The sequence below is a fragment of the Sphingobacterium sp. E70 genome, assembly GCF_019285695.1.
Taxonomy (GTDB): Bacteria; Bacteroidota; Bacteroidia; order Sphingobacteriales; family Sphingobacteriaceae; genus Sphingobacterium; species Sphingobacterium detergens.
In genome coordinates this window covers 165,280-219,360 of the sequence record NZ_CP079104.1, presented here as the reverse complement: position 1 = coordinate 219,360, position 54,081 = coordinate 165,280, and the positions used below count along the sequence as shown (strand labels likewise).

Genomic DNA, 54,081 nt, shown 5'->3' with positions numbered 1-54,081 from the left:
TGGAGCTGCGAAAAATATCGCGGCAGGTTTTTAACAGGCTATTGACCAGATGATAGATGGTCAGCAACACCACAATATCCAGCAACTTGACAAGGGCCGCGGTCAGCACCGGAAAACCAAGGAAGATCATCGGAAGTAGCTGCCGTGTGAGCAGCACGAGTATAGTGCGGCTCACGCGTACATGCACCTTGTTTTCCAAAAGAAAATCGTCCCATTTGGTTGAGGTCCGCCGGGCAATCCTGTTCAATGCGGAATAAAAGACCTTGCGCATAATATAATCGAGGGCATAGAGCAGCACTGCGAAAGCGAAAAGTAATCCAGCGGCCGTAACAATATGGGCCTGCTGATCGGGTAAACCTAATTTGGCAAAGAGATCGAAAATGTACTGATAAATTGAACTTGTTGGTTGTTCACTGAAGTTAAGCATGTCTAAATTTTTCATATGAACAGACAAATTTACGGAGAAATATAAAAACGGGTTTTGAGGGGGAAATACTCTTTTATACCTATTTTTACGCTTAAAGTTTGCTTATTGATTAATTTTTACGTATATTTGTAAATTAATAGATAACCCGATAGCGAAAATTTTCTGTTTCGCGTCTTAAAAACCCCAACGATTTGAATGAGATTAGTGTGATAGGTGGTGGGAGTTGGGCCACGGCCCTGGTTAAAATTTTGACAGAAAATAGCATTTATACCAACTGGTACATGCGGCGTTCCGAGCAGGTGCGCGCGATAAACCAGGATGCTATTAACCCTGACTACCTATCGTTTTTAAAACTTGACAATACAAAAATTTATGCGTCCGATCAGCTGGAGGAGATCGTGGCCCGATCGAAAGTAATTCTTTTCGTCGTGCCCAGTGCGCATCTGGACAGTGTTTGCGCCGCAATCCCCAAAGAGGACCTTGCTGAAAAATTTGTCATCACCGCCATTAAAGGGACCGTCGGCCCTGACAATCTGCTCCCAAGTGCTTACCTCGCACGGTATTTTGAGCTGAATGACTTTCAGCAGGCGATCATTGCAGGGCCTTGCCATGCCGAAGAAATCGCGCGGAACAAGAAAACCTATATGACGCTGTGCGGTCCGAATGAAACTTTTATCAGTAAGATTGCCAAGGGCTTTGCTTCAAGCTATATGCAGGTGAATTATAGTCCCGACACCTTGGGTGTGGAGTACGCAGCCATTTACAAAAATGTGGTCGGTATTGTCTGTGGCATGGCCGAAGGACTGCATTATGGCGATAATTTTATGGCGGTGCTGGTTGCCAATGCCATTGACGAACTGGGGCTGCTACTGCGTGCCGTCGGTGCACCCCATGTCCGGCTGGGCAGCTCTACCTATTTGGGCGACTTATTGGTGACGGGTTACTCCGCACATAGCCGCAACCGGACTTTTGGTAAATACCTTGGCCAGGGGTATTCGGTTTTCGAAGCCCGTCAGCTCATGGGTATGGTCGCTGAAGGATATTTTGCAACCAAGGGGCTGATGGCGACGGTCACGAGCCTTGGACTCAATTTACCCTTGTTACAGACAGCCTACCGTGTGCTATACAACCATATGGCTGCAATTGATGAATTTAAACTTTTAGAAAGGAATATAAGATAATATGCTATTAGCAACAGATTTAGATGGAACTTTTTTAGGCGGAAAGATGGAAGACCGCCTCAGATTATATAGACTGATCAAAGCCAGCCCGAATATGCAGCTGGTTTTTGTAACTGGAAGAGGACTTGAGTCGGTATTGCCGCTACTGAGCGATCCGCTCATTCCGGTGCCGGACTTCATTATTGCGGATGTGGGCGCCACGGTTGTTAACGGCCATAGCCTGGAAGCAATTGAGCCGCTACAGAGTGAGATTGAGGAAAAATGGCCGCAGACTTATGCAATCCGGGCAGCGCTGGAGGAAATACCGCAGTTGAATTACCAACATGTGCCGCAGCAGCGCCGTAGCTCCTTTTATTATGAAGCCGGGGTAGACCACGGTCTGGTGCAGCAGGTGGCTGACAGGTATGACTGTGATATTATTACTTCGGCCGATAAATACCTGGACTTGCTCCCCAGAGGTGTCAATAAGGGGACAACATTAAAGAAGCTGGTTGAATTTTTGGCTGTCGATCCGGATGATGTGATGGTGGCCGGTGATACCCTTAATGACCTGGCCTTATTTCAGATCGGCTTTCGGGGTGTTGCGGTCGGAAAGTCCGAACCGGGTTTGCTGCAGGCCATTGATCAATTGGATACAGCGTACAGCGCAGAAGCTGCCGGGGCAGGCGGTATACTGGAATATATGGGCAAATACCGCCCGTTTCAGCAGTTGATTCGTGGAGAACAAAAATTAGTGCCTCAAAAAAGAAAGTCCAAAAAATCCGATCAGCTGGTGATGGTCTACCATCGGCTGCCTTTTGAAAAGGAATCGGTCAATGGTAAGACGGTGCGGGTAGCACCCAAAAGCCCAAATGGCATTATTCCCTCGCTGCTGGGCTTATTTGAAAAGGGACGATCCGGTCTCTGGATCGGGAGGAAGTCATCCAGCAGGACGGGCAGCCGGTTCCAAATCAGCTGGTGGATGAAAGCCGGTACCCTAATCTGGTGGCTTCCACCATATCGCTGTCAAAAGAGGATATCGATAAGTTCTATCGTGTATTCTCCAAGGAGGCATTCTGGCCGACGATCTTTTCCTTTGTGGACCGGGCAAAGTTCAACCACGAGGACTGGGACCATTACCTGATGATCAACAAGCGCTTTGCCGAGCGGATCGCTCGCGAGGCCGACGAGGAGGCGCTGGTCTGGATCCATGAGTATAATCTGTGGATGGTACCTTCTTTTTTAAAGACCATGCGTCCCGATCTGAAAATTGGCTTTTTCACCATACGGCATTTCCGGCAGCAGATATTTTTAATATTATTCCCTGGCGCAAGGAGATCATCGGCAGCCTGCTGCTCTGTGATTTTGTCAGTTTTCATATCCCACGTTATGTGGAGAATTTTGTGGATGTGATCCGCAGTCATACGCCGTTTAAAGTGGTCAAAAAGTAGATGTCGCCAATCAGTTTCTGACCTATAGCTGTGCGCTGGGTGTCGATCAGATGACCAAGATCATTGAGGTGGACGGGCGGCAGATCAGGCTGGGGCACAGCCGGTGGGTGTCAACAGGGATCATATCGAACAGATTCTGACGGATGATAACGTGAAAGCGGCGATCCATACGCTCAAAGAGCGCAAAGCTGAATCGGGAATAACGCGTATCATATCCATCGAGCGCCTGGATTATGTCAAAGGACCTTTGGAAAAAATTCAGGCTTTTGGCGAATTTCTTGCCGAGTATCCGGAATTTAGGGGCAAGATTGAACTGGTCAATGTCTGTACACCGCCATCGCAAGGGATGACGATCTATGATGAAATCCGCGACCAGGTGAATCAGGCCGTGGGTGAGATCAATGGTAAATATGCGACGATGAACTGGACCCCGATCCAATATTTTTACCGGGCACTGCCCTTTGAGGAAGTGGTCAAGCACTATGCGTTGAGCGATATTGCCTGGATTACGCCTTTGCGTGACGGGCTAAATCTGGTCGCCAAGGAATACATTGCAACTCATGGACTACTGGAAACTGCTGGGGTCCTTGTGCTTTCGGAATTTGCAGGTGCTTCGGTTGAGTTGCCCTATGCCATATTGACCAATCCCTATGACCGCAAGAGCATGAAAGATGCGCTGTTGAAAGCTTTGGTCATGGAACCCGGAGAGGCCCAGGTCAGAGCGCGTAGGCTGTATGAGCATATTGAGCACTATGATATCCATTATTGGGGGCGGGATTTTGTCAAAGAGCTCGAGAAATCGGGTAAGCGACCATAAATATCAAAGCGGGGGCTAATCTAGCCCCGCTTTGTTTAACGCAATAAGCCAAGGGTTAAACTGGCGGTATAGCGTGACCGGCCTCTTTCAATGGTTCCCAGAAACTGGAAAAGGCAGCCTCCTCTGGCTGCCTTTTCTCGTGCTTGTATTTTACCGTAATCATCCCGTTGTGATGCATCCGTCTAAGGGTTTAGTGAAACAACACATTCTTCCGATTGCGTATTGAATTATAAATTGATCAAACGATATTAATGGCTCAGCTGTAATTTTCCGATAAAGGGGCGGCTATCGATCGTCGTAATAGCTTCTTTAATGGAATAGCATAGTTGGTAATTTTCGCTCAGCATTTTTTTGCTAGATTCTATTTTGCTGTTTTCAACCTTATCAACAATCCAGGTTGGGTTTAACGGATCTGAATTAAATTTCGTGATTAAAACTGTAAATCCTTCTTTCTGAGCACTGATTAAAGTGTCTTTTGTGATGTCTACTATTTTCATAGTGAGATAAGATACGAAAAAAATAGGAAATAGGCTTTGCTTCGTTTAGTTGATGGCCTTGTCAACATCCCTGCAATTGAACGAAAATGTACCTTCTTTAGGAGTTCCAGGCCTAAATTGTAAAGGTTCGGCGATCGGTAGGGATTCAGATTACGAATAAATTAAATGTAACAAAAGGTGGTCTTTGGTTGCATTATTCTACAGGTTTCATTAGAAATCCATCATAAATTGACTTTCCTAAAAATAAAGCCTAATTTTGAGTGATCAACAGTAACTAAACCATCGGGATGAATGTAACACATGTCAGACAATTGTTTACCCAGCTTTACGAAGAAAATTGGGTGAAGTTGTATGTACATGTTTTCCGGATGTTAAATGATCGGGACGAGGCCCGTGATATTGTACAGGAAATATTTGCAAATCTCTGGGACCGTATGGAGCGGCTGGAAATCGAGCATTCGTATCAGGCTTATCTCTTTCGTTCGGCCCGTAATCTGGTGATCAACCGCATTGCAAGCCAAGATGTGGGACGTAAATATGAGCATTACCTTGAACATGCAGCCCCAGCCCTTGAAATTATGCCCGACGAGCTGCTGCGGGAGAAAGAATTAGCGGAACAGATTGATCAAGCGATTGAAAATCTGCCGCGCAAAATGGCTTTGATCTTCAAAAAAGTCGTTTCGAACAACGGAGTTATCGGGAGATCGCCGAGGAACTTGATATCTCTGAGCAGACTGTCAAAAAGCAGATATACAATGCGTTGACGGTTTTAAGAAAAAAATACGAACTATTTTCATTTTTTTCTACCACTAAGTGGGCGCTATCCTGTCTTCTAAACTGTAAACAGGAAAGAACCTATGAAGCAACGATTATCGAAACAATTACTGCAGAAGTATCAGCAGGGATGTGCAGCGCCGAGGAAATGGCGTATGTCGAAAGTTGGTACAATCAGCTTAGCAAGACAAATAACGCAAAAGATATTCCGGAACTTGATCTGGCTGCCGAAGACCGGTATTTCCAACAACATATTTTGGGCCCGAATTGCGGGCCAATCGCCATAGGAGAGCCTATCTGAAGGTCGCAGCCAGTATTGTATTCTTTTTGATGGCGGGCGCAGCCATGTACTTCTTTTTCGGACGCCAGCGATCCCCACAGCCGCTGCCTTTTAGTGTCGGTCAATTCCAGGCCGATCTGCTGATCGGAAATGAGGTGGTCAGCCTGGACGAAAAGAAGCCGTTCAGTCCGGCATGGATGGAACAACGCAAGGGAGATCAAGTGGCAATCAAGACCAAAAAGGGGCAAGAATTCAAGATGGAACTTCCGGATGGTACGACGGTGTGGTTAAATGCAGACAGTAAGCTGGAAATCGGACCGGGATACAATGTACAGGAGCGGACTGTATTCTTGGAGGGGGAAGCTTATTTTAAAGTGGCAAAAATAAAACAAAGCCCTTTATCGTGCATGTAGGCAAGACGAGCATTGAAGCTCTGGGGACAGCTTTCAATGTCAAGTTATACCCCAATGATAGTCAGCTCTTAACCACACAACTTGACGAAGGAAAAATACGGGTCAGCAATGCCGGCCTGCAGGAGATTCTGCTCCCTGGACAGCGCATCCAGCTGAATGTAATGAATGGGGACTTCCAGCTTCAGCAAGAAAACAAACAGCAGGATGCGGCCAACTGGAAAGACGGTTACTTTGAATTTGACCAGACACCGCTTCCTGAGATTTTGGCTGATCTGGCCCGTTGGTACAATTTTACCTATAGCCTGTCACCCGTCTATAAAAATAAAGTGCTTAGCGGAAAAATCAGCAAAAAGAGTCCTTTGCCGAAGTGCTGAAGATATTGCGGTTCGCCGGCATAAATTATACAATCGACAAGGACAGACTCTTACTTGTTCCCTAACCAAAGAAGAAACAAACGAATTTTCAATCTAAATACCCTATGAAACAGTCCGTAAAAACACTGCTATTTATGCTGATGCATGTCAATGGCTATGCCTTTAGCCAGCAGGGAGACAAACCATCCAACCATGTTCAATTTAAACAGCTCGTCAAAGCAATCGAACAGCGTAGCGATTATCGCTTTGTTTATGATCCCAATGAAATTAGCCCCGATCTGAATGTTGATGTCAATTTGAGCAATGCCAATATCCCTGAACTACTTAAACAGGCATTCTCGGCAAAAGGCATCCGCTATCAAATTGTCAAAAACACCATCGTGCTTCAGGGGAAAGCAGCTGGCAAAGCCCAGCAGGCTACGATCAGTGGTCGGGTCAGCAATGCTTCGGGTGTAACGCTTGAAGGGGTCAGCGTCCGTGTTAAAAACAAGGTCGTCAGTACGGTTACCGATGCCAGCGGTCGTTTTAGTTTAAATGGACTGCAGCAGGATGATATACTGCTCTTGAGTTATGTTGGCTACCGCAGCAAGGAAGTTAAGATCGCGGGCAACGGCATCATTGAAATAAGTCTCGAGATCGATCCTGGCAACCTGGATGAGGTGGTGGTGATCGGTTACGGCACATCTTCGAGACGCAAAAATACGGGTTCGGTATCCAGTGTGACCGGCAAGGAAATAGAGACACAACCGGTACTGGATCCTTTGGCAGCATTGCAGGGCCGCGTGGCCGGACTCAATATAGCCTCCAATTCGGGGCTGCCGGGCAGCTCTTTTCAGGTGCAACTGCGTGGTGTCAATTCGCTGAGCAATGGCAGTAGCCCCTTTACATTATCGACGGTATTCCATTTTCGGACGAAAGCATGAATCAGTTTACCTCGGCCAATGGGAATCAAAGCCCGCTAAGCCTGATCAATCCAAAGGATATTGAACGGATCGATGTGCTTAAGGATGCCGATGCAACAGCCATTTATGGCTCCCGGGGGAATGGAGTAATCCTGATCACAACGAAAAAGGGAAATAAAAGCGGACTTAAAATAGATTTTAATGCCAATATTGGCTCCGGTAAAGCCATTCGAAACCTCAAGATGCTCAATACGGAGCAATATTTGGAAATCCGTAAGGAGGGATTTAAAAACGATAATTGGACGGCGACGGCAGATAATGCGCCGGATCTACTTACCTGGGATCAGTCCGCTTACAGTGACTGGCAAAAAGAGTTTTACGGTGCATCTGCTCCTTTCTCAACGTATCAGCTGTCGTTTTCGGGTGGAAACGAATATACACAATACCTGGCCAGTGCCAATTTCAATCGCCAGGGTGATCCCTTGCCCGGTAATCAAAATTATCAGCGTGGGGTGCGCTGTTGAATCTGTCTACGCAGTCCAAAGATCAGCGATTTAAACTCAATAGCAGTTTCAACCTCAACCTGGACCGTAACAATACAGTGCCAACGGATATTGCTCAGTTTTATAACCTGGCGCCCAATTATCCCCTATACGATGAAAAGGGAGACTATTATTGGTTTCAACAAACCTTGCAGAATCCAGCCGCATATATGGAGCGCTCGAGTGTGTCAAAATCAAAATCCCTGCTCGCCAACTTTTCAGCCGAGTACGCGATCTTACCCGAATTGGTCGCTAAAGTCAATGTAGGGTATAACCTCAAAAGCATGGACCAGACACGTCTGCTGCCCAATGCCGGATTTAATCCATTGACCAGTACAGGCTCAACGGCCTCTTACGGCAATTCGGATTATCAGTCCTACATCGTTGAGCCGCAATTGAATTACAGCAAAAACTTTGGCAAACATGAATTTAAGTTCCTTTTGGGCGGTACCTGGCAGCAGCGGATCAGTGAAGGTAAATACTTGGATGGTAGCAGTTATCCAAGTGATTCCCAGTTAGCCAATATGGCTGCGGCAGGTGTCATTGCAATCCGCAACAATCAGTATGCGGATTACCGCTATCAGTCTGCATTTGCACGTATCAATTATGCCTATGCGGATAGGTACCTTGTGAATGCCAGCTACCGAAGAGATGGTTCGTCCCGCTTTGGCCCCAACAATAAGTACGGTAATTTTGGGTCGATTGGTGCCGCCTGGGTATTCAGTAGCGAAGAATTTTTAAAAGATCAGTCTATCCTTAGCTTCGGGAAACTGCGTGCCAGCTGGGGGTGACGGGCAATGACCAGATCGGAGATTACCAGTACCTGGATACCTGGGGAACGGGCTTTGCCTACCAGGGCATCACCGGGCTTTATCCGACACGGGTGTGTTTAATCCCAATTTTGGATGGGAAGAAATTAAAAAGAAAGAACTGGGCCTCGACCTTGGCTTTTCAGGGACCGTATTTTCCTCACAGCCAATTATTACAACAATAGATCGGATAATCAGTTGATCAATATCGTGCTCGCGCCGCAGACGGGCTATAATTCCTATTTTGGGAATACCCCGGCACTGATCGAAAATAAGGGCTGGGAGATTGAGCTGAGCAGTGTGAATATCCAAAAGAGAAGTTCAGCTGGAAAACCAATTTCAACATTACTTTTCCATCAAATACCCTGCTTGAATATCCTGGTCTTGAAAATAGCAGTGATGCGAGGCGATACGTCATTGGCGAGTCCACACGTATCGTCCGTGGATTTCAGTTTACCGGAGTGGATCCGCAAACCGGGGTCGCCCAATTCCGGGATGTGGATGGCGATGGGAAGATCAGTGATTTCAATGACTATGTGACCTTGGGATCACTGCTGCCCAAGTATTATGGTGGTATCGGCAACAATCTAAGTTATGGCAGTGTGAGCCTTGGGTTCCTATTTCAGTTTGTCAAACAGGAGGGACCATCCATTGGGTATGGCCCACAGGCAACGGCCATTGGCGCATTGGGCAATCTGGATGAATATGTCTTGGACCGTTGGCAGCAGCCGGGAGATGTGACGGATGTACCACGCGCTACCGCCAATAGCGCCAACGAAGCCAACGTAGCTTACCGCAATTACTACCGCTATTCATCGGCGGTATGGGACGATGCTTCTTTATCCGCTTAAAAATGTATCGCTCAGTTATGATATTTCCAAATGGACCCAGAAGATCAATATCAGCAGGGCGCTGGTACAATTTAATGCACAGAACCTCTTTACCTGGACAAGCTTTAGGGGATGGATCCGGAGATGCCGGGTTTTGACCGTACCTATCTCTCGGATGTCAATGTCTTTGGTTCGGTACGGAACAGCGCCACGCCATCGATGCGTACCTATACTTTTGCGGTTCAGCTCACTTTTTAATGATCATAAAACGACTAAAGACTTATCCCATGAATAAATATATCATCTACAGCCTTTTTGCGACAGCACTGATGAACATATCCTGCAATAAATTCCTGGAAGTGGATCCACCCAAGACAGAAGTGGCGGCAGAGTCGGCTTTCAGTGACGAAAAGACTGCCACAGCAACCGTGGGCGGACTCTATACCAGTATGAATAATTACAATAACCAGTTCGCTAGCGGACTGATGACCATTGTGCTGTCCAGTCTGGCCGACGATTACAACTCAGCCTTTACAAGCTACGATGAGTACAAGTACAATAAACTAAGTCCGGCGACCTCTTATCTCGATCGGCTCTGGTCGCAACCTTATAGCTATATCAATCACAGCAATAAGATTATCGAAGGAGTGGAAGCTTCGGCGCTCAGCAGCACGGTAAAGGCACAGCTATCGGCTGAAGCCCGTTTTACGCGGGTGTTCAATTACTTTTACCTGAGCAACCTCTTCAACAAAGTACCCTTGATCACGGATACCAAAGACCTGGATGGCAACAATCAAAAGGTCCGGCCTCCCGGGAGGAGCTCTATGCGTTCATGGTGGATGATCTGAAGAAGGCTGCTGCCGATATTTCCGACGCCTATCAGGGCAATGAGCGTACCCGCCCCAATAGAAAAGCGGTTGAAGCACTATTGGCCCGGGTATACCTGTATCATGCAGACTGGGCCAATGCCGAAGAGATGGCTGACAAAGTCATCGCTGACAATCGGTATGAACTGTCGCGTGATCTAAATACCGTTTTTTTGAAAACGAGCAAAGAGGCGATCTGGCAGCTGCAGACAGTTAATCTTTCTACTGCCGGGGTCAACACCTGGGAGGGTTTCAGCATCGTTCCGGCCGTAGCTACAGCACGGAGTTACTATCAGGTGTATGATACCACAGTAGCAGCCTATGAAGAGAATGACCTACGTAAAGCCATGTGGTTAAAGCCTTATGTTGTAAGTAATAAAACGCTTTATATGCCGTATAAGTATAAGGTGCGTACAGGTGCACCTGTTACTGAATACAATACCGTGCTGCGACTTGCCGAGCAGTATCTGATCCGTGCCGAAGCGCGGTTGAACCAAAATAAGTTGCAGGCCGCACTGCAGGATATCAATCAGATCCGTGAGCGTGCAGGCCTTGTCGCGCTGCCACAAACGATGGACAAAGCGAGTATCGCCCTGGCGCTTGAAAAAGAACGGCAGCTGGAACTGCTCGGTGAATGGGGCCATCGTTGGTTTGACCTGGTCCGCACGAACAGGGCCCTTCCTGTACTTTCAACGGTCAAAACAGACTTTAGTGAAAGCGACATCAAAATACCGATCGCCACTGCTATTTTAATCACCAATGCTAACCTCCAACAGAATGATTAAGCCATTCAAATATGCCTTGCTGCTTATTTTGCTACAGGCAAGCCTGCTGTTGCAGGCGCAAGTCAGCATAACGCCGGAAAAAGCAGCAGCCGGTGATAGCGTGACCATCAGCTTTGATCCGGGTAAATCTGCTGCTGCTCATCGTGCCGGGCCATTTTTCGTGGATTTCAACTATTCAAATTTTTATGAATTTCCGAGCCGGTTGCCCATGCAGCAAGAAGGCGGACTGTGGCGTGCGCGGTTTAAACTGCCCGCCTATGCCAACTTTTCCTGCTTTACGATCGCCGACAAAGACAAGAAATTTGTACAGCAGGCAAGCGATAGCAGTCAATATGAGATCTACGTCTATCAGCAGGGGAAACTGATCGCTGGTAATTACCTGGGGAAATCCTACAGCGTACCGGTTCAGGATAAAACCTCGGATCGTATCGTTGCTACACAGGAATATTACCTCAAAAAGAGTTGAGTCTATATCCCGACAACTATGAGGCACAGCTCCGTCTTATTGCGCTACAGATGAAAACCGGTAGTCCGGCCCAGCAGGCGCGGCTGTTGAACAAGGGTTTGGCCGTGGTGGAACAGAGATTCAGAAGCAATCCACTCTTTGAAGGTAACCTCAACAAGGTGACCATGGGCTATCTGATACTTGGCCAAAACCAAAAAGTGGATTCGATCCGTCAGGTCGTGATCAACGAGTTTCCCAACAAGAAGATCGGGCTGTCTTATCGGCTCAATAAGTTGTTCCGCGAGCAGGACTCCAGCGCCGTGGTCGCAAAGATAGGGAGCTTCTTTCGCTCAAAACGGCCGATAACGAGGCGGCCTATGGCAGCGCTTACGAATATCTTTTTACCTACTATGTGCGGCATGGCGACAGTGTACAGGCCCGGAAATATCTGCCGTTGATCACCCGTTGGGAACAAGATCCCTATAAATGGCGCACATACAATGAATATGTGCAGCTGCTATTGGATCATAAGCTGATGCTGCAGGAGGCGTCCAAACTCAATTTATATCTTCTTGATAGTGTTGCGGCCTATCCCGTGAGTCTAATACGTTATTTCCCGGAAACGGGTTATCTGGTGGCCCATGATCCGGCCAAGGCCGATAAGCTCAGGGCGATAAAAGCTGAAATTATGGCCAATCAGGGACTGATCACCGCGCAGTTAAATCAGCCCGAAGCAGCCCGAGAATGGTTTGCCAAAAGCATCCCTACACTTCAATCGGCTGCGCTACTGCGGGCCGTTGCCCTGCAGTATCAGCAGTGGAATGATCCAGACAGTGCTATTCCCTGCTGGGGCAGCCTATCGGCATGCTCCTTTTGACCTACAGATCCGGCAGCTTCTCGACGGCGCGCTCGTTAAAACAGGGATGGGCAATGCTGCCGAACGGCAAGCTTATTTTAGCAAACTTGACAAGCAATGGAAACAGGGGTATTACCAGGAGTTTCAGAAAATCATCGGCAATACGCCATTTCCAGAAGATATCAGCCTAGTGGATATGGACAAGAAACCATTGCTTAAGGCGGAACTCATGGACAAGATCGTGATCATTGATTTTTGGGCCACCTGGTGCAAGCCCTGCATTGCCTCTTTTCCTTATTTGCATCAGGTGTACAAAAAATATGCGGACGATCCGCAAGTGAAATTCGTTGTACTTAATTCGGGCAGTGGAAATAGCTGGGAGGACGCCTACAAATGGGCACAGGCCAATCCTCAATTTGACTTTCCATTTTATTACAACCAAGATAAAAAGCTCAGTAGCAAGCTGGAAATAACGTCAATTCCGACAACGTTAATCCTGGACAAAAAGGAAACATTCGTTTTCGAAAGGTGGGCTTTGAAGGTGAAAAGCTCTTACAAAGCCTCGATGCCATGATCGAATACCTGAAAGAATTGGAGCACTAATTTGTTGGATACGTCCATGTAGCTGTTCGCAAATGTGCTGTTTCATTGAGATAGTATTACGACAACATCAATGAAACAGCAATTGCGTATATCATATCGATCACAACCCCATAAATTTAAAAGGTTGTACTTTTTTAGGTGTTCATTACTCAATCCAGTATAGGTTTTGTTTTGTTCCACATCAAGTTTAAGGACCTGACCTTTTTCGGTCAGATCCAGATCTTTTAGATTGATCCAAAAGTTACCCGGTGTGGTTACTGTTTCAAAATAGTAAACCAAATCTTTATGATCTGCTACTGAACGCCAAGGTGTCGTCGAGATATTGGGTTCTTCCTTGGAGGAAATTCCATAAGGAACAGAACAGTTGCGAATTACGCTAAACACACTTGCAACGGATTTCCTCACGTCATCGGTCTGTGGAATTGCATCAATATAAAAGGAGGCACGCACAAATCGGTCTGCCGCACGGTTGGTACCAGGCAACATGATGGTACCCGGAATTCCCCGCCAATAATTATTGAGCGCCAGCTGCAAACCATTTGAACTGGACGATCTATTACTTCTCGTGGATAAATTGAGCGAATCGTAAGCGTTCGTCTTAGGATGATCACATCAGCTGCATAAAAGCACTTTTTCTTTAAAAAGCTTTTATGTGTGCCTGGTCGGCGTGTACTTGCCGACTAGTTTTTCAGTATGCTATTAATTTTATCTGTGATATCGGTTAAATCAAAGGGTTTGGCGATAAAGCCATTTGCGCCTAAGTTCCCTGCTATTTCAGGTCCATCGACGCTTGCTGATAGCACAATGATAGGCGTTTCTTTGATTTCGGGTGTACTGCGGATAATTTTAATCAGCTGGTCACCAGAAATTATGGGCATCCACAGGTCCAGCAGCAAGAGGTCTGGCTTATGCGAAATTAATTGCTTTGTCAGGTGTGTGCTATTTATTTCGCATATGACATTATATCCTTCTAGTTCTAAAAATAGCTCCAGCATTTCGAGTATCCTCGGTCGTCATCACAGATCATTATCTTTTTTAGGCTGCATATTTTTTTATTTGTTGATTAGAATGGGTAATGTAAAATTAAATGTGGATCCTTCTCCTGGCTCGCTTTCCACCCACAGTGTTCCTTTGTGGTGTAAGATAATCTCATGCGAAACATAGAGCCCGATGCCTAAACCCGGAAACTTTTTCTGTATATGGCTGACGCGAAAAAATCGTTCGAAAATTTTTGTCTATCCTGATAGTTTATGCCCATACCATAATCACGTACCGAGATTTTAACAAAGTTGGCTACCTTGTGGATACTAACTTCAACTTTTTTCGACTCGGGTGAATATTTAATTGCATTCGATAGTAGATTGTTCAGCACTTGGATAATCTGTAGCTCGTCGCCCTCGACGATACTACCCGTATTTCCTGTAAGGTGGATGTCAGAATCAGGTACCGCCAATCGCATGCTTTCAACGGCATCTTGGATGGTCTTATCGATCTCAAAAGGCTCCATGTGCAGCTCAAGATTTCCAGATTGAATTTTAGACGTATCTAAGAGTTTTGCTATCAGTAAGTTCAAGCGATCGATATAAGCTGTGATTTTATCTAAAGTTGAGACATATTTCGGATCGGTATTTTCGGCACTCAATCGCTGCAAGATCTGGAAGAGACCCTTAATTGTTGTGAGCGGAGTCTTCAGTTCGTGGCTGGCGATCGACAGGAAATCATCTTTACGCCGATCCTGCTCCTTCTTTTCTGTAATATCTTCGATGGCGATTAGGATCCGGTCTTTGTACTGGCCCTCGAATTCAATACGATAAGCATTAAGCAGCATGACTTTTCGACCAATATGAGGAAAGATATGGTCTACCTCATAATCGATAACCGGGTTATTGGTGGGCAGTATCCGAGTGAGCATCTCTTTTAAGGAAGAAATATCCCACTGCTGATTACCGAGGTCAAATAATAGTTTTCCTACTGTTTCCTCTGTGGTGACTTTAAACGAGTTTAAAAATGTCTATTGGCGCTCAAGACGATGTAATTGGCATCGAGTACCAAGAGACTTTCTCGTACGGTTTCAATAATACTGGACAGAAAGCTTTCTTTATCTTGCAGTTCTTTGGTTCTTTGCTGTATTTTGAGCTCCACATGGGACTTCTCTTCCCGAAGATCATGCTCCGCTTTTTTTCGATCACTGATGTCATTTTGAACACCAATAAAATGAGTTACCTGGCCTTCATCATTCTTCACTGGTGAAATAAAAAGTTCGTTCCAAAAAAGCGTTCCATCCTTACGATAATTTCGGATTTCAATCTTACATTCTTCGCCACGCTCAATAGCTTCTTTGATAATCTTACGTTCGGCTTGCGAACGGTCCTGAGCCTGTAAAAATCGGCAGTTGTGGCCAATAATTTCGTCGTGGGCATACCCACTGATGGTTTCAGAAAGCTTTATTGCAATAAATGATGGGATTATCATACTGCAGATTGTCTGTAATTATAATACCCGAATAGGCAGAATTCAATGCTTTTAGATAAAGATCTAGATCATTGTTCTTGTTTTCAATACGTTGCTTTGAATTGTTTATGCCGGAAGCATTTTTTTCATATATTTTAAACTCCCATATTAATTAAGGTGTCCCAATTTAGTCGATAATTTTGAAATTGAAGCGGATTTTGGCATGTCTAAATTCAAAACCCGTATAAATCCCTGCCGAAAATATAAGAAAATATAATCAGTGCAAAAGATAGCAGGACACCTATTTTTGATCTGACTGAACCGATGTAACTGGAACGCAGAACTGCGCGCATTTATTGTCGCGGTTCAGCGCTGTATACTGACCTTGGGCACTTTTTAAGCTGTAGAAATAGCTTAAACTGCAAATATTTCCGTATCACTGCCTTATTGATGTCTATTGCCTTTATGGTAATACGAAATGTGTTTGTTGATCCCTTGCGCCGCATCATTTCTGTCGGGCGATACCTGACGGGGGCATATTGCAATGATACAATATCCTTGCTGTCGATGTCGGGCATTTTAAGCGGGCGGTACCAGGAAGGTGGGCTCGTTAGATTGCCTGTCTGTTCGCGATCTGTTTGCTCTGTTGATTCCTGTCCAGAACGCTGTTTCCAGCGTCTGTATACGAGTAGCGCTGCTCCGGCAACTGCTGTGATAATGAGTCCGATTTGTGCTTTCATACTTTTTCTTTAAGAATTGAACCATATTTCTTTTAAAATAAACAATACGCTTATCAAAAAGTTCAATAAAAAACGAATCGACGACTTTTGGTCCCCTTTATTAGAACGAACACAATGATCGATAAAAAAATCTACTATTTTAGTATACATTATTTTATTTTAATGCTTACATTTGTTTTATCGTAGTTTCAATTGGCGTTGGCGACGATTTAATCACTATCTAAACAAAGTAAAAATGAAACAGCATTATCTAAACCACCTTTTCAAAGTAAGTAATCTATCTTTTCCAAAAGCTTATAGGGCGTTCTCTGCGCCTCGAATGTGTAGCTAGTAAAATTCTCCAACTCTTGATAATAAGGGCAATAATTCTAGTATTGCTCACTATCCTTTGCTATAAACATGTTTATGGCCAGGACATCTATTTTTAAACTAAACGATTCTACCTATGAATAAGAGAAGAATACTACACTATTCGGCGTACCTGTTATTGGCAGGCCTGGCAGAACAGCCATTGGTAACTTACGCACAGGAAACTCCAAAAACGATTATAAATGCATCCTTCCGGGGCAGGTGATTGATGCCGAAAATGGCCAGCCTATTGAAGGTGCTACGGTCAAGCTTTATGGTGTTACGCATGCTGTGACCACAGACCGAAAGGGCAATTTTGCTTTTGTCACTGGACAAAAGCTACCTGCACGAGTCGTCGTCTCATCCGTCGGCTATAAAGAGCAAATCGCCCTTATTGAAGAGCCGGGGATACTGTACGCTTGGTTCGCGAGGACCGTACGCTGGAAGAAGTCGTCGTCGTGGGCTATGGAACCCAAAAACGAAAAGACTTTACGGGTGCAGCATCAACGATCTCAGCAGAAGCAATCAAAGATATCCCCGTACAAAGTTTTGACCAGGCCCTGGCGGGTAAGGCCTCGGGCGTAAGTATATCTTTGCCGAATGGATTGCTCAATAATCCACCTGTTATACGGGTGCGGGGCCTGAATTCGATATCCCCAGTTCGTATCCTTTGATCGTCATCGATGGTATTCCCGTCAATACGGGTAATATTGGCACATCTAATGTGGCCAATAATCCGCTCGCAGATATCAATCCCTCGGATATCGAATCGATAGATGTCTTGAAAGATGCGGCTTCTACTTCAATCTATGGTTCGAGGGCAGCAGGGGTGTATTGATCGTAACAACCAAAAAGGCAAACAAGGCCGCGCAAAAGTTACCTACGACGTCTGGGGTTCTGCCGTATCCGCGACACGTTTGCCTAAGCTGCTGAATGCCAGTCAGTATATCGATATCAAAAATGAAGCTGTATTGAACAACAAGATCTTGTCAGGAAACGCCAGTAACGATAAGGTGGCGAGTGCGCTTTTCTTCCCGCAGTATGATGCCAATGGTAAGCTGGTTGAAACGAATTGGTACGATCATGTCTATAACACCGGCTATAGCCACAACCATAGCCTCGCCGTAAGCGGAGCCAACGCAAATACACAGTATTATTTTTCGGGAAATTACTCGGACCAGGAAGGCTTTTTTGCAAAAAACAGCTTCGACCGCAAAGGCCTGCGGTTTAATATAGAGCATAAAGTTAACGATTGGTTTTCGCTTGGTAGCAACCTGACTTACAACAATACCTTCAACGACGCCAAAAATTCGGGCTCCTTGCCCAGCAGCCAGCTGCTGTTGATCGGTGGCGCTCGATTGGCGCTGGTATTGCCGCCAAATGTCTCTGCATATAAAGATGACGGCAGCTACAATTTAAGTAGCACGGGTTTATTAGGTCCCGGAGCCAACTTGTTTACGAACACACTTTACAATCCTGAAGCATTATTTGCCAACAGCAAATACACGACTGGCAACGATCATATCTTGGGAAATCTACATGCCTCGCTCAATTTGTTGAAAAACTTAAAATTCACCACAACCTATGCGGTAGACCGTAACCTATCGACTACCAAAACGTATTTGAGTCCCAATCTGGGCTCATCGGGCTATACCAATGGTGGATCGGTCACCAATGTGAGCAGCCTGCGCAACAACTGGAATTTTACCAACAGCCTAAGCTATGATCAGGTGTTTGCCGAAAAGCATGCCCTGACGCTGTTAGTGGGCTACGATATCCAGAAATATGACAACGATAGCTGGAATGCATCGCAAAACAACGCCTCTGATCCGTTTTTTGAAAACTTTCAGGGCAATTGGACAACACTATCCGGGGCTGGCGGGAGCGTTACGGAGCGTTTCTATCGCTCCACCTTTGTCCGTGCTACCTACAACTACAATAAGCGTTATTTCCTGACGGCCAATTTTAGAAGGGATGGTAATTCGGCTTTGGGAGCAAACAGCAAGTATGGTGATTTTGGTGGCGTGTCGCTGGGCTGGTCTGTTTTTGAAGAAGATTTCTATAAGAATAGCAGCTTGGCAAACCTACTGGGCGACTTGCGTTTCCGGGGAGCTGGGGTAAGGTCGGCAATGGAAATCTTTCGGCTTATGAATCACTCAATCTCTATAGCTCATCGCTCTATGGAACAGTGCCTACCTGGAGCATGTCGCAGGCGGGTGATCCGGATCTGGGCTGGGAGACTTCCGAACAGACTAATTTGGGGCTGAGCTTGGACTTAGCCCAAAAGCGCCTGCATGTGGATGTCGATTACTTTAGAAACAATGTGAATGGACTTATTCTGGATGTACCGCAGTCACCATCAAAAGGTATTCCAGGTAACAGTATTCTTAAAAATGTCGGCAGCATGTATAACCGCGGGATCGAATTTGCTATCAGTGGCGATATCGTCAAAAAAAAGGGATTTTACCTGGAACTCATCGCTTAATTTTACGCATGTAAAGAATAAAGTCACATCGCTGTCTGCCGGCAATGCCGATATCATTGGCTATACGCACACCACCACTGAAGCCAACAACATTACACGTGTGGGGTACGCGGTGGGTAGCCTGTACGGTGCCGTCACCGATGGTGTAAATCCTGAAAATGGGCAGCGGATATTTATAAATAAAAATGGCGAGCGTGTGCAATATAGTGCTGCGGTAGCTTCAGGCCAGAGCAATTGGACCTATTTGGACGGCCGCGTTGCTAATCCGATCACGGTAGCCGACTATCAGGTCTTGGGGACGGCACTGCCAACTTATTACGGCGGCTTTAATAATTCATTCCGCTATAAAGCTTTTGATGCTGCGGTCAATTTCACCTTTGCAGGTGGTAATAAAGTCATGAACGGTACAAGAGGTACGCTATTGGATCAGCGTTTTTACAACAATTCGGTCGAAGTGCTCAATCGATGGACTACAGCAGGGCAGCAGACTGACATACCTCGACTGGTCTATAACGATGTGATTTCAAACGGTTCCGCTGGATTTTCCATCGATCAAAATGCCGAGAAAGCTGATTTCCTACGTTTGCAACAGTTAACGCTGGGCTATACATTCCGTGGTAATCTGTTTAATAAGATCGGTCTTTCCAGTATCCGGATCTATGGTCAGGCGTCGAATCTTTTCTTGATCACGGGGTATTCGGGTACAGATCCTGAGTCTTCTTCCAACGGAAATTCTAATACCTCCATCGGCGTGGAAAAGAACTCGATCGGACAGGGGCGTACCTGGACAGCTGGTTTAAATGTCTCATTCTAAAAATCTGAAAACATGAAAATTAATACGAAAAGAAATCTGTACTTAGTCAGCGCATTATTACTGGTATCTACCTGAACTCCTGCAAAAGGGATGACGGATTGTTTCCTGTGCCGACTACCTCTATATCGGATAAAAACGTCTTTGATACGCCTGCTCGGATCGAGGGGGTCGTCAATGGCATTTATAAAAGCTTAAAATCGGCCAGTTTGTATGGCGGACGTTATCTCCTTTACCAGGATGTCCGCGGCGAGGATTTTATCAATGTGACGGCCAATAGCTATACAGCCTATGAAAGCTGGAACAATTCCTACAGTTCGGGATCCAATGATATCAACAACCTCTGGTCTGCGGCCTATACTACGATTAACGGCGCGAATATCCTGATTGCTGCCCTCAGTCCCGGGACTGAAGTCATCGGCACTGAACTTTCCAAAGCTTATATTGCAGAAGCAAAGTTCCTGCGTGCAGTATCTTATTTTAGCTTGGTGACGGTATTTGCGCAACCCTACAACAAAGATCAGGGGCCTCGCCGGGACTACCTTTACGCCTGCAGGCCGAGGTGGACGGAAACAACAATGATCTGGCCCGCAGTACGGTTGCACAGGTGTACAAACAGATCTTGAGCGATCTCGATGAGGCTGAAAAGGATTTGCCAGAAAACTATTCAACCGCGCTGCTCAATACGACGCGGGCGCATAAAAATACAGCCCGGGCATTCAAAACCAGGGTTTACCTGACGATCAATAATTATGCAAAGGTACTGGAGGAAGCAAAAAGATCGTCCCGCAGCAAATTGCACCATTTAAGGCGCAGCAAGGCGTTGCGAATGAGTTACAGACAGATATTACGACGATTTTTGGGGGCAATTATACCACGCCGGAATCTATTTTAAGTATGCCGGCGAGCACAACGGATGCACTTTCGGGGCAGTCTGCGATAGGCTATGTCTATCTGGTCAATAAAGAATATTATCTTAATCCAAATGGTATTCTAAACGACACGCAGTGGCGTCAGGCGGACAAACGGCGTAGCCTCCTTCAGGCAAATGGTGACAAACAGTACCTGAAAAAGTATGCTAAGGCTTCGCCTTACGTAGACTATATTCCGGTTATTCGCTATGCTGAGGTCTTGTTAAATTATGCAGAAGCTGCTGCGCAGGCTGAACAGCTAACGATCGCAGGCTCACTCTTAAAGGCTGTACACCAACGATCTGATGCGAGTTTTGAATTTCCTGGGCCCGCTCTGGCAAGCAAAACGGCCATCTTGGAAGCCATTGCCAAAGAACGACGAATAGAATTGCTCGGTGAGGGCTTGCGGGGATACGATTTGCTCCGTCAATTGAAAGAGCTACCTGCAAAAGGTGATGCGAATATACAGACACCTTCGGTACCTACAACAGCCCAGAACTATATTTTTCCAGCGCCTAATACCGAATTGGCGACCAATAAACTTTTTAACTAAACTAGTCAAACATGAATAAGACAAGTAAATTCCTTATTCCTTTACTGCTGGTCAGTGCAGGATCCTTACACGCACAACAACAGACCCTGTCACTCAAAGGAACGGTCAAGAATAGCGATGCTACTGTGGTGTATCTGCAACGTTTTGAAAATAAAATATTTACAGTGATTGATTCTGCTCAGGTGAAAAAGGGCTCCTTTGCTTTCCGAAAGCAACTTCCGTTGCCTGACCTGTATGGCATTTCTACAGAGCGGGATGTGGTTCCGAGCTATGTTTTTCTCGATGTAGGGGATAATAAAGTGACGATCGATGCAAAAGATGACAACAGACAGTCGGTATCATTATCTGGGTCGAAAAGCCAAGAACTCTTTGAAGAATATCGGGCGCAGCGCAAACCCGATATACGATCCTTCATCCAAAATATCCGGATAATATCGTTTCAAGCTACCTTCTCTACAGGGAATGGTCCTATCGCTTGTCTCCGGAAGAACTGGAAGCGCATATCGCCCTGCTCTCCGGGCCTCAGCAGCAATCGCGTTATATACAGGATCTTCGCAAAATCATCGCCGTGACGCGGCAGGTAGCCGTAGGCAAGAAAGCCCCGGCCATTGTCGCCAATGACCCTGATGGCAACCCGCAGGCGCTCTACGATCATTTGGGAAATATACATTGATTGATTTTTGGGCTTCATGGTGTCCTCCTGCAGGAAGGAAAATCCCAATATTGTGGCTAATTATCAAAAATATAAATCCCAGGGCTTTGAAATTTATGCTATTTCACTGGACAAGAAGAAAGAAGCTTGGCTCAAAGGTATTGCCGACGATCACCTGACCTGGCAGCATGTCTCCGAATTAAAATACTGGAACAGCGAAATTGCCACTACTTATGCTGTTCGGGCAATTCCCGCCAATTTTTTGTGGATGATAAGGGACAATCATTGCCAAGAATGTCCGTGGCGAAGAACTGGGAAAGGTTTTGGACAGTTTGTTTAATCAAGGGAAAACCGAGATTGGCGGACTGAAAAAGATTTTAAAGGGCAGAATCCGATTAGCTATGAATCGACCAAATCCCAAGCTATCGTCAAACAGGAACGCGGCACTTTCACAGTGGATCAACGGGTCTTTTTAGCAATGATTACGATGGTGCCCGACTGAATGGACTCACAAAATCCAGTGAAGGCGTATACCACCTGCAGGTCGCGCCGGAACGCACGCCGATCAATCCTAGTCCCTGGTATGGTTTTCAGGTCTGGTCCACCCGCGATACGACGATAAAAATCCAGCTTGACTATCCTTCCGGCGTGCGTCATCGTTACGACCCGAAAGTGAGTATAGACGGAACGAACTGGAATAAGATCAACGGTGCTTCTTTTGACCTGCCGATCTCCAGTAAGAGAACATGGATCTCGGCACAGGCAAATATTCCGTCGAAAGCAGTATATAGCTGGATTGAACAGGTAAATCCTGCTGTTCAAATACAAAAACAGGAAGTGGGTAAAACGGCCCTTGGCAAACCAATTAATGTATATGTGGCGGGCAATCCGCAAAGTAAAAAGGCTATTGCGGTCCTCGGGAGACAGCATCCACCCGAAATTACAGGACATTATGCATATGCCAGCTTTGTCGAATACCTCTTGGGTAATAGCGACGATGCAAAGCGGTTTCGTGAGAAATATCGTATTTACCTGATCCCCATCGTTAATCCCGACGGAGTGGATCTAGGGCATTGGCGTGCCAATGCCAATGGCGTTGACCTCAACCGTGACTGGGCCGAATTTAACCAGCCTGAGACTGTGGCGCTGCGCGATTATTTTAAACGAGAAATCGAGCAGCAGGGCCGCGAGCTTTATTTTACCATCGATTTTCATTCTACGGGAAGCGATATTTACTACACGGTGGATCCTGCCTTGCCAAGTCGGTTTCCTGGCTTTATTCCCACCTGGATAACCGCGGTCAAGGAAGCTATTCCAGGGTATGAACCACTGGTGAAGCCCCTGTATTTGGGTGGCTCGACCTTTACGGCTTATAGCTATTTGTATAAAACGTATAATACCGAAGCATTGGTCTATGAAATTGGCGACAATACCGACGCTGATTTTATACAGCGCAAAGCCCGTATTTCTGCACAAAAATTAATCGAAAAACTCAATGAAAGCTAGTGAATACAAAGGTTGGAAGTGCTACCTAATTTGTCTGCTGCTGGGGAGTATTTCTCCAGCTTTTGCCGGGGCACCGGCGACGGATAGTTTGATCGTGGCGAGTGATCTGGTTCGAATAAAAATATCGTTGACCTGCAGGTGAAACCGGACGGAAGTGAACTGGCTTATGCCGTGCGCGGATTGTTGCCGATACGACCAAGCATGGCGGTTTTCGTTATGAAACGCTCTGGTATGTAAACAGAACGGTATCGACAGCAAAGGCTGATCCGCTAAAGGTGGGCCAGCAATTTACACAAATCTTGTACGGCCCGGATGGACGCAGATGGGCTGTTGGCAAGGGAAGCAACAAACGTTCGCAGCTTTTTTATTTCCATCAGACGGTCAAGAGCCTCAACAGCTAACCAAGCTCGAGCAGGGGCTGGGTACTGTACGATTCAGTCCGGACGGTTCAAAGGTACTTTTATCAACTAGCTTTACGCTTGGCGAGCTGGTAAAAAGTAAAGATTTCAATCCTGCTGGCTATGTGCCACCATGGTCGACGGAAAAACCGGCGGATAGCCATAATGCATCCTTATTAGCTGAACCTGCGCAAGAAGATCGTGACGGCGGCCTAGCAGAAATAATTGCCTATCTCAAACATGATGAACAGCAGGGTATCGCCAAAGTGACCAACAAATTGCAGTTTCAGACAGAAAATTCAACGACGGGCGAAATCCGCTTTACACATTGGTACATCTTGGATCTCGCAGCCAACACACAGCCTGTTCCTTTAACCCAAGGCTTTCGAAGCTATACAGGAGCGGAATTTTTAGGGAACAACAAGGTGCTTTTAAGCGTAGAGACCGAAAATGGCCTTCATCCGGACCGCGTAGCATCGACGGATCTGATCTTATTTGACCTGCCTAGTAAAAAAGACAGGTAATTCTGGGGATAGCATACATCGCTTTCAGGTGGCTGCGGTATCGGCATCAGGAAAATGGGTTGCCGTGAATCGAGGTCGGCAGAATTCATTGACAGTCGGTGAATTGTTTATCTATAATACCCAAAAGTGGAAAGGTAATAGCTTGGCTGTAGACCGTAGCCTAAGTAATATACAGTTTTCAGCAGATGAAAAATCAGTCTACTTTATTGCGTCGGATAGAGGCGGACGTACCATAAATCGCGCGGATATAAAAACCGGCAATATACGCACCTTGAGTTCGATGGAAGAGGGATCGGTGACTATTGGGTAAATGGTCAGAAAGCTTTCTACACAAAAACTACTTTCGCAAATCCATCAGAGCTGTACCGTGCGGACGCCAATTTTAAAAATAGTGCTGTCATTAGTGAGATCAATTCAGGATGGCTATCGAAAAAAATATTGGTATTGCACAAAAAAGCAGTTTTCGAAATGAAAAGGGGCTGGAGGTCGACTATTGGCTCTTGGAGCCTGCAAATTACCAGACGGACAAACGTTATCCGCTTCTGGTAGAGATTCATGGTGGACCAGCTTCCATGTTCGGTCCTGCGGATGCCAGTATGTGGCACGAGTACCAGTATTTTCGCGCGCGCGGCTATGCGGTATTGTTTTCGAATCCACGCGGTTCGAGTGGCTATGGGGAAAGTTTTTTAAAAGCTAATTTTAAAGACTGGGGACCTGGACCATCACGTGATGTCCTTAAGGCCGTGGATCTGTCGCTTGCGACCGGGATTGTCGACAGCTCGCAGCTGTTTATCACTGGCGGATCTTATGGTGCGTATCTAACCACCTGGATATTGGCGCATGAGCGTAGGTTCCGCGCTGCATCAAGTCAGCGTGGGGTGTATGATCTCTATGTATTTTTGGTAGCGCCAATGTGTGGCCCATGTTGAAACGCTATTTTGATGGTTTTCCGTGGGAAAAGGGGATGCGGATATCCTTTTGGCGCAATCGCCTACAACTTATGCCGAGAAGATAAAAACACCTTTACTTATTTTCCATGGGGAGCAGGACAATCGTACAGGCCCTGTGCAGAGTGATTTTTATACAAGCAGCTCAAATATTTGGGACGTGATACAGAATATGTCAGACACCCGCACGCCGATCATGAGATCACACGCTCCGGAGATGTAGGCCAACGCCTCGATCAGCTGTTGCGCACTTATGAATTCTTTGAACGTTATCGGCACTGATTCTTATGCTTAACGATGATGATGGAGCATCCAAACTTTTATATTGAAGTCCAAAAGGCTTTAGCAGCGGTTGCTTAGTTTGGTTGATTGCCAAGTCTATTTTCTCGGCAATCAACCAAAATTCAATCCACGAGCTCCATAAACATATCCGCTAATTTTTTCGGCTCTGTGAGCATGGCATCGTGCCCCGTAGCGATCTCCCGATACTGCCAGTTGAGCTTGTGGTCGGCGCGTACTTTTTCACTCATCTCCTTCATGATGGGCAGTTGGGGATCCGTGCATGCGATATAGACCAAGAGTAATCCATTACCATATGGATTTTTAAGTGCAGCCGCTGGGCGAATGTGCCAAAGGGTTGTGGACTGAGCCTATCCTTGACCCAGGCGACCATGCTGGGTGCTGTAACACCAAACAAAGTAACATCAAAAGGAGCAAAATTTTCTTTCCGCTGAATGTTTTTGAGCTGAACTTCTTGCACAGCCTTGGGTTGCAAAGAAATGGGACTCTGACCATCTTCAATAATCATAGCGTCCAGAAAAATCAATTTGTACAATCGTGACGGAATGCGATCGGCAACTCCGGCAATCACGGCACCGGCATAGCTGTGCCCCACCAGATACACATCATGCAAATCTTCCATCTCGATCAGGTTGACAATGTCCTGGATATGGGTGTCGATATCTATCGATGGATCGATCAGATGTTTACGCTCGCCAAGTCCGGTTAGCGTAGGGGCGTAGACTTTGTAATGCGCATCAGTTAGCCTCTGTCCGACGGCCTGCCAGCACCAGCCGCCATGCCAAGCGCCATGCACCAGCACATAGGTCGGACGACGATCTTGGTTTTGAGCGTAACCGGATAACATACTTCCTAATAGCAGGAGAAGCAGAAATAAAGTTCTCAGTTGTTTCATTTTTTTATAATTTTATACTGTTTTTTAATACCTGACAAAGGTATAGGCAAGCTTTTGTCCGCACAATAACTCATCCTGAAGTGAGTAGCTATAAATTGATATTTAGAATGGCAACACCCCGAAAAGAACAATCGACCAACACGGAGAATCTGCAGACGTTGGCACAGGCATGCGATGTGAACGAAGTATTGCTGCAAATATCATTGCGTTGGAAAATGCAGATTTTATATTGTATTGCAGAAGATGTATCGCAATTCAGCACGTTAAAAAGAATGTTTCCAACACTTTCAGATCAGGTACTGAGCAAACGTTTAAAGGAGCTGAAAGAAGAAGCGCTTGTCGTTACCGAAGATATCGAAAACACCATACCTCCTCAGATTCGTTATAGCCCAACAGCAAAAGGTAAAGAACTGCTTAAGATTATCCTTGACCTACACCACTGGGGGCTAAAATGGAAAATCACTGGCAATGACTATTGCCAACTGAATGTGGTAAGCGGAAAGCTATAAGGATCACGCTTGTTAACCCTATTTATATCTCATGGAATCACTCTTTCGCGCATGGAAAACGAGCCGAATGGCTTACCTCAAATTCTTTGAAAACTATTCATTGGGACAGCTCAATCGCATTCCTGATGGCTTCAGCAACAACCTGATCTGGAATATCGGGCACGTCATTGCCACACAACATAAATTAATTTATATCGGATCTGAGGTAGAAGGACATATTCCCGAGGAAGTCTTTTTGAACTACCAGTCCGGAACAAGGCCTTCAGCAGCGGTATCGCAACAGGAAGCTGACTTGCTGAAAAGATTGCTCCTTGAGCAGATTGAACCGACCATCCGTGATTTTAACAACAAAAAGTTTGTGACCTATCAGGAACGGACAACCGGCACGGGGTTTCATCTCACTTCAATATACGATGCCTTCGAATGGAATAATTTTCATGAAGGGCTGCATCTAGGTTATATGATGAGCATCAGAAAGTTTATTGTGTAGCTATACGCATGGAATACTAAGGTTCATCCTGCTTTAATTCATTAAGCAAGTATATTATCCCCTAATTCCAATGTGATGAGCAATGTTTATCTGAAAGATAGGCTCAACATGTTGCAATTGACCAAAGGCCTGCTTCAAGAGCGTCTTATTTGATCCCAAATATTACTCCTTTAGCGCCTTATATTTCTGTAATAATAAAAATACGAAAACGTTATAGTTAAATTACGAAAACGTTGTAGTTAAATTTTGTCTGCGCTGCTTTTTGAAAGTTTCTGGTACAATTCCGTACCCATCCACCTACTCATATTGATTTTTTATATTGAAAATCGTGTTATTGAGACAAAATAGCACTTTTTTGATACGATCGAGTCCTATTTTTCTAAGGGCTAATCTTCACTTTTACAGTTAAAATCCCTTAATACGAGGGAACCAATTATAAAATTTCTAAATCACTTAAAGTGAATATTTCTTTATGAGAAACAATTGTAAGCTAAAACAAAATCGCTTTTATCGCTTTGGAGCTGGCACATGGATGCCCTGTTCCTGCTTGCTCTGTCTAGTCTCACTGGCTGCTCCTGCAACGGCCTTAAAAGCCAATGTGCCCTCGGACTCCATCGTCAGCCTGGGGGAACAAAACCGCGAAATTACGGGTAAGATATCGGATAGCAATGGCCAGCCGCTGGCCGGAGTGACGGTCAATGTACCCGGCAGCAACATTAGTGCCGCGTCAAAAGCTGATGGTACCTATGCCATTTCGGTACCCCTGGATGCAAAAAACTGGTATTCAAGCTGCTGGGCTACAAGAGCCAGGAAATTGACCTGACGCCGTCCAAAGTGTACAATGTGCAGTTGACTTCCGCCACCGGTGAACTGGACGAAGTGGTCGTCGTGGGCTATGGTACCATGCGCAAAAAGGACCTGACGGGCTCGGTATTGCAGATCCATCCGGACCGCATTGCCAATGAAAACCCCAAAACCGTACAGGATATCCTCCGTGGTTCGGCAGGGATGAATATCGGCTATGATGCCTCCGCAAAAGGCGGTGGCTCCATTGAGGTGCGTGGTAAGCGTTCGGTTTACGATAGTAACAGCGGGCACAATAATCCGCTGCTGGTACTTGACGGGATGATTTTCTATGGTGAGCTTTCTGAAATCAACCCGGATGATATCGCGCAGATCGACATCTTAAAAGATGCCTCTGCGGCGGCCATCTACGGGTCCAAGGCTGCTAGTGGTGTCATTATCATCAGTACCAAAAAGGGCAAACAGGGGAAGCCGACCATCAATATGACCATGAATGCGGGTGCTACCCAACTGAGCGAATACCGCAAAAGATTCAGCCCAGAAGCGTATATGCAGCATCGGGAAGACTGGTATACCAAGAATACCTACGGCATCGATCCGACGACGGGGATCTTTGGGGCCTATCAAACGCGTGATGACAACGGAAACCTCACCGTGCCCTATGGCTTTTACCTTAATCCCGGCCAATTGCCCGCATCTTTAACGCTCGATGCCTGGCGCGCGCAGTCGACCAATCAGAATGGTGAATCTGACCAGAGTATCTGGGGCCGCCGATTGGGCCTGCAGGGAAATGCACTGCAGAACTTTCTGGACGGAAAACGGTAGATTGGGCTGACCATACTTTTCGTACGGGGTTCAACCAGGATTATAATGCCAGCGTCAGTGGTGCCAGCGATAGAGTCAACTATTACCTATCCATGGGGTACCTCAAAAATGAGGGTACGGTCGTCAGCGATACATACAAGGCTGTCCGCGCCAACATGAAAATCAATGCGCATGTAACCAACTGGCTGGAATTGGGTGCCAATGTGAATTTTCAGGATCGCTCCGATGGAAACATCGATATCGATATGGATCAGACACTGCGCAACAGCCCTTACGCCGATTATGCCGATGCCAACGGCAATCCCCTGCAATATCCACTCAGCGAGCAGTTCAGCCAGCGCGGTTATAACTATGATTTTCAGAAGAAATATCTCGAGCTGGACAAAGGATATACGGTATTTAATTCCATTTTCAATGCGAAAATTAAACTGCCTTTTAACATAACCTATTCCTTCAACGCGTCGCCGCGGCTGCAGTATTTCCACGACCGCTATTTTATGTCGGCCGAGCTGCCCGGATCTAACCCCGCCGATCGTGGGGCAAACCGCGAGCAGACCAAACGCTTTGACTGGTCGCTCAACAATACCATCAGCTGGGAGCAGACCTTTGCGGACAAGCATCGCCTGATGCTGACTTTGGTGCAGGAAGCGGAGGAGCAGCAATCCTGGAAAGACCGCATTGAGGCCCGTAATATCTTACCTTCGGATGCACTGGGCTTTCACAATACCGAAAATGGCTCGAAGGAAAACAGCAGCTTCAATAGCTACGACACGCACCAGACAGCAGATGCCTTACTGGCCCGTTTATTCTATTCTTACGACGACCGCTATATGCTTACGGCTTCCATCCGGCGGGATGGCTACTCGGCCTTTGGGACCTCCAATCCGTATGCGACCTTTCCTTCCTTGGCCCTGGCCTGAACTTTACCAAAGAGAGATTCTTCAAATGGACCGATGTGATGGATTATGGAAAATTGCGTGTTTCCTACGGTAAAAATGGTAATCGACAGCTTGCTGACCCCAACCTGGCACTTGCCAACCTGTATTCAGGCAACGGCAAAATGCATGGTTACCTCAACTCGGCCGGTGAACTCCTCCAGTATCGGTACCTGATGGTAGACCGCCTGGCCAATCCCAATCTGCAATGGGAAAAGACCACCGCATGGAATTTTGGCCTCGACTTCGGCTTCTTGAAGAACCGGATTTCGGGTACGCTGGAGTACTACCTGATGCAGACCCACGATATGATCATGGAACAGAAGCTGCCCAATTTTACAGGATTTAGCCGCATCACCACCAACTTGGGGCAAGTGGACAACAAGGGGATTGAACTGACCTTAAATACGGTAAACCTCCAAAAGGAGCAGCTGCAATGGTCCAGCACCTTCAGTTTCTCGTACAATAAGAACCAGATTGTGCATCTGTATAAGAACTACGAAGACGTGCTGGATGCCAATGGAAACGTGGTCGGCAGCAAGGAAATGGACGAGATTTCGAATGGCTGGTTTATCGGTCAGCCCATCGGCACGATATGGGACTATCGTGTGACGGGCATATGGCAGGCCAATGAAGCTGCCGACGCAGCCAAATATGGGCAAGCACCCGGCGACCCCAAAGTAGCCAATGTGTATACGGCAGATGATGCGGTCAATGCCAACGGTACAAAACCGGTGTACAACAATAACGACAAGGTCTTTTTGGGACAGACCGATCCGCGTTTCCGCTGGTCGATGCGTAATGAGCTGACTTTATGGAAAGACCTTAGCTTTTCGTTTAATATCTATTCGTATATGGGGCACAAAGGCCTGTCGGGCAATTACCTGAACAACGATGATGATGGCGGACGGATGGCTTATGGACTGGCCAACCTGCCAGCGAAAGAATACTGGACCCCTGATAATCCCACAGATCGCTATGGCCGTATTGAGGCCAAAGGACCCATCGGGGCCGAGGGGGCACAGCGCCTTTACGACCGTTCTTTCATCCGCCTCGACAATATTTCCGTGGGCTATACGCTGCCAACGGCATTTACATCCAAATACCACTTGAACCGGGTGAAACTGTATGGCACCCTGCGCAACGTGGCCACCTGGACCAAAGAATGGGAGTATGGTGATCCGGAGACGTTCCATCCCAGTAATAACCCGAACGGATGGGCTTCGCGGGTCTTTACCTTCGGTGTGAATTTATCTTTATAACCTGATTAATTTGATCGCTATGAACTTGACAATACATAAATCCAGATCCCGTAACAGGGGATCGTCATCCTACTTGCTGCTGCGCTGACCATAAGTAGCTGTTCGAAGGAATTTCTGCAGCCTGACCCGCTGTCTATCTATTTGCCCAATGAAACCTTTAATACCGAGTCTGGCTTGCTGTCGGCCATGGCTATCTGTGACCGCCACCTCAAGGGGTATTGGGCCACAGATCATAATGAGATGTTGACCCTCGGTACGGAGTATATCTTCTCCGAACTGATGGTGGCCAGCAATACCGACAAACGCAGCATGATGGCGGATGTGGCCAATATGCTCACCCCGACAAGCGACAACTCCAGTCTACAGAACCTCGACCGCTCCAATAGTATGTGGTACCTGTGGGAGGAAACTTATAAAGGCATCAGTTATGCCAATACCATTATCAAATATGTGGATCAGGTGCAGACCTTGAGCGAACAGGATAAAAATGCCTATAAGGGGCGGGCATATTTTCACCGTGCATTCCGGTATATGGCCTTGGTCTTTGAATACGGCGATGTCCCTTTGGTCACGACCATTATCGATGTACCCAAACAAAATTACCGGAGCACCAAACGTGACGCCATTCTGCAGATGATTACCAAAGACCTGAATTTGCCGTACAATGGGTGCCCGACCAGAAAAATATGAACCTGATCGGCATGATCAACAAAGGTGCCTGCCGGATGTTGCTGGCCAAATGTTACCTGGCCCTGGGAGCGTATCAGAAAGCCAAGGAACAGACCGATATGCTGATCGATCAATCGGGTTATGCGCTGATGACCGAAAGTTTCGGAACCTTCAATGATGGGGGTGAGGCGCAGACCTGGCCCATCACGCGTAACGTCATCTGGGATATGCACCGTCCTGAAAACAAATTGATTCCGGCCAACCGCGAGGTGATCATGGGGATGCCCAACCGGGGTGCCGATGCGGAGTCTTTTGTGAAAATGCTGACCATGCGGATCTTATATCCCTTTGTGTTTGACACCCGCATACAGACAACGGATGGTAAACAGGCCTTGTTGAACATCAAACGCAACAGTGGGGATTATAATGCAAAATATGACTATATGCGCGCTTTTGGTCGCGGTATCGCGACTTTCCGGCCAACATCTTTCCAATCGAAGGGGTATGGGCTGTAAACGGTAAGCAAGATGAAGGCGATCTGCGCCATAGCGCCAAAGTGGGAAACTGGGTGCGCATGGAAGATTACAAGGTAAACAATAAAGCTTCAAAGGATTTTGGAAAACCTGTCACGCTGAAAGATCCCGAAACGGGTAAACTCCTTTGTAGCGACTCCATCCGCCGCTGGTACGATGTGCCACACTATAAATTTTTCCTGGATGATCCCGTTAGTGAGGCCAATATCAGTGGTTCGGATGGTTCACGGGGGCCACCAATGGCAGTGTCGCCGACTGGTACCTGTATCGCCTGGCCGAGGCTTACCTCTTGCGCGCCGAAGCCAAATATTATATCAACCCGACCGATGGAACGATCAAAGATGACCTAAACGCCGTGCGCCAGCGCGCAAAATGTACCGAACTGTATCAGGGGACCGTGAACATTGGGGATATCATGAACGAAAGGGCCCGCGAACTCTACTGGGAGGAATGGCGCAATGTGGAGCTCAAAAGGGTATCGCTCTGCCTGGCACGCAGTGGTAAACCTGATGAATGGGGAAATGTATACAATCTGGACAATTTCGACAAACAGAGTGGTACCGATGCGATCGGTGGAAGCTACTGGTACCAGCGTATCGTGCATTATAGCTTATATAACAAAGGCATCATTCATGTCAATGCAACCGGTCTAAGTGATATCAAGTATACCATGGACAAAAGAATATGTACTGGCCGATTCCAAATGTGGCGATTACCTCCAACATTAAAGGCCAGTTAAAGCAAAATTATGGCTACGACGGTTATAACCCCGCTACTCCGGTATGGGATAAATGGGAGGATGCCGTTGCGGATGAAGCAACAGCAGACTAGACCTGTCGATGCTCCTGAACCGATCCGCTCTCTTGGAGATCGGTTCAGGATTTTTTTAACACAGTAATTTAAAACGTAAAATGATTTGGTATGATAAAGAAAATCTTTCTGTTTTTATGGGTGCTTCCTGTTCACTTTCTAATGGCACAGGCCGATCTGGTAAATTTTCCGGCTGCTGCGGACCCCAAGGAAGTGGGATACCGCATTGCACGTCGTTTCATTGCAGGCAAGCATATGCTGCATGCGGGGAAATGGATCAGTTATCCGGAGACGTTTTATTGGACGGGTGCCATTAACTATGCACACTTAACCGGTGATGTGGAGTTGATGCAGGCCATGAAAGGCCGCTTCTCCAAATTAACGGCAAGCGAGCCGCAGCTGCTGCCCATTAAAAATCACGTCGACTTAAATATGTTCGGGAGTCTTCCTTTGCGGCTTTATCAGCTGACCAAAGATAAAAGCTACCTGGACCTTGGCTTGCGCTATGCCGATACGCAATGGGAATTGCCGGACAATGCCAGTCAGGCCGAGAAGGACTGGGCACAAAAAGGATACTCCTGGCAGACCCGACTCTGGATTGACGATATGTACATGATTACCATCGTACAAACTGCCGCGTTTAAAGCGACCGGCGAATCGAAATATCTCGATCGCGCAGCCAAAGAAATGGTGCTTTATCTGGATAAATTACAGCGCCCCAATGGGTTGTTTTATCATGCGCCAGATGTGCCTTATTACTGGGGCCGTGGTAACGGATGGATGGCAGCAGGCATGACCGAGTTGCTGCATATGCTCCCAGAGGATCATGCGGACCGGCCCCGTATATTGAAGGGCTATCGTAGGATGATGAAGAGTCTGAAACAGCAGCAGCGCAAAAGTGGGATGTGGAATCAGCTGATCGATGAGGCCGACTGCTGGGCCGAAACATCGGGGTCGGCTATGTTTGCCTATGCAATCATTTCGGGTGTAAAACAGGGTTGGATCGGTGCAAAACAGTATGGTCCTGTGGCCCGTCGTGCCTGGCTGGCGCTGGCCAACTATGTGGACGATCAAGGCGCGGTGTCGGAGATCTGCGTGGGCACCAATAAAAAGAATGATAAACAGTATTATTATGATCGTCCCCGCCACAGCGGCGATTACCACGGCCAGGCGGCCTATATGTGGTGCGTCAATGCGCTGCTGGAAGGAAAGGAGTAGATAGGACGGTCTCCGCACCGTCGCGTCCGATACAATAGGGTGAACTACAGAAATCAGGAAATTAGCTGTGCTGAAAAACGGGACTGGGTATCTTGTACAGAACAACCTATTTTCTCAGAATTTCCTTTACACCGGCTTTTGTTAAAATAATCGAATTGAAGACACCTGTTTTGTCTCGGATAAATTCAATGGTCCTGTCGTTATCGTCGGATCTAAAAAATTTTGTGTCAGACTCGGGGATAAGTTCTGTTTCGGTATTATTGTAATAAAGTTTGCCATCCCTATGGAGGATCTGAACCTGCCCGTAATGGCCCACATAGTGCTTATACAAGGTGGAGTCCACCGGAGCACGATGATGCCGGTACGGGAGTTCGACTTCTTTTCCAAATACAATAGCCGAAAGCCCATAAGCGATCATATGAGCGAGTGATTCATTGTTGGAAAGGACTGTGACAAAAAGTTTGTCATCGGTAAATCGGTTAAAAGAACTCATGGTACCGAAAAAACCACCGTCGTGCGCAATCAGTTGATGTCCATGGTTATAAAAGGGGTTGATGATAAAGCCATAGCCCCAGTTTTCAGCGTTGTGGGGCGTGAACATTTTAGTCTTCATCTCGGCCGATAAAATAGTGGTTCCATAAAGCAGGCTGTCCCATCGTGCTAGATCTTCGACGGTCGAGTAAACACCGTCATGGCCCACATTGATCTGCCAGTTGATATAAGGATTATGAATAAAGCCATGCGCATCGCGGTAATAGACCTTGGCCTTTTTGGACACAATCGAATCATTATTGCTGACACCCGTATTGTTCATGCCTGCTTTTTCAAATATATTTTCTTTAAAAAAACGGCATAAGGTTCACCTGAAACTTTTTCAATGATCTTTGCCAGCAGGTAATAACCGATGTTGCTGTATGCACTTTGGCTGCCGGGTGAAAATTCATAAGGAATCTTTTTGATGGCTGCATAGGCCGAATCACTGCTGATACTTGATAGCGCGATTTCTTTGAAACCCATGGCCAGCCCAGAGGAATGGGACAGTAGCTGATGGATGCTGACACTGTCGGCCTTTGGATAATCTGGAAAAAAACGGCTGAGTTTATCATCAAGGGATAATTGGCCGCGATCGACCAATTGCAGGATCGCAGTCGCGGTAAATTGTTTGGTGACCGATGCCAGCTGAAATTTAGTGTCTACCGTATTGGGAATATTCCACTCATAATCGGCCTGACCATAGGCCTTTTTGAGTAAAACAGTACCTTTTTTTTTTGCACAAGGACGGTTCCGCTAAATTGATGTATAGCAACCTGTGCCTGCATATAACGGGCGAGTTTTGCCGATGTGCTCTGCTGTCCAAAAACCAGCGCCGGACAGAGGATAATGAATAGAATAAACTTCATGGACTGTTGCATCGAATTAATTATGCAGCAATGTTACCATAAAAACAAACGCGGTCATTGTATTTTTGTAAACCTCTTAAATAAAAATCCACTTGATTTCATTCCGCTCCAGGGCTGCTATTTTGGAAAAGAACACTTTGGGTGTAAAGCCTGTTAATTTTTTAAAATCCCGGATCATATGCGACTGATCAAAATAATCAACATGATAGGATCGGCCTATGTTGTTTTTGTCATCCAGCTGGTTTTGAATAGCTGCCCGGAAGCGGACTATTTTTTTGAATTGGGATGGGCTTTTACAAATATGCTGATCAAAATGCTTATTGATCGTTGTCCTTGATCGCCCGATTTTACGCGACAATGTCGTCATGGACTGATTGAGGTTGTTGGTGTGGAGCATTTCGCGGAGCACATTTTCCAGCAACGGATCTTCAAAAGGGCGGAGTTTTGAGATCCAATAGGCTTCCAGGGCCCTGATTCGCTCCTGATGATCTGCGATAGCGAGAATGGCAGTCATGGCCCCTTTATAATCGGCGTGGGGGTTAAAATCGGGAAACGTTCCACTGTTGTAATGCTGCAGGTCGTGCACGATAAAAGCACTTAGCCCCAGCGGTTTGAAGTAGGTGGTGATCTCATTTATTTTTCCGTCGTAGCTGATCAGGACGGGTTGATTAAAGTCGCAGACCAGGTTGGTTTCTATGGGGGCAGTGGGACAATATGTTGTGATGATTTTGTCGGGGCTGACGAAGGTGCTGGTCTCTGCGCTGATGGTGACGATGCTGTAGATACTGGGAAAAGTAAAATAGGTAAGGGGCTTCTCGGCTGCGGTCTTCTCCAGGATATAGAAGCATTCGATGTGGCGCTTCAATACTGGACTCTCAGGCTGATAGACTTTTAGGATCATCGGTTTTTTTAAATCAATTAGTTGCGTAAATTTAACAAAGTCCAATCAGTGCTGTATGAAAAATTTCGGGAAAAATGTATCTCCAGGGGATCCTGTAGTCATGGAGGGATCATTGGCTTAGTAATCAGTTAAATCAGTCATTGAAAAGAACAAGAGAATGAACATGCACATACAGAAAGTATTTTATAGCATTTTTTTATGTTTTTTCTATGGTCAGGTAATGCAGGCTGCTGAAAAATCCGGCGCATCCATTGTTCCCGCTCAGCTGACCTGCGAATACCGGACAAACCCGTTAGGCGTAGATCAAAGGCAACCTCGGTTAGGTTGGCTGCCGCAGGCGACCAATTGCGGTGCTTATGGCCAACGACAGCGCGCTTACCGAATTCTCGTCGCTACAGATTCTGCGGCATTAGTTCGCAAAAAGGAGAATGCTGGGATTCCGGTTGGATTCAATCATCCGAGACGCAACATATCCTGTATCAAGGTAAGCCACTGACTTCGGACCGGGTCTATTTTTGGTGTGTCGCTGTTCAGGATGAACAGGGGAGAATATCAGCGTATAGTCCGATTGCAAAATGGACCAGCGCGCTATTCGACGAAAAGGACTGGACATCCAGCTGGATAGGAACGGGGATACCTATGACCCGAAGATGAAAGACTGTAATCTGGATGATCCCTGGTTCAGAAAAACGATCACATTGAAGGAGACCGTGGCTGATGCTAGGATCTATGTTGCCTCGATCGGATTTCACGAACTCTATGTCAATGGGAAAAAATCGGGAACCCGATTTTAACGCCCGCAGTGACCGATCATAGCAAGCGGGCCCGTTATGTCAGCTATGACATCGCTGCTTATCTGCACCGGGGACAGAATACAATCGCATTTTGGCTTGGTACCGGCTGGTCCATCTATGCGCCTTATGCAACAGCGGACAAACCCCGAAGCCCGCTGCTTCGGGCACAGGCCGCACTGTACGATACCCGTGGAAAACAGCTCGCCCTGATCACAACGGATAAAAGCTGGAAAACACATCCCAGCCCCAACAAGCTCCTGGGCAATTGGTCGCCGAATAATTTTGGTGGTGAATTGTTCGACGCGAATAAAGATATTCCCCATTGGAATTTGCCGGATTTTTCGGATAAATCGTGGCAGCATGCAAAGGAATTTCAGCCTAAGCTTGCGTTATCCGCCCAGGCTGTCGAAGATAATGTCCTCTTTCAAGAAATCCACCCAATAGGTATAGCATTCCTGCCAAATGGTGATTATCGGGTTGATATGGGTGTCAATTTTGCGGGCTGGACCGAGATTGACGTAAAAGGCAGTCCAGGTAAGCGGATTGATTTCCACTATTCCGAACGGGCACAGGAGGAGATGACCTTTAAAAATCGGAGTGCCTATATCATCGGACCGACAGGGCAGGGTACATTCAGAAACAGATTCAACTACAGTTCTGGCCGATGGATTACAATCCGGGGGCAAAGGAAAAGCCGGAACTGAGCGCGATAAAAGGCTGGGCCATCCGCACCGGATTTGCGCCAGTGACGGAATTTAGCTGTTCAGATAGTTTACAGAATTGGATCTACGACCGTATCTTATGGACTTACAGCAATCTTTCCCTGGGGGAATGATCGTCGATTGTCCACAACGGGAACGTATGGGCTATGGTGGCGATGCGCATGCCACCTCAGAAACAGGTATGGCCAACTTCAATATGGCGGCATTCTATGAAAAATGGATGCAGGACTGGCGTGATGTGCAGGGCACAGAGTCTATGGTGGGCGATATGAACGATCCATCCTGGGCCCGAAAGAATGAAACGAGTGGCCGTATATTCAATAATGGTATATTGCCGCATACTGCCCCGACGTATTGGGGTGGTGGTGGTCCGGCCTGGGGCGGAATTGTCGTTATGCTCCCCTGGAGCCATTATCAGCACTATGGTGACTTGCACATATTAAAAAATAATTTCAATCTGATCAAGACCTGGATCGCGTACATCAATACCCATGTTCATGATCATATCCTTCAACCCTATGGTGGTACCTGGGACTTTTTGGGATTGGCTGTGGCCGAATGCCACTGCAGAGGGGATGAATAACAACAAAGCCGAAAACATTTGTTTCAATAATCTGTACAGGGTATACAATCTGCGTACAGCTGTTCGGATTGCTTTGGCGATCGGCGAAAAGGAGCAGGCAGGCGAATGGGAAAAACAGGCGGATTTGGCAACGGCTGCCATTAACAGCTTATTTTACAATTCGAAAACGCAGTTGTATGCTGATGGCTCCATGTCCAATCAGGCGCTAGCGCTGTTGGCAGAAGTTGCTAAAGTGGAGGACAGGGCAAAGATTCTTGAACAGTTGACACAGAATATCCTGGTCAAACATCAAGGGCATATCCATGCGGGGATCACTGGCGGAGCATTGCTTTTCAAGTACTTGCGGTCTGTCGGTCGTCATGATCTGCTTTATAGTATGCTGAAGCAGGAAACTTACCCCAGCTGGGGATATATGAAGGCCAACGGAGCCACAACGATTTGGGAGATGTGGGAAAAAGATCTTCCGGGACATTCGCTCCTCCATAGCTCATTTTTATATCCTGGGGCATGGTATATCGATGGGCTTGCGGGGATAAAACCCTTGAGCCCCGGGTACCGCTCCTTTGTCATACAGGTGCCGAGAAGCCAGGATCTGCCTATCAGCTGGGTAAAGACAGCCTTTAGGGCGCCGAGTGGTTTGATCAAGATCCACTGGCAAAGGGAGGCTGGCAGGCTGCAACTGGAGACTGTGGTGCCGCCCAATACGATAGCCACCCTAAAGGTTCCAAAGGAAGATCTTATACAGTTGCTGCCAGATGAAAAAGGATCCGTCGGTTAGCGACAGAGGAGAATTACTTGGTCTTTGAATTGCAGCCTGGTGTATACCATTTTTAAAAGGTAGTATATAATAGTAGTTTGGTTGTGGTGCAAAGGGCGATGACGGTACCGAGCCACTGCTGGAAAAGGAGGGACGAGAAAGTCGCGTTTGACGCTTACTGCTAACAATGACGATCAGATAAATCTGGAGGTTTATCTGATCGCCAATGATTAGCTCTGAATCCGGTTAATCCAAATAGAAGAAAAGCCGGCTGAATATTTGATTAGGCACCTTGGGTGCAATAAAATAGGGCTGAATTTTTCCCTTATCGTTCAATTTTGGGAAAAAGAATCCCTCAGCACCGAGCTTACTTTTTGTTTCATCACCTTCAAAAGCCCATTCCTCTGTATTGGCCTTTGTGAAATGAACCGTAGCACTCCTCAGATCGGCGGTTTTGTCAAAATCCTTGAGTGGCAGATAATCGACATAGACCCATGTTCCGGGAAGCACATTTTTTGCAATGTACTCCTTACGGACATCGCCCGAAGTTGCATTGATCTTCTGTAAAGAAATATCAATCGGGAAGTCAACGCTTTTATCATAAATGTAAAAGCCCAATTTATTGACATTGGGGTCAGCAGCGGGTGGAACCACCGCCTGTACCTTTCCATCAAAATAGAGGTAGTTGAAATTTACTCTGATGGTGTTTTCAGGCAATTCGGCACTGTAGACCACTTTCTTTGTCACGGTGTCAGTTAACGTCACCAGTCTTTTCTTTGCTGTTTTGTAGCTATAAGCAGTTGTAAAATGAATATTGCTCTGGGGCTGGATGATAAATTTACCATCTTTATGATCAAATACGGTGGTATCAATCGCTACGACCAATGGATGCTCTCCGCCATGATAGCCATTGATCAGAATATGCATCGCGCGTTCGACCTCAGGAGTATCCTTGTTGCAGGCGCTGAAAAAAATGGAATGCCGATTAGCAGCAGCGCAATGCATGGGAAAAATGTCTTTGTCAACAAATTTTTCATCTGTATAAATTATAATTCTAAAACCTTATTAAACTGTATCATATTATTGACCGGAGCTTCGTTGATGATGAATAACTTGGAAGCAGCCTTTGTGGGCGAGGGTGTCGGCGCAACCGAGATAAGCGGGTCGAATTGAAAGGAGGTCCCCACTGTATACGGTATATCTGTCCCGGCTTTATAAATATGGGCCCGAAACAATACGGGCGTTTTCTGCCCATTATATTCCTGTACGCCTAAGGGAAAGGGGGCAAAAGAGATGGGCTGTGAGAACTCATTGGGTTTTAATTTTTTGATGCGGATGACCTCTTCAAACACTTTGGGAATAAAATAGTATTTCTTAAATACAATATCCACCGGTTCGCGGTAATTTAACATATTGGACTGGAACATATAGATTAATTGAACATTGCCCTCTACCGGCGCCGGAATCACCGGAAAATCGCCTACCTTTCCGTTCATATAGATCAGATTGAGGTTTGTCTCAGTTGCGGTATCGGTAGCTTTGATTTCCCGTTCCAGCAGAATTTTATCGGTCACTTTGGATTTCATGATAAATTTTAAGTGCTGTTTGTTTGGATCATTGAAATTATACTTGGCTCCAAAAGCGATTTTGCTAAACGCTGGCGTCACTGTAGGGGAAAGGTATCCAATTGAAGAATAAGTTCCTCATTGCTGTTATTATAACCACTTAAATTGATCAAATGTATATTGGAATGATACAATAGGTCGTCCCCGCCTTTATTGCATGACAATAGGCTGAAGAACAGAAAAAGGAGATCGCCGTGGCTGTTAAGATTATTTTTGGTGTCATAATAGTGATTTAAAATGTATATCCAATGGATAGGCTAAAGGAACTGCCTACTTTCCGGTTGAAGGTTTCTTTGTCGCCTACACGTGTCTTTTTGGTTCCATCTGCAGAGGTCTCGTAGTAACCTTCCTCATATTTTTGGGAAAAGCCAAACTTCCATTCGTAGATCTCATCCCACTCTTGTGTCGGCCACTCGGAGTTTGACAAGCCTTTCCATCGATCTTGCACTTTGAATGTTTCGGTTCTGTTTACATAAAAACGGAATGGACTGTTCAGCAGATTGCTCAGATTGAGTTTAAGATCCAGATTCTTGTTTTTCAGTAATTTGTAGCTCAGTTGTGCATCGAGCTGATTGCGGGGGCGTTCGTATTCGATCAGCTCTTCGCTCATGGCGGTCATAAAGGTTTTATACCCCATATGGTTGAAGGCCACGTTGGCACCTAAGCGGTCTCCGGCATATTGTAATGCCGCATTATAGACGACAGGGATCTGTCCATAGAGGGACGTTTACTTTTCAGGAATTGTTTTTCGCGGTATTCAAAGGTATTTCCATATTTATCGGTGCCGATGCCTTTGGCCCTGAATTCGGCCGATTGTACTTCTGAGCGTTGAAGTGTGACGTTTCCGCTGAAATTAAAATTCTCCAGCAGGGAGCCCGGAAGCATAAATCCTAAGTTTTTGCGGATATCAAATTCCAGTCCCTTTATTTTGGCCCATTCCGAGTTATTGGTCGTTACATAGATGCGGTGTGAGGAATCCATCATCTGCTGGTACAACTCGATCGGGTTCTGGAAATATTTATAGAAAAATCCAATTGAAATGACTTCCGCAATCGAAGGATACCATTCCAAACGCATATCATAGTGGTTAATTACGGTAGACAGGACGCCTTCATTCCGACGGTAAGCGCCGCCCAGTGCCGGATCCTGGCGCACCATTCTGGAGTTTTCAATCAATGCGGGACGGACAACCGACTGCGAATAGGCCATCCGGATATTGAAATCCTGTAATGGCGTCAATGTCAGGCTCGCCGATGGGAGGTAGCGCCAGGTTTTTTCTTCGGTTTCGGGATCTGCCGTCATGCCCACCAATTTTCCGGTCGCTGGATCCACAAAGCGTTGTTTCTGCATGGCAATGGTGCGTGCATCCATTTGCAGGTCATTATCGCCGTTTTGCAAACTTTTATATTTGAAGTATTCGGCACGTAAGCCCCATGTCAGTCGAATCCAGGAATTGAACCGATTGTCTAGCATGCCATAGACCGCTTGGTTGCTATTTTTCCCTTCATAGGCGCTGATGGAGAACGCCGCGGGATAATAGAACATCCCATGCAAAGGATCTTTAAGCTCCAGGTATTTCGACCAGGTATTTACAGGGGAGAGGGTGTTGGCACCGACCGAAACGATCGGCAGCGAGACCCATTCAAAAGGCCATGCCGATCCATAAACTGGTAGCCGGCTTTCAGGGTCTGCTTTTGCCCCAACCAGTTGGTCTGATAGCTCAATGCACCTTCAGCAATTTTATTGGTCTCCGTATAGTGGTATTCGGAGCGTGTAAATGTCCTGTCCCCGGCATTGGCATAGTGCGAAGGAGTAATATTGTAAATGGTATCATTTAGGAGGCCGATCGGGGCGAGCCAGGCTTCGGTGGCATCTTTCTCGAGGTTGTTCAGGCGATTGCGGGCGACATTCCATTCCAGCTTAAAATCGCCGAAGCGATGCTCCCCGTCCAACCTATTCTGGAGCATATTGATAAATTTGGGGCGGTCATATTCTCGAATGGCAGGTCTCGAATCGTAGCCGATATCATTTCCCCAGCCCTGGATCACGGAAAATTGATTGTTGAACATGCGGGAATAAAAGTTGCGGGAGGTTATTTTGTGGTTTTTGCTGTTCCAGCCCAGGTTGATCAATCCGCTTAAGCTCGAATTAAAGTTGTACTGCATCGAGGTCGTCGGATGGATTTCTTTTCCAGTGCTGATATCGTAGGTTGTCCCCTCGACTTTCTGCCAATTGCCGCGTTCAAAATTGGAGATATTATCAATAGACTGTTCATTTCGATAGCTGATCGAACCGACAAATCCAAAGATGCCCTTCATCGTATTGTAACTCCGTCCCAGGCTGAACTGATAATTTTGTCCGGGTAGCGCCGTATATTTTCGTGTGCCCAAACGTTCTAATCCGCCGATGCGTTTATTCTGTGCAGCGATCATTTCCGGTGTAAAGGTGTCACGCCTTCAGGCACGGGTTTATAGGGGTTGGCGGGATCATAATTGATACCGTTGAACACGGTTAAATCCCTTGGGAAATTGCCCCGTGTGCCATCGTCAAATGCCAGGTAGTCCCAGCCGCCACGGCCGTAGCCCAGGAAATCTTTTCCCGTTGACCCATTGATATATTTGCTTCCCAGTGAAAAGGAGGTGAAGTTTTTGACTGGAATGGCCAGGGTATTGATCTGGACCAGTCCACCACCAAAACCAAAGCTCAGATCTGGCGATGAAGTCTTGTGGATAACGACATTGTCGATCAGGTTGCTCGGTACAATATCAAATTCGAAGTCCCGTACCTGCACGTCGGTACTCGGGAGGGTGGCGCCATCCATCATGGCCAGGTTATACCGTTCGGCAATACCCCGGATCACAACACGGCGGTTGTCATTGGTACTGACACCAGCGATACGTTTTAAAGTCTCACCAACGTTTTTGTCCGGTAAAACAGCTATCTGCTCGCGACTGATACCGTTGGAGATCGTCGCTGCATTTTTTTGCTTGGTATATAGAGAAGCAATACTTTCCTGTTTATAACTTCCCGTGACAACGACCTGCTCCAAGCTTTTGATCACATCTTTTAAAACGATGCTTAGGTTGGTCTGCTTCCCGGCATGGACAACGATGTCAGTGATCCTTTTTGTCTGATGGGAAATGTAACTGACTTCAATGGTATAGGTTCCGGCCGGAATATTCAACGTATAGCTTCCATCGGCTTTACTTTTTAAAGACTGGCTGGTTTGGAGCACAGTGATACTTGCATCTGCGAGTGCTTCACCATTTTCGTTTGTAATCCTTCCGCTGATATTTCCCTGTTGTTGGGTCCCGATTTTGTCTGCGCTGTGGGATAGTGAAAGGGGATAACTGCTGTTTTTTTGCCGAAACGATCACGGATTGATCCTTCAGCACAAAGGTCAGCGGTTGGTTTCTGAAAATTTCTGTCAGTACACGATTTATATCGGTGTTGCGCGTTTCTATTGTGACCGGTCTGGACATTTTAAGAAGGCTGCCTTCGACTAAAAAACCATAACCTGTCTGCGTACTTATTTTTTTGAATACTTTGGCCAGGGAGCTGTTCTTCTCGGAGAGACTGATGTTTTGTCCTATCGCCCCAAAGCTGATCTGTAGCATGCCAAAAAGTGTCATGAAGGTGGTTAGCTTCATTTTCAATCGTATTTTTGTATTTTTTTATACATTTGTTAAGCTGAAATATGTGTTAAATCGGATCGAGAAATTCATTTGCCTATTCCGGCTATAGGCCAGTAGTGTTAGGACCACTATTGGCTTTTTTTGGAATTGGGCATCAGGTTGTGTGTTATTTTTTTCTACAATAAGCCTCCTTCCTTGCATCTCTACCTGAATGCTTTTAAACGTTTTTAATAGATTTAATACTTTTTCAAAAGGCCAGGACCGCGGTATTCTTCCCGTAAAGGTTTCCTTTGTTGCGGTACCATTATAGCGGATGTCCACATTATACCAACGGCCCAGTTCGTCGATAACGCTGCCGATATCGGCATCCGTAAAGTCAAAATAGCCCTCTTTCCATGCGATTGCTTCTACTGGGTCCACATTTTTTACGGACATCGAATGTGCGGCTACAATACCTTGTTCACCAGGCTTGAGGATAATGCGCTGATGGCTATTGGTCAAGGCGATGGAACCGCTTAAGAGGGTTGTTTTAGCACTAGATTTGGCGTTGTAGGTATTGACGTTAAAGTGTGTGCCTAGCACTTCGATCAGTTGATTTTCAGACTTCACGCGGAAAGGCATGGCCGCGTTGTGTGCCACCTCAAAGTACACTTCGCCTGTGATCGTCACTTCCCGCGAAGTCCCCTGGAAGGCGGAAGGGTAGGTGATCGAGGATTGTGCATTCAACCAGACTTGGGTGCCATCGGCTAAGGTCAACTGGTATCTGCCACCCCGTGGGGTAGAAAGTATATTGGTATGCACCTTGCTAACCTTTTTTTGCTAGCTGTGTAAACCAGATTGCCGGGTTTCAGTTTGTTGATGTGAATGTTGCCTTCGGCGCTGAGCTCTCCGTTTTTGGAGTTATCCAATAGGATCTTTTCACCATTACCGAGTGTTAAGGTGGCTTGATCCGTCGCGGGATTGATGTTGCTGCTTAGTTCTTCTGCGCTGCTGGGCTTGTCGGCCTGCTTCTGGAAGATGTAAAATGAGACTGCACAGATGAGAACTAAGGATGCGGCGGCTTGCCATAGCCTATTGCCCGGATTTAGAAAAAATCGCTTTTGGGACATTTTCACTGCTGAGGATGTCTCGGGCCCAAGCTGATCGAAGATCTTTTCCTGCAGTTGTTTTTTTTTCTGACTAGGCGTTCTTCGGGGCTTAAACTTTCGATAAGATCTGGATTGGCTTCAAAGGAAGCATACCAATCTTCAAGCTGCTGCAACTCATCTTCGGTGATGGTTCCTGCTTCATATTTAGCGAGTATATCGAGTATCTGTTGATTTTGATCGTCCATTTCCTTTGCTTTATACTAACTAGTACCCTAAGTATTTAAAAGCGGGAACAGGAATTTCAAAAAAATGATTTTACTTAATTTTTATGCGTGTATAGTAGCAGTACCAGATAGAAAATATCCATTTGATGTTCTTTGATTTCGTTGCGCATGATATTCATGGATTTGGTGATGTGCTTACGGACCATGGCCACGGAAATATTCAATTGGTCGGCAATATCCTGATTGGAACGTTTTTCGAAACGACTCAATAGAAAAACCTCTTTGCAGGTGGCCGGCATTTTTTCGGTGATCTGAAAAATCTCGGCATGGATTTGTTTCGCCTCTAGGATATTGTCAGGTTGAATAGGAGCCGTATAGCCACTGTAAGCTACTGTTTCGATATATTTATCCTGGATCTTTTGTGCCCGATAGGTTTTAAAGACCTGAAATTTAATCGCTGTTTTTAAGTAAGCCGAAAGGGAATGGCTGACTTGGATTTCCTTCCGCCGTAAATAAAAATTGACGAAAACATCCTGAACGATTTCCTCTGCCATAGCAAGGAGAGCGTCCTTTTCCCGGCGAGATTGATCAAGGTCTCCCAATAGCGGTTATAGAGTTCAGAAAAAGCAGCTTTGTTGTCTTGCGATTGGACCAAATCGAGCAGTTCCTGATCTGTAAGCGCTGTAAATTCATAATTAGCCATGATAATTAAGCAAAGACCAAATATAGATAGGCAATTATACCTCTGCGTTTTACGAATATTAATAAATTATTAATATTCATTTGGTCTGTTGTAGCACTGTAGGGCTCTTATTTTTTTATTCTTTACTTTTGACTATTGTTGTTTAATGGTCAAAAATTTTTATATTTGTTACGCTATATAACGGGAGATAGCTTAAGCTGATCGGGACAATCGGCTTGTCGCTAAGGATTTCGTCATGGACAAAAAATACAGGGAAAAATGAAATACTACTTACTAACCTTCGCTGTTTCGGCCCAGGTGCTGGCCAAACGTGCAGATCTAATCACCTATCTCAGTCGGCATATTGCTGATCTAAAATATATTTCGGCAGATTTACAGGATAAACTATGTACAATTACGGTGCGCACCTTAAAACGTGATGAGGCCGCTATTCTGAATCTTATTGCAATCAGAGGATTTAATGCAGCGTTTTTATCGGCAACAGAGAGCGCGTAAGCGATAGTCCTTTTGAATCACACAAACTTTTCTTGGTATATCGAAAAAATCTATTAACTTAATGTATATTATTTATCGCAATTTCAGTTTGCGTTGGCGATGATCAAATCATAATCTAAAGAAAGTAAAACGGGTTATCCCAGCAATTAGAGAAGTCGAAATATTTATTTGACGAACTTGACTAAATTAGATGTCTCGGGATCTATCGGAAAACCAAATTAATAAAAGCCTGGATTTTGGTCTAGGCTTTTATCAATAATTAGGTGGCAGTATAACTACTTGATCTCTCTCCAATGAGCGGATTTTCTTCCATCCCATGTTCCTGTATGCGCAACTGGTTGTAGAAGTATTACAGTTTCAGGAACAAGTCCGCCTCCGTTAATATCTCTATATAGTACTAAATTCCCGTCGTCTTGTAAAATGTACATGGAATTATACCTTATTGTACTGTAGAAGTAATCTGTGCTTGGGACATAAAGATTGTCTGTAGCCCAGACCGTATGATCAAATAAACCAGTTTTATTTGCATATATCACTAAATTTCCATCCTCTTGGAATCTCATTTGATAAGGATACTGATTTCCATACTTATATGAACCCGCGTCCCATAAAACTTTATTTGTTGAGTTATCATGGATATAAAGATTCCCATCTGGTTGTCCAATTAGCGTGTATCTATTGTTAGGGCTAGTAATGCCGATTGGGAAATTTATTTTGGCCTCAGGTCTTATAATAGATCTTCGATAATATACTGTGTCCAATGTAACTGTGGGTAACTTTTTTTTTGATTACATAGTTATTAAACCAATTCGAAGGCCATCCACATGAACCTGTACTAAAATTTGGAGCAAAAGCGTTACATCCTGTGGATGAATTTAATGTTTGATTTGAAGATTTTGTTTTAATATTTCCATTTAGAATTCCCGTGTCGACAGACATGTCATTATTCTTTTGACAGGAAGTAATTGTTGCTAACAAAGAAAGAGTTAGACATGACGCTTTAGCAAATATTTTTCTATTCATAAATTATTAATAAGTTAAATTCAAAAGTAGCTATTATTTCTTTATCTACTAAGAAAAATCAGATATTTTTATTGGCATTTATTTTTATTTGATATATCCTTGAGAATAAGTGTAAAATATATCCTCTTCCAAAAAAAAAAAAAAAAAAAACATGAAAATCCGTTTTCACTACAGCTTTAGCAGATTGATCTAATTAAGTTTTATTTATTTATTAAAAAATCGAAGTTGTTTTAAGATGTTAAAAGTAAGTTGTAGTGTTGTTTAATTAATGAAATATTTTGTAGGTTTGCTGATCTTATGGTCCAGTTAATTGCTGTATAATTTATATTTCTATGTTAAAATATTTAAGTGTTTTTGCTTTTTCGACTTTACTTGTCTTTAGTTGTTCAGATAAATACGAACAATTGGATCAAGATGATAAGGATAAAGAACCCAAAGAAGAGACCGTAAAACCACTGCCATTACATCTTATTGCTGATACTAAAAAGGCGGGCATTTATGATATGGTGGTCTTCACCTTAAAGGACAGCACGTATAAAGGACCCAATGAATCGATGGTGGTACCCCTGATATATAGCAACTTGGATTCGCTGATCTGGCAAGTGGAGGGGAGCTCCCAAAAGTTTAATCTTTTGCGTCAACAGGCAGGTGGTTATTCTTTTACAACGGAATGGGGCATCATTTCTACCTTCCGGGTACCTATAAAATCTTTTTATCGGGGTATAAGGACAATAATAGGCTGGTAAGGGATTCGATGAATGTCAATATTTCAGCCTCAGCTGATTTTTTAAATGTCAGTTGGGACCAGGTTAAAAATTTAGGTCAAAATACTGGCTACACAAGCAATGGCACCTTGGGCTATGAATTTCATATTCTGACCGAGAAAAAGGATGATGTACTATTCTCGGGTCTGAGAGTCAGTTTTGATTCCACAGACTATATGAGACCCAATCCTGGCTTAGCTGATAAAGAACAGGCGGCGCTTTCAGCCTATATCACGCAGTTGTATGGCAAAGCAGCTTTTGAAGGTGATGAAGCTGTTTTAAACCAACAGTTTAAGCAACTCTTTAAATCATCGATACCGAAAGACAAGGTGCTGAAAATTTGGAAAACAAAGAAATCTAATATTGCCTTGTTGTACCAGAAGCGTGAATTTGACGATATTTTTCAATATTGGGTGCATGCCGAACCTATTGGTTAAGGGTATCGGCAAATCAATCTTTTTCCACATCAATTGATTTAAATTTAACAGGGACACTTTTCTTTTCCTATCGCGCATAAATTCGAAGCGGACGGAAATACCGGTCTGATCTTCCAGGATCATAGCGGTATTTTCTGAAAACTTTAAGGCGGTATCCGCAAAGATGTCTGTTAGATAAATCGTATATAATTTGCCCTCCTTTTGGTATATTCGAATGATGCTTTGCCACCCCCAGTGGATAGGTTCCGGCATATTGTTGCAAGTCCGGTAATGGACTTTCGGCAAATGCGGGCAATATCAAATTAGAAATATATTCATCAAAACTATTGAATTCAAAATCGCTGATTTTATGTAGCGGCCGTAGTCTGTTTTCACCGCCCGTTCTAGTCCCAATAAGCTATAGCCTAAATTAGAATAATGGCGCTGATCATTCGGGAGGTATTCGAAAGCAGGATATTCCTTTTTATCGTCCCGAGAATATTCAGAAAAGTGTTGTTATCCAGTGTATTTTCTTGAGCAAACCTAAGCCTATACGAGTACTAAATTTAGACAGTTTCGCTGGTAAAATTTTACTGGGACAAATGAAATGTATGAAATATAAAGTTTTGATATATAGTTATTTGTATTGCTTGTTTGCATTTTAGCTGTTCGTTATTGAACACGCAATGTTCGTTTGTGGGCATTTGGTAACTCATATCACATTCGTTGTGCGCATCAAAACCCTTAATGAATTACCGAACTTGATATTGTACACAGCAGTTTTAGGGTTTGTATAGATTTATTCATGAGCTGTCTCATATGTTGAAGGGAAAGCTATCTTTTGCGCTATTCCTTTTGTTTTCAGTAATTAATTTTTGTAAATTCTCAATTCTAAATACGATAAGATGAACTACGAGAAAGTATATCCCAAGGAAAGTATCAAGCACTTGGTTTGTTTTTTCTGGAATTTTGAAGCCGATTTTGATGCAACATCTTCGTACCAGCATTCATCTGTAGCATCGATATATCCGAAATTAGCCTTTCAATATATTCCGGGAATGAAAATTTCCAAAAATCATGAAGCAATCAATTTGTTCAATAGTGGTTTTCAGTCGCAAACAGATACCTTTTGCCAGCTGTCTGCCGAGCAAAAAGTAGGTGTCTTTGGAATCTATTTTCAACCTTATGCTATACCATTTCTCTTTGACCTTCCTACATCTGAAATCACGAATCAAAATATTGAAATAGCTGAATTATTGGGGAAGGAGGGCGTTTTTTTAGAGGAAAAGGTTTTGAACTGTGTCAATACACAAGAAAGAGTTGCTGTGGTGACCAAATACCTAGAACAAAGGATAAATAAATTTTCACCCAGGCTAGCTGATATCATTCCTGCAATACAGCATATTGTTTTTCATAAGGGTAGTACGAAAATGACAGAAGTTCTCCAGCAGCAATTTCTATCTCAGCGGCAATTTGAACGTAACTTTAAGCTATTGACAGGCTTTTCTCCTAAAAATTTTTCAAGAATTGTCCGTTTTGAAAAAGTATTGAGAATGCCATTAATCAGGATTTATCATTGACCGAAGTCGCATTGCAGGCAGGGTATTTCGACCAGTCACATATGATTAGAGAATTTAGAGCGTTTACCGGTAAAAAGCCAGTAGCCTATTTTTCTGAGGACCTGTCATTATTTGTAAAAGAATAGATGTCGAATTTATACAATTTTAGTTTTTAGACTGATGGTACTTTTGGGAATGAAAAGAATCGGAATTTTTTACCCATTTTCATTTTAATAAATAGTTGTATGAAATCACATGCTGAAAAAATAATTATCAAGAATGGAATTTCCATTTACACAGAACATTTTGGACAACCGGAAAATCCAGCGATTTTATTAATAGCCGGGGCCACTGTTTCGTCATTATATTGGGACCAGGAGTTCTGCGAAAAATTATCCCAAAAGGTTTTTTTGTCATTCGATACGACAACAGAGACGTCGGAAAATCGACGACAGGAAAGCCTGGTTCTATCTCCTACAGTATGGAAGATCTTGCTGATGATGCCATTCATATTTTGGATGGATATCATATAGGACAAGCGAATTTTATGGGAATTTCTTTAGGTGGTTTGATCGGCCAAATTGTAGCGATCAAGTATCCTGAAAGGGTTGGTTCACTCGTTTTAATGTCTACTGGACCATGGGGTACACCTGATCCTAAAGTTCCTGAAATGGATAAGCAGATTATTGACTTTCAGGTCAAAGCAACAGATGTAAATTGGGACGATGAAAATGCCACAGTAAAGTATATGCTAGAAAGTGCGCATCTGATGGCGGGCCAAAAACCAGTAAACTATGCGAAAGAAGAAGAAAGAATTCGGGCAGATTTTCATCGATCCATAAATTACCGGAGTATGTTTAACCATGCCTTGCTACAAGGAGGGGAGGTCTACTATGACCGGTTAAATGAGAGCAAATCACCAACATTGATAATTCATGGTTCTGAAGATAAAATATGGCATTTTGGCCATACGGACAAACTATTATCGGAGATTAAAAATTCAGAACTTTTGAAATTAAACGGTACGGGACATGAACTTCATGATAATGACTGGGATCTGATCATAAACAGATTGAACGAATTCATGAAGTAGTTGAAAGAAATTTCGAAAAATATGGAACTTAAAATATAAATTAATAAAAAATAAAATCTTATGTCATTTCAAACCTATATTAAAAACATTGAAGAAAAGACGGAAAGTCCCGCGCTGATTTTGAAAAGTTAGCGATTGAAAAAGGGTTTACTGAGGAGGGAAAATTAAAAAAGGAATTAAAGCAACCCAAATCGTTAATTGGCTAAAAGAGGATTTTGAATTAGGTCATGGCCATGCCACCGCGATGTATGCCTATATTTCGGGAAAAGGAGTAAACATAAATTGTGTGATCGTTTTTCCACTAAATCAAAGACCATTCAATACCGTTATTGGGTAGTAAGGGGCAGTGCTAGCTCATTTAGAGGCATAATAAGACAGCGGCTAATTACCTGTAAAGTATTTCCAGGTCGCTTCAGTGATGTCGGCAATTAATTTTTCACTGTCTTCTCTTTTTCCGTAATATTCATTAGGTATATCGAGAGCGTAAAATGATGACCATTGGGCAATTTCACAATACCGATATCATTCATTGCAGCTCTGAGATTTTGCTCGTTTGTATTCGATATTCCAGTTCTGTGTGCGAGTTCTGCTCCTTGCGGAAGGCCGGCCTTCATCCAGGTTGTTCCTCTGGATGTTTCCACCATAATCTGATAGAGATAGCTGCTGGTTTCCTTTTTAGTATTTTACCTTGATAGAATTTTTCCAGAAGCAGGGTAGTGGCTATCGGTGTGGTGGTATTGACGTACAGATTATCCCAGGTCCTCATTTGCTGTTCATTGACCATGATGGTGATATCTTTAATGCCTTGTTGGCGGATGAAATCCTGCACTTTTTCTGGACCGCCAAGCAGATTTAATAAGATGTCGCAGCCGTTATTATCACTGTGGGATACCGTATAGCGTAAGAGTTGATCCAGGGTCAGGTAAATATTTCCATTGGGATAATCATCCCGCATGGGGCTCCATGTATCTTCAAGCAGTTCATCTTTTTGATAAAAAATTTTTGGTCGAGCCTTAATTTGCCCTTGTCCACTTGATGAAGTGCAGCAAGTGCAATATGAAATTTGAAGACACTCATCATGGGCATTTTCAAACTCCCATTGATGCTTAAGGTATCTTTATCTGCTATGCCTTTTATTGAAATTCCGACTGTCGCATTTTTCTGAGCTATAATTTCTTGTAATTGTTTTTTTAGTTGCAGCGTCGATTGTGCTTTGAGCTGAACGTTGATGACCAGTAAGGTAATGATCAGGAATATATTTTTCATCGAAATTGTTTAAAGCTTCTTAAATTCGAATGGAATTTGCAGGCTATCTCCTGATACCGTTGCTTTTAATTGCTCGCCATCTCGCCAATATTTTATCCTATTCGGAAATGGTAGAGAGTCATTTTTGCATTCAAATTGACCAAGGTTTATAGTACTCATTTCAAATAAAATAAAATCCTTTTCATCTGGTGTTTTTACACGTAATTTCCAGTTATCATCGGTCTTTATGATATTCATTTTTTCTTGATTGATGGTGTCGTCTTTTTGCAGGGTAAAAGCAAAACCAGCATACGTTGAATCGTTAATTTTCTCCCAATTCTCAAACGTTCTTTTACCGGCCGCTTCATTGGTACATTGCCATTTTCCCAATAGCCAATCAAAATTTTCCGATTTTTCATTTTGTCTGCTTGTGCATTGTATAAAAACAAAAGCAATTACGACCATTATTAAAACTTTCATTATTTTCTTCACTTTAATTTCAAAAAAATACGGGGTAAAAATCAAGGGCGACGAGTCATTAAAAAAATAGCTAATAATAGTTTAAATTTAATAAAAATTTCGAGTTCCGAAAATATTAAACCTTGCCGATTGCAATGCAAATGTTGTGAAAGATGTGCATTACCTTC

The 54,081-nt window shown here is 44.9% G+C and carries 81 protein-coding genes and 5 pseudogenes (1 of these 86 only partly in view); 61 read left to right on the top strand and 25 right to left on the bottom strand.

Annotated elements, in window-relative coordinates; all coding sequences use genetic code 11:
- Positions 1-427: the 5' portion of a hypothetical protein gene (locus KUH03_RS01670; protein WP_257091276.1), read on the bottom strand. The gene continues 56 nt to the left of window position 1, outside the view; only the first 427 of its 483 coding nucleotides appear in the window; the start codon lies at positions 425-427; the stop codon falls past the left edge of the window.
- 206 nt (positions 428-633) lie between these two features.
- On the opposite strand from KUH03_RS01670, the gene KUH03_RS01665 reads away from it, so the two are divergent.
- The 4 genes and pseudogenes from KUH03_RS01665 to KUH03_RS01645 all read left to right on the top strand — a co-directional run bounded on the left by KUH03_RS01665 (position 634) and on the right by KUH03_RS01645 (position 3,855).
- Positions 634-1,608 carry an NAD(P)H-dependent glycerol-3-phosphate dehydrogenase gene (locus KUH03_RS01665; RefSeq protein WP_257097989.1) on the top strand — a complete coding sequence of 325 codons (975 nt, stop codon included), beginning with the start codon at positions 634-636 and terminating at the stop codon, positions 1,606-1,608.
- A gap of 1 nt (position 1,609) precedes the next feature.
- Positions 1,610-2,731: an HAD-IIB family hydrolase gene (locus KUH03_RS47925; protein ID WP_373564609.1), complete on the top strand. Its 1,122-nt coding sequence runs from the start codon at positions 1,610-1,612 to the stop codon at positions 2,729-2,731.
- Positions 2,614-3,038 (top strand): annotated as a pseudogene (locus tag KUH03_RS47920) (trehalose-6-phosphate synthase); the annotation flags it as partial. The gene KUH03_RS47925 and the pseudogene KUH03_RS47920, both read left to right, overlap by 118 nt.
- A gap of 103 nt (positions 3,039-3,141) precedes the next feature.
- Positions 3,142-3,855, top strand: coding sequence for a trehalose-6-phosphate synthase (locus KUH03_RS01645; RefSeq protein WP_257091274.1), 714 nt, complete (start codon positions 3,142-3,144; stop codon positions 3,853-3,855).
- 248 nt (positions 3,856-4,103) lie between these two features.
- Here KUH03_RS01645 and KUH03_RS01640 read toward each other — a convergent pair whose 3' ends face one another.
- On the bottom strand, positions 4,104-4,352 hold the full coding sequence (locus tag KUH03_RS01640; RefSeq protein WP_120257188.1) for a hypothetical protein: 249 nt from the start codon (positions 4,350-4,352) through the stop codon (positions 4,104-4,106).
- 287 nt (positions 4,353-4,639) lie between these two features.
- Here KUH03_RS01640 and KUH03_RS01635 point away from each other — a divergent pair, with 287 nt between their 5' ends.
- From KUH03_RS01635 to KUH03_RS01555, 17 genes are all read left to right on the top strand, one after another.
- Positions 4,640-5,116: a sigma-70 family RNA polymerase sigma factor gene (locus KUH03_RS01635; protein WP_257091273.1), complete on the top strand. Its 477-nt coding sequence runs from the start codon at positions 4,640-4,642 to the stop codon at positions 5,114-5,116.
- The gene (locus KUH03_RS01630) at positions 5,056-5,427 is read left to right on the top strand and encodes a hypothetical protein (protein WP_373564923.1); all 372 of its coding nucleotides are present in this window, start codon (positions 5,056-5,058) and stop codon (positions 5,425-5,427) included. Before KUH03_RS01635 ends, KUH03_RS01630 begins: the two co-directional genes overlap by 61 nt.
- Entirely contained in the window at positions 5,394-5,819 is a 426-nt protein-coding gene (locus KUH03_RS01625) for a FecR family protein (protein ID WP_257091271.1), read from the top strand. Before KUH03_RS01630 ends, KUH03_RS01625 begins: the two co-directional genes overlap by 34 nt.
- On the top strand, positions 5,810-6,193 hold the full coding sequence (locus tag KUH03_RS01620) for a FecR family protein (protein ID WP_257091270.1): 384 nt from the start codon (positions 5,810-5,812) through the stop codon (positions 6,191-6,193). The genes KUH03_RS01625 and KUH03_RS01620 overlap by 10 nt, the downstream gene beginning before the upstream one ends.
- Positions 6,194-6,297: 104 nt before the next feature.
- Positions 6,298-7,116, top strand: coding sequence for a SusC/RagA family TonB-linked outer membrane protein (locus tag KUH03_RS01615; protein WP_257091269.1), 819 nt, complete (start codon positions 6,298-6,300; stop codon positions 7,114-7,116).
- On the top strand, positions 7,113-7,619 hold the full coding sequence (locus tag KUH03_RS01610; protein ID WP_257091268.1) for a TonB-dependent receptor plug domain-containing protein: 507 nt from the start codon (positions 7,113-7,115) through the stop codon (positions 7,617-7,619). The genes KUH03_RS01615 and KUH03_RS01610 overlap by 4 nt, the downstream gene beginning before the upstream one ends.
- Entirely contained in the window at positions 7,616-8,428 is an 813-nt protein-coding gene (locus KUH03_RS01605; RefSeq protein ID WP_257091267.1) for a TonB-dependent receptor, read from the top strand. Before KUH03_RS01610 ends, KUH03_RS01605 begins: the two co-directional genes overlap by 4 nt.
- The gene (locus KUH03_RS01600) at positions 8,425-8,631 is read left to right on the top strand and encodes a hypothetical protein (RefSeq protein WP_257091266.1); all 207 of its coding nucleotides are present in this window, start codon (positions 8,425-8,427) and stop codon (positions 8,629-8,631) included. The genes KUH03_RS01605 and KUH03_RS01600 overlap by 4 nt, the downstream gene beginning before the upstream one ends.
- Positions 8,632-8,644: 13 nt before the next feature.
- Positions 8,645-8,986: a hypothetical protein gene (locus tag KUH03_RS01595; protein ID WP_257091265.1), complete on the top strand. Its 342-nt coding sequence runs from the start codon at positions 8,645-8,647 to the stop codon at positions 8,984-8,986.
- A complete protein-coding gene (locus KUH03_RS01590; protein ID WP_257091264.1) occupies positions 8,908-9,297 on the top strand; it encodes a hypothetical protein in 390 nt (129 codons plus the stop codon). The genes KUH03_RS01595 and KUH03_RS01590 overlap by 79 nt, the downstream gene beginning before the upstream one ends.
- A gap of 111 nt (positions 9,298-9,408) precedes the next feature.
- Entirely contained in the window at positions 9,409-9,534 is a 126-nt protein-coding gene (locus KUH03_RS01585) for a hypothetical protein (RefSeq protein WP_257091263.1), read from the top strand.
- A 29-nt stretch (positions 9,535-9,563) separates the two neighbouring features.
- A complete protein-coding gene (locus tag KUH03_RS01580; RefSeq protein ID WP_257091262.1) occupies positions 9,564-10,124 on the top strand; it encodes a RagB/SusD family nutrient uptake outer membrane protein in 561 nt (186 codons plus the stop codon).
- Positions 10,109-10,927 carry a RagB/SusD family nutrient uptake outer membrane protein gene (locus KUH03_RS01575; RefSeq protein WP_257091261.1) on the top strand — a complete coding sequence of 273 codons (819 nt, stop codon included), beginning with the start codon at positions 10,109-10,111 and terminating at the stop codon, positions 10,925-10,927. The genes KUH03_RS01580 and KUH03_RS01575 overlap by 16 nt, the downstream gene beginning before the upstream one ends.
- Positions 10,920-11,393 carry a hypothetical protein gene (locus tag KUH03_RS01570; protein WP_257091260.1) on the top strand — a complete coding sequence of 158 codons (474 nt, stop codon included), beginning with the start codon at positions 10,920-10,922 and terminating at the stop codon, positions 11,391-11,393. Before KUH03_RS01575 ends, KUH03_RS01570 begins: the two co-directional genes overlap by 8 nt.
- Before the next feature lie 107 nt (positions 11,394-11,500).
- A complete protein-coding gene (locus KUH03_RS01565) occupies positions 11,501-11,830 on the top strand; it encodes a hypothetical protein (protein ID WP_257091259.1) in 330 nt (109 codons plus the stop codon).
- The gene (locus tag KUH03_RS01560) at positions 11,785-12,249 is read left to right on the top strand and encodes a hypothetical protein (RefSeq protein WP_257091258.1); all 465 of its coding nucleotides are present in this window, start codon (positions 11,785-11,787) and stop codon (positions 12,247-12,249) included. Before KUH03_RS01565 ends, KUH03_RS01560 begins: the two co-directional genes overlap by 46 nt.
- Complete coding sequence (locus KUH03_RS01555) at positions 12,194-12,802, top strand: TlpA disulfide reductase family protein (protein ID WP_257091257.1); 609 nt, start codon at positions 12,194-12,196, stop codon at positions 12,800-12,802. The genes KUH03_RS01560 and KUH03_RS01555 overlap by 56 nt, the downstream gene beginning before the upstream one ends.
- Positions 12,803-12,873: 71 nt before the next feature.
- On the opposite strand, the gene KUH03_RS01550 is transcribed toward KUH03_RS01555, so the two are convergent.
- From KUH03_RS01550 to KUH03_RS01530, 5 genes and pseudogenes are all read right to left on the bottom strand, one after another.
- Positions 12,874-13,365: a linear amide C-N hydrolase gene (locus tag KUH03_RS01550; RefSeq protein WP_257091256.1), complete on the bottom strand. Its 492-nt coding sequence runs from the start codon at positions 13,363-13,365 to the stop codon at positions 12,874-12,876.
- Positions 13,366-13,511: 146 nt separating this feature from the next.
- Entirely contained in the window at positions 13,512-13,835 is a 324-nt protein-coding gene (locus tag KUH03_RS01545; RefSeq protein WP_306429920.1) for a response regulator, read from the bottom strand.
- Positions 13,836-13,883: 48 nt separating this feature from the next.
- A pseudogene (locus tag KUH03_RS01540) lies at positions 13,884-14,659 on the bottom strand (sensor histidine kinase).
- A 173-nt stretch (positions 14,660-14,832) separates the two neighbouring features.
- Positions 14,833-15,303 carry a PAS domain S-box protein gene (locus tag KUH03_RS01535; RefSeq protein ID WP_257091254.1) on the bottom strand — a complete coding sequence of 157 codons (471 nt, stop codon included), beginning with the start codon at positions 15,301-15,303 and terminating at the stop codon, positions 14,833-14,835.
- Between the two features lie 332 nt (positions 15,304-15,635).
- Positions 15,636-16,022 (bottom strand): hypothetical protein, encoded by a 387-nt coding sequence (locus KUH03_RS01530; RefSeq protein WP_257091253.1) that lies wholly within the window; start codon positions 16,020-16,022, stop codon positions 15,636-15,638.
- 570 nt (positions 16,023-16,592) lie between these two features.
- Here KUH03_RS01530 and KUH03_RS47915 point away from each other — a divergent pair.
- The 16 genes and pseudogenes from KUH03_RS47915 to KUH03_RS01455 all read left to right on the top strand — a co-directional run.
- Positions 16,593-16,742, top strand: a pseudogene (locus KUH03_RS47915) (carboxypeptidase regulatory-like domain-containing protein); the annotation flags it as partial.
- Between the two features lie 47 nt (positions 16,743-16,789).
- Complete coding sequence (locus KUH03_RS01525) at positions 16,790-17,044, top strand: TonB-dependent receptor plug domain-containing protein (RefSeq protein WP_257091252.1); 255 nt, start codon at positions 16,790-16,792, stop codon at positions 17,042-17,044.
- Complete coding sequence (locus KUH03_RS01520) at positions 17,041-17,208, top strand: TonB-dependent receptor plug domain-containing protein (protein ID WP_257091251.1); 168 nt, start codon at positions 17,041-17,043, stop codon at positions 17,206-17,208. Before KUH03_RS01525 ends, KUH03_RS01520 begins: the two co-directional genes overlap by 4 nt.
- A complete protein-coding gene (locus KUH03_RS01515; RefSeq protein ID WP_257091250.1) occupies positions 17,180-18,637 on the top strand; it encodes a hypothetical protein in 1,458 nt (485 codons plus the stop codon). The genes KUH03_RS01520 and KUH03_RS01515 overlap by 29 nt, the downstream gene beginning before the upstream one ends.
- Positions 18,574-18,855: a TonB-dependent receptor domain-containing protein gene (locus KUH03_RS01510; protein ID WP_373564608.1), complete on the top strand. Its 282-nt coding sequence runs from the start codon at positions 18,574-18,576 to the stop codon at positions 18,853-18,855. The genes KUH03_RS01515 and KUH03_RS01510 overlap by 64 nt, the downstream gene beginning before the upstream one ends.
- Complete coding sequence (locus KUH03_RS01505) at positions 18,797-19,669, top strand: hypothetical protein (RefSeq protein WP_257091249.1); 873 nt, start codon at positions 18,797-18,799, stop codon at positions 19,667-19,669. Before KUH03_RS01510 ends, KUH03_RS01505 begins: the two co-directional genes overlap by 59 nt.
- 107 nt (positions 19,670-19,776) lie before the next feature.
- The gene (locus KUH03_RS01500) at positions 19,777-20,292 is read left to right on the top strand and encodes a RagB/SusD family nutrient uptake outer membrane protein (RefSeq protein ID WP_257091248.1); all 516 of its coding nucleotides are present in this window, start codon (positions 19,777-19,779) and stop codon (positions 20,290-20,292) included.
- Positions 20,274-20,561, top strand: a complete 288-nt coding sequence (locus tag KUH03_RS01495) for a hypothetical protein (RefSeq protein ID WP_257091247.1) — start codon at positions 20,274-20,276, stop codon at positions 20,559-20,561. Before KUH03_RS01500 ends, KUH03_RS01495 begins: the two co-directional genes overlap by 19 nt.
- 2 nt (positions 20,562-20,563) lie before the next feature.
- Positions 20,564-21,130, top strand: coding sequence for a RagB/SusD family nutrient uptake outer membrane protein (locus tag KUH03_RS01490; protein WP_257091246.1), 567 nt, complete (start codon positions 20,564-20,566; stop codon positions 21,128-21,130).
- Between the two features lie 11 nt (positions 21,131-21,141).
- Positions 21,142-21,702, top strand: coding sequence for a DUF4369 domain-containing protein (locus KUH03_RS01485; protein ID WP_257091245.1), 561 nt, complete (start codon positions 21,142-21,144; stop codon positions 21,700-21,702).
- Positions 21,703-21,819: 117 nt separating this feature from the next.
- Entirely contained in the window at positions 21,820-22,122 is a 303-nt protein-coding gene (locus tag KUH03_RS01480) for a peroxiredoxin family protein (RefSeq protein ID WP_373564922.1), read from the top strand.
- 308 nt (positions 22,123-22,430) lie between these two features.
- The gene (locus tag KUH03_RS01475) at positions 22,431-23,288 is read left to right on the top strand and encodes a M14 family metallopeptidase (protein WP_257091243.1); all 858 of its coding nucleotides are present in this window, start codon (positions 22,431-22,433) and stop codon (positions 23,286-23,288) included.
- A gap of 322 nt (positions 23,289-23,610) precedes the next feature.
- Positions 23,611-24,210 (top strand): hypothetical protein, encoded by a 600-nt coding sequence (locus KUH03_RS01470; RefSeq protein WP_257091242.1) that lies wholly within the window; start codon positions 23,611-23,613, stop codon positions 24,208-24,210.
- Positions 24,182-24,520 (top strand): hypothetical protein, encoded by a 339-nt coding sequence (locus tag KUH03_RS01465; protein ID WP_257091241.1) that lies wholly within the window; start codon positions 24,182-24,184, stop codon positions 24,518-24,520. The genes KUH03_RS01470 and KUH03_RS01465 overlap by 29 nt, the downstream gene beginning before the upstream one ends.
- Before the next feature lie 109 nt (positions 24,521-24,629).
- Positions 24,630-25,139 (top strand): S9 family peptidase, encoded by a 510-nt coding sequence (locus KUH03_RS01460; protein ID WP_257091240.1) that lies wholly within the window; start codon positions 24,630-24,632, stop codon positions 25,137-25,139.
- Positions 25,140-25,161: 22 nt separating this feature from the next.
- Entirely contained in the window at positions 25,162-25,380 is a 219-nt protein-coding gene (locus tag KUH03_RS01455; RefSeq protein ID WP_257091239.1) for a S9 family peptidase, read from the top strand.
- Between the two features lie 181 nt (positions 25,381-25,561).
- On the opposite strand, the gene KUH03_RS01450 is transcribed toward KUH03_RS01455, so the two are convergent.
- Both KUH03_RS01450 and KUH03_RS01445 read right to left on the bottom strand, forming a co-directional pair.
- Positions 25,562-25,696: a hypothetical protein gene (locus KUH03_RS01450; RefSeq protein ID WP_257091238.1), complete on the bottom strand. Its 135-nt coding sequence runs from the start codon at positions 25,694-25,696 to the stop codon at positions 25,562-25,564.
- Complete coding sequence (locus KUH03_RS01445) at positions 25,693-26,352, bottom strand: alpha/beta fold hydrolase (protein WP_257091237.1); 660 nt, start codon at positions 26,350-26,352, stop codon at positions 25,693-25,695. Before KUH03_RS01445 ends, KUH03_RS01450 begins: the two co-directional genes overlap by 4 nt.
- Before the next feature lie 80 nt (positions 26,353-26,432).
- Here KUH03_RS01445 and KUH03_RS01440 point away from each other — a divergent pair, with 80 nt between their 5' ends.
- The 12 genes from KUH03_RS01440 (at position 26,433) to KUH03_RS01385 (ending at position 34,407) form a co-directional block, all read left to right on the top strand.
- Positions 26,433-26,861 carry a helix-turn-helix domain-containing protein gene (locus KUH03_RS01440; protein WP_257091236.1) on the top strand — a complete coding sequence of 143 codons (429 nt, stop codon included), beginning with the start codon at positions 26,433-26,435 and terminating at the stop codon, positions 26,859-26,861.
- A 31-nt stretch (positions 26,862-26,892) separates the two neighbouring features.
- A complete protein-coding gene (locus KUH03_RS01435) occupies positions 26,893-27,351 on the top strand; it encodes a DinB family protein (protein WP_257091235.1) in 459 nt (152 codons plus the stop codon).
- A 472-nt stretch (positions 27,352-27,823) separates the two neighbouring features.
- Positions 27,824-28,174 carry a carboxypeptidase-like regulatory domain-containing protein gene (locus KUH03_RS01430; RefSeq protein ID WP_257091234.1) on the top strand — a complete coding sequence of 117 codons (351 nt, stop codon included), beginning with the start codon at positions 27,824-27,826 and terminating at the stop codon, positions 28,172-28,174.
- Positions 28,175-28,185: 11 nt separating this feature from the next.
- Positions 28,186-28,980 (top strand): TonB-dependent receptor plug domain-containing protein, encoded by a 795-nt coding sequence (locus tag KUH03_RS01425; RefSeq protein ID WP_257091233.1) that lies wholly within the window; start codon positions 28,186-28,188, stop codon positions 28,978-28,980.
- Positions 28,981-29,072: 92 nt separating this feature from the next.
- A complete protein-coding gene (locus tag KUH03_RS01420) occupies positions 29,073-29,900 on the top strand; it encodes a TonB-dependent receptor (RefSeq protein ID WP_257091232.1) in 828 nt (275 codons plus the stop codon).
- A 38-nt stretch (positions 29,901-29,938) separates the two neighbouring features.
- Positions 29,939-31,177 carry a TonB-dependent receptor gene (locus KUH03_RS01415; protein ID WP_257091231.1) on the top strand — a complete coding sequence of 413 codons (1,239 nt, stop codon included), beginning with the start codon at positions 29,939-29,941 and terminating at the stop codon, positions 31,175-31,177.
- A 141-nt stretch (positions 31,178-31,318) separates the two neighbouring features.
- The gene (locus tag KUH03_RS01410) at positions 31,319-31,867 is read left to right on the top strand and encodes a RagB/SusD family nutrient uptake outer membrane protein (RefSeq protein WP_257091230.1); all 549 of its coding nucleotides are present in this window, start codon (positions 31,319-31,321) and stop codon (positions 31,865-31,867) included.
- Entirely contained in the window at positions 31,846-32,361 is a 516-nt protein-coding gene (locus KUH03_RS01405; protein WP_257091229.1) for a hypothetical protein, read from the top strand. The genes KUH03_RS01410 and KUH03_RS01405 overlap by 22 nt, the downstream gene beginning before the upstream one ends.
- Positions 32,362-32,402: 41 nt before the next feature.
- On the top strand, positions 32,403-32,729 hold the full coding sequence (locus tag KUH03_RS01400; protein ID WP_257091228.1) for a hypothetical protein: 327 nt from the start codon (positions 32,403-32,405) through the stop codon (positions 32,727-32,729).
- Positions 32,669-33,118 carry a RagB/SusD family nutrient uptake outer membrane protein gene (locus KUH03_RS01395; RefSeq protein WP_257091227.1) on the top strand — a complete coding sequence of 150 codons (450 nt, stop codon included), beginning with the start codon at positions 32,669-32,671 and terminating at the stop codon, positions 33,116-33,118. Before KUH03_RS01400 ends, KUH03_RS01395 begins: the two co-directional genes overlap by 61 nt.
- Positions 33,085-33,210: a hypothetical protein gene (locus tag KUH03_RS01390; RefSeq protein WP_257091226.1), complete on the top strand. Its 126-nt coding sequence runs from the start codon at positions 33,085-33,087 to the stop codon at positions 33,208-33,210. Before KUH03_RS01395 ends, KUH03_RS01390 begins: the two co-directional genes overlap by 34 nt.
- A 90-nt stretch (positions 33,211-33,300) precedes the next feature.
- Entirely contained in the window at positions 33,301-34,407 is a 1,107-nt protein-coding gene (locus KUH03_RS01385) for a glycoside hydrolase family 105 protein (protein WP_257091225.1), read from the top strand.
- A gap of 106 nt (positions 34,408-34,513) precedes the next feature.
- On the opposite strand, the pseudogene KUH03_RS01380 reads toward KUH03_RS01385, so the two are convergent.
- Positions 34,514-35,616, bottom strand: a pseudogene (locus KUH03_RS01380) (serine hydrolase domain-containing protein).
- 267 nt (positions 35,617-35,883) lie between these two features.
- Positions 35,884-36,708 (bottom strand): AraC family transcriptional regulator, encoded by an 825-nt coding sequence (locus tag KUH03_RS01375; RefSeq protein ID WP_257091224.1) that lies wholly within the window; start codon positions 36,706-36,708, stop codon positions 35,884-35,886.
- A gap of 163 nt (positions 36,709-36,871) precedes the next feature.
- On the opposite strand from KUH03_RS01375, the gene KUH03_RS01370 reads away from it, so the two are divergent.
- The 5 genes from KUH03_RS01370 (at position 36,872) to KUH03_RS01350 (ending at position 39,585) form a co-directional block, all read left to right on the top strand.
- Positions 36,872-37,204 carry a hypothetical protein gene (locus KUH03_RS01370; RefSeq protein ID WP_257091223.1) on the top strand — a complete coding sequence of 111 codons (333 nt, stop codon included), beginning with the start codon at positions 36,872-36,874 and terminating at the stop codon, positions 37,202-37,204.
- Between the two features lie 79 nt (positions 37,205-37,283).
- Positions 37,284-37,502 (top strand): hypothetical protein, encoded by a 219-nt coding sequence (locus tag KUH03_RS01365; protein WP_257091222.1) that lies wholly within the window; start codon positions 37,284-37,286, stop codon positions 37,500-37,502.
- An 8-nt stretch (positions 37,503-37,510) separates the two neighbouring features.
- Positions 37,511-38,206 (top strand): family 78 glycoside hydrolase catalytic domain, encoded by a 696-nt coding sequence (locus KUH03_RS01360; RefSeq protein ID WP_257091221.1) that lies wholly within the window; start codon positions 37,511-37,513, stop codon positions 38,204-38,206.
- Positions 38,207-38,303: 97 nt separating this feature from the next.
- The gene (locus tag KUH03_RS01355) at positions 38,304-38,807 is read left to right on the top strand and encodes a hypothetical protein (RefSeq protein ID WP_257091220.1); all 504 of its coding nucleotides are present in this window, start codon (positions 38,304-38,306) and stop codon (positions 38,805-38,807) included.
- On the top strand, positions 38,800-39,585 hold the full coding sequence (locus KUH03_RS01350) for an alpha-L-rhamnosidase C-terminal domain-containing protein (protein WP_257091219.1): 786 nt from the start codon (positions 38,800-38,802) through the stop codon (positions 39,583-39,585). Before KUH03_RS01355 ends, KUH03_RS01350 begins: the two co-directional genes overlap by 8 nt.
- Positions 39,586-39,810: 225 nt before the next feature.
- On the opposite strand, the gene KUH03_RS01345 is transcribed toward KUH03_RS01350, so the two are convergent.
- The 11 genes from KUH03_RS01345 to KUH03_RS01295 all read right to left on the bottom strand — a co-directional run bounded on the left by KUH03_RS01345 (position 39,811) and on the right by KUH03_RS01295 (position 46,690).
- Positions 39,811-40,569: a hypothetical protein gene (locus tag KUH03_RS01345; RefSeq protein ID WP_257091218.1), complete on the bottom strand. Its 759-nt coding sequence runs from the start codon at positions 40,567-40,569 to the stop codon at positions 39,811-39,813.
- Between the two features lie 41 nt (positions 40,570-40,610).
- A complete protein-coding gene (locus KUH03_RS01340) occupies positions 40,611-41,231 on the bottom strand; it encodes a hypothetical protein (protein ID WP_257091217.1) in 621 nt (206 codons plus the stop codon).
- Between the two features lie 190 nt (positions 41,232-41,421).
- Positions 41,422-41,841: a hypothetical protein gene (locus KUH03_RS01335; RefSeq protein WP_257091216.1), complete on the bottom strand. Its 420-nt coding sequence runs from the start codon at positions 41,839-41,841 to the stop codon at positions 41,422-41,424.
- Positions 41,842-41,849: 8 nt separating this feature from the next.
- The gene (locus KUH03_RS01330; protein ID WP_373564921.1) at positions 41,850-42,734 is read right to left on the bottom strand and encodes a TonB-dependent receptor domain-containing protein; all 885 of its coding nucleotides are present in this window, start codon (positions 42,732-42,734) and stop codon (positions 41,850-41,852) included.
- Positions 42,735-42,778: 44 nt separating this feature from the next.
- Positions 42,779-43,621 carry a hypothetical protein gene (locus KUH03_RS01325; protein ID WP_257091215.1) on the bottom strand — a complete coding sequence of 281 codons (843 nt, stop codon included), beginning with the start codon at positions 43,619-43,621 and terminating at the stop codon, positions 42,779-42,781.
- Positions 43,618-44,424 carry a TonB-dependent receptor gene (locus KUH03_RS01320; RefSeq protein WP_257091214.1) on the bottom strand — a complete coding sequence of 269 codons (807 nt, stop codon included), beginning with the start codon at positions 44,422-44,424 and terminating at the stop codon, positions 43,618-43,620. The genes KUH03_RS01325 and KUH03_RS01320 overlap by 4 nt, the downstream gene beginning before the upstream one ends.
- A gap of 25 nt (positions 44,425-44,449) precedes the next feature.
- The gene (locus KUH03_RS01315) at positions 44,450-44,839 is read right to left on the bottom strand and encodes an STN domain-containing protein (protein ID WP_257091213.1); all 390 of its coding nucleotides are present in this window, start codon (positions 44,837-44,839) and stop codon (positions 44,450-44,452) included.
- A gap of 24 nt (positions 44,840-44,863) precedes the next feature.
- Positions 44,864-45,580, bottom strand: coding sequence for a FecR family protein (locus KUH03_RS01310; RefSeq protein WP_257091212.1), 717 nt, complete (start codon positions 45,578-45,580; stop codon positions 44,864-44,866).
- A complete protein-coding gene (locus KUH03_RS01305) occupies positions 45,577-45,939 on the bottom strand; it encodes a hypothetical protein (RefSeq protein ID WP_257091211.1) in 363 nt (120 codons plus the stop codon). Before KUH03_RS01305 ends, KUH03_RS01310 begins: the two co-directional genes overlap by 4 nt.
- Positions 45,936-46,157 (bottom strand): hypothetical protein, encoded by a 222-nt coding sequence (locus KUH03_RS01300; protein ID WP_257091210.1) that lies wholly within the window; start codon positions 46,155-46,157, stop codon positions 45,936-45,938. The genes KUH03_RS01305 and KUH03_RS01300 overlap by 4 nt, the downstream gene beginning before the upstream one ends.
- Before the next feature lie 74 nt (positions 46,158-46,231).
- Positions 46,232-46,690 carry a sigma-70 family RNA polymerase sigma factor gene (locus KUH03_RS01295; protein ID WP_257091209.1) on the bottom strand — a complete coding sequence of 153 codons (459 nt, stop codon included), beginning with the start codon at positions 46,688-46,690 and terminating at the stop codon, positions 46,232-46,234.
- A 407-nt stretch (positions 46,691-47,097) separates the two neighbouring features.
- On the opposite strand from KUH03_RS01295, the gene KUH03_RS01290 reads away from it, so the two are divergent.
- On the top strand, positions 47,098-47,334 hold the full coding sequence (locus KUH03_RS01290; protein WP_120257209.1) for a hypothetical protein: 237 nt from the start codon (positions 47,098-47,100) through the stop codon (positions 47,332-47,334).
- Between the two features lie 275 nt (positions 47,335-47,609).
- On the opposite strand, the gene KUH03_RS01285 is transcribed toward KUH03_RS01290, so the two are convergent.
- A complete protein-coding gene (locus KUH03_RS01285; protein WP_257091208.1) occupies positions 47,610-47,897 on the bottom strand; it encodes a hypothetical protein in 288 nt (95 codons plus the stop codon).
- Positions 47,898-48,761: 864 nt separating this feature from the next.
- On the opposite strand from KUH03_RS01285, the gene KUH03_RS01280 reads away from it, so the two are divergent.
- The 6 genes from KUH03_RS01280 to KUH03_RS47905 all read left to right on the top strand — a co-directional run bounded on the left by KUH03_RS01280 (position 48,762) and on the right by KUH03_RS47905 (position 52,526).
- A complete protein-coding gene (locus tag KUH03_RS01280; protein WP_257091207.1) occupies positions 48,762-49,103 on the top strand; it encodes a hypothetical protein in 342 nt (113 codons plus the stop codon).
- Positions 49,104-49,111: 8 nt separating this feature from the next.
- Positions 49,112-49,558, top strand: coding sequence for a hypothetical protein (locus tag KUH03_RS01275; protein WP_257091206.1), 447 nt, complete (start codon positions 49,112-49,114; stop codon positions 49,556-49,558).
- A gap of 884 nt (positions 49,559-50,442) precedes the next feature.
- Positions 50,443-51,117 (top strand): DUF6597 domain-containing transcriptional factor, encoded by a 675-nt coding sequence (locus KUH03_RS01270; RefSeq protein ID WP_257091205.1) that lies wholly within the window; start codon positions 50,443-50,445, stop codon positions 51,115-51,117.
- Positions 51,114-51,242: an AraC family transcriptional regulator gene (locus tag KUH03_RS47910; RefSeq protein WP_373564607.1), complete on the top strand. Its 129-nt coding sequence runs from the start codon at positions 51,114-51,116 to the stop codon at positions 51,240-51,242. The genes KUH03_RS01270 and KUH03_RS47910 overlap by 4 nt, the downstream gene beginning before the upstream one ends.
- Positions 51,243-51,463: 221 nt before the next feature.
- Entirely contained in the window at positions 51,464-52,189 is a 726-nt protein-coding gene (locus KUH03_RS01265; RefSeq protein ID WP_257091204.1) for an alpha/beta fold hydrolase, read from the top strand.
- Positions 52,190-52,352: 163 nt separating this feature from the next.
- Positions 52,353-52,526, top strand: a complete 174-nt coding sequence (locus tag KUH03_RS47905) for a DUF4287 domain-containing protein (RefSeq protein ID WP_373564920.1) — start codon at positions 52,353-52,355, stop codon at positions 52,524-52,526.
- 91 nt (positions 52,527-52,617) lie between these two features.
- On the opposite strand, the pseudogene bla reads toward KUH03_RS47905, so the two are convergent.
- Positions 52,618-53,275, bottom strand: a pseudogene (bla, locus tag KUH03_RS45115) (class A beta-lactamase).
- 189 nt (positions 53,276-53,464) lie between these two features.
- The gene (locus tag KUH03_RS01245; RefSeq protein ID WP_257091200.1) at positions 53,465-53,824 is read right to left on the bottom strand and encodes a hypothetical protein; all 360 of its coding nucleotides are present in this window, start codon (positions 53,822-53,824) and stop codon (positions 53,465-53,467) included.
- Between the last annotated feature and the right edge of the window lie 257 nt (positions 53,825-54,081).

Coding starts and splice junctions, on each gene's coding strand:
- KUH03_RS01365 (WP_257091222.1), top strand. CDS start 37,284: ATGGACCAGCGCGCTATTCGACGAAAAGGACTGGACATCCAGCTGGAT.
- KUH03_RS01555 (WP_257091257.1), top strand. CDS start 12,194: ATGATCCAGACAGTGCTATTCCCTGCTGGGGCAGCCTATCGGCATGCT.
- KUH03_RS01345 (WP_257091218.1), bottom strand. CDS start 40,569: ATGCATTGCGCTGCTGCTAATCGGCATTCCATTTTTTTCAGCGCCTGC.
- KUH03_RS01290 (WP_120257209.1), top strand. CDS start 47,098: ATGAAATACTACTTACTAACCTTCGCTGTTTCGGCCCAGGTGCTGGCC.
- KUH03_RS01635 (WP_257091273.1), top strand. CDS start 4,640: ATGAATGTAACACATGTCAGACAATTGTTTACCCAGCTTTACGAAGAA.
- KUH03_RS01445 (WP_257091237.1), bottom strand. CDS start 26,352: ATGAAACAACTGAGAACTTTATTTCTGCTTCTCCTGCTATTAGGAAGT.
- KUH03_RS01640 (WP_120257188.1), bottom strand. CDS start 4,352: ATGAAAATAGTAGACATCACAAAAGACACTTTAATCAGTGCTCAGAAA.
- KUH03_RS01480 (WP_373564922.1), top strand. CDS start 21,820: ATGGTGTCCTCCTGCAGGAAGGAAAATCCCAATATTGTGGCTAATTAT.
- KUH03_RS01355 (WP_257091220.1), top strand. CDS start 38,304: ATGGACTTACAGCAATCTTTCCCTGGGGGAATGATCGTCGATTGTCCA.
- KUH03_RS01375 (WP_257091224.1), bottom strand. CDS start 36,708: ATGATCCTAAAAGTCTATCAGCCTGAGAGTCCAGTATTGAAGCGCCAC.
- KUH03_RS01295 (WP_257091209.1), bottom strand. CDS start 46,690: ATGGCAGAGGAAATCGTTCAGGATGTTTTCGTCAATTTTTATTTACGG.
- KUH03_RS01460 (WP_257091240.1), top strand. CDS start 24,630: ATGGCTATCGAAAAAAATATTGGTATTGCACAAAAAAGCAGTTTTCGA.
- KUH03_RS01580 (WP_257091262.1), top strand. CDS start 9,564: ATGAATAAATATATCATCTACAGCCTTTTTGCGACAGCACTGATGAAC.
- KUH03_RS01300 (WP_257091210.1), bottom strand. CDS start 46,157: ATGGACGATCAAAATCAACAGATACTCGATATACTCGCTAAATATGAA.
- KUH03_RS01485 (WP_257091245.1), top strand. CDS start 21,142: ATGAATAAGACAAGTAAATTCCTTATTCCTTTACTGCTGGTCAGTGCA.
- KUH03_RS01515 (WP_257091250.1), top strand. CDS start 17,180: ATGGTTCGAGGGCAGCAGGGGTGTATTGATCGTAACAACCAAAAAGGC.
- KUH03_RS01370 (WP_257091223.1), top strand. CDS start 36,872: ATGCACATACAGAAAGTATTTTATAGCATTTTTTTATGTTTTTTCTAT.
- KUH03_RS47925 (WP_373564609.1), top strand. CDS start 1,610: ATGCTATTAGCAACAGATTTAGATGGAACTTTTTTAGGCGGAAAGATG.
- KUH03_RS01570 (WP_257091260.1), top strand. CDS start 10,920: ATGATTAAGCCATTCAAATATGCCTTGCTGCTTATTTTGCTACAGGCA.
- KUH03_RS01575 (WP_257091261.1), top strand. CDS start 10,109: ATGGTGGATGATCTGAAGAAGGCTGCTGCCGATATTTCCGACGCCTAT.
- KUH03_RS01350 (WP_257091219.1), top strand. CDS start 38,800: ATGAATAACAACAAAGCCGAAAACATTTGTTTCAATAATCTGTACAGG.
- KUH03_RS01285 (WP_257091208.1), bottom strand. CDS start 47,897: ATGAGATTCCAAGAGGATGGAAATTTAGTGATATATGCAAATAAAACT.
- KUH03_RS01610 (WP_257091268.1), top strand. CDS start 7,113: ATGAATCAGTTTACCTCGGCCAATGGGAATCAAAGCCCGCTAAGCCTG.
- KUH03_RS01415 (WP_257091231.1), top strand. CDS start 29,939: ATGGATTATGGAAAATTGCGTGTTTCCTACGGTAAAAATGGTAATCGA.
- KUH03_RS01385 (WP_257091225.1), top strand. CDS start 33,301: ATGATAAAGAAAATCTTTCTGTTTTTATGGGTGCTTCCTGTTCACTTT.
- KUH03_RS01490 (WP_257091246.1), top strand. CDS start 20,564: ATGCCGGCGAGCACAACGGATGCACTTTCGGGGCAGTCTGCGATAGGC.
- KUH03_RS01420 (WP_257091232.1), top strand. CDS start 29,073: ATGGGGTACCTCAAAAATGAGGGTACGGTCGTCAGCGATACATACAAG.
- KUH03_RS01615 (WP_257091269.1), top strand. CDS start 6,298: ATGAAACAGTCCGTAAAAACACTGCTATTTATGCTGATGCATGTCAAT.
- KUH03_RS01315 (WP_257091213.1), bottom strand. CDS start 44,839: ATGAAGCTAACCACCTTCATGACACTTTTTGGCATGCTACAGATCAGC.
- KUH03_RS01510 (WP_373564608.1), top strand. CDS start 18,574: ATGTCGCAGGCGGGTGATCCGGATCTGGGCTGGGAGACTTCCGAACAG.
- KUH03_RS01330 (WP_373564921.1), bottom strand. CDS start 42,734: ATGTTCTATTATCCCGCGGCGTTCTCCATCAGCGCCTATGAAGGGAAA.
- KUH03_RS01450 (WP_257091238.1), bottom strand. CDS start 25,696: ATGAAGGAGATGAGTGAAAAAGTACGCGCCGACCACAAGCTCAACTGG.
- KUH03_RS01470 (WP_257091242.1), top strand. CDS start 23,611: ATGGGCTGTTGGCAAGGGAAGCAACAAACGTTCGCAGCTTTTTTATTT.
- KUH03_RS01530 (WP_257091253.1), bottom strand. CDS start 16,022: ATGAAAGCACAAATCGGACTCATTATCACAGCAGTTGCCGGAGCAGCG.
- KUH03_RS01535 (WP_257091254.1), bottom strand. CDS start 15,303: ATGATAATCCCATCATTTATTGCAATAAAGCTTTCTGAAACCATCAGT.
- KUH03_RS01430 (WP_257091234.1), top strand. CDS start 27,824: ATGAGAAACAATTGTAAGCTAAAACAAAATCGCTTTTATCGCTTTGGA.
- KUH03_RS01435 (WP_257091235.1), top strand. CDS start 26,893: ATGGAATCACTCTTTCGCGCATGGAAAACGAGCCGAATGGCTTACCTC.
- KUH03_RS01275 (WP_257091206.1), top strand. CDS start 49,112: ATGAATGTCAATATTTCAGCCTCAGCTGATTTTTTAAATGTCAGTTGG.
- KUH03_RS01325 (WP_257091215.1), bottom strand. CDS start 43,621: ATGATCGCTGCACAGAATAAACGCATCGGCGGATTAGAACGTTTGGGC.
- KUH03_RS01585 (WP_257091263.1), top strand. CDS start 9,409: ATGGATCCGGAGATGCCGGGTTTTGACCGTACCTATCTCTCGGATGTC.
- KUH03_RS01270 (WP_257091205.1), top strand. CDS start 50,443: ATGAACTACGAGAAAGTATATCCCAAGGAAAGTATCAAGCACTTGGTT.